Annotated in this window: 53 protein-coding genes and 1 tRNA gene (1 of these 54 only partly in view); 25 read left to right on the forward strand and 29 right to left on the reverse strand. The window is 60.4% G+C overall.

Features of this window, described 5'->3' with window-relative positions; all coding sequences use genetic code 11:
* Window positions 1-260: 260 nt before the first annotated feature.
* Entirely contained in the window at window positions 261-1,283 is a 1,023-nt protein-coding gene (sohB, locus tag AC1DVE_RS12900; RefSeq protein WP_223456921.1) for a protease SohB, read from the reverse strand.
* Between the two features lie 201 nt (window positions 1,284-1,484).
* Between sohB and AC1DVE_RS12905 the strand changes: the two genes are divergently transcribed.
* The 5 genes from AC1DVE_RS12905 (at window position 1,485) to AC1DVE_RS12925 (ending at window position 5,919) form a co-directional block, all read left to right on the forward strand.
* Window positions 1,485-2,195 (forward strand): histidine phosphatase family protein, encoded by a 711-nt coding sequence (locus AC1DVE_RS12905; RefSeq protein WP_223456923.1) that lies wholly within the window; start codon window positions 1,485-1,487, stop codon window positions 2,193-2,195.
* A gap of 64 nt (window positions 2,196-2,259) precedes the next feature.
* A complete protein-coding gene (locus AC1DVE_RS12910) occupies window positions 2,260-2,574 on the forward strand; it encodes an SCP2 sterol-binding domain-containing protein (RefSeq protein ID WP_007976511.1) in 315 nt (104 codons plus the stop codon).
* A gap of 153 nt (window positions 2,575-2,727) precedes the next feature.
* Window positions 2,728-3,591 carry a LysR family transcriptional regulator gene (locus AC1DVE_RS12915; protein ID WP_223456925.1) on the forward strand — a complete coding sequence of 288 codons (864 nt, stop codon included), beginning with the start codon at window positions 2,728-2,730 and terminating at the stop codon, window positions 3,589-3,591.
* 106 nt (window positions 3,592-3,697) lie between these two features.
* Window positions 3,698-4,843 (forward strand): sterol desaturase/SRPBCC family protein, encoded by a 1,146-nt coding sequence (locus AC1DVE_RS12920; RefSeq protein WP_477783962.1) that lies wholly within the window; start codon window positions 3,698-3,700, stop codon window positions 4,841-4,843.
* Window positions 4,840-5,919: an SMP-30/gluconolactonase/LRE family protein gene (locus AC1DVE_RS12925; protein ID WP_477783963.1), complete on the forward strand. Its 1,080-nt coding sequence runs from the start codon at window positions 4,840-4,842 to the stop codon at window positions 5,917-5,919. Before AC1DVE_RS12920 ends, AC1DVE_RS12925 begins: the two co-directional genes overlap by 4 nt.
* Before the next feature lie 273 nt (window positions 5,920-6,192).
* Here AC1DVE_RS12925 and AC1DVE_RS12930 read toward each other — a convergent pair whose 3' ends face one another.
* The 3 genes from AC1DVE_RS12930 to AC1DVE_RS12940 all read right to left on the reverse strand — a co-directional run bounded on the left by AC1DVE_RS12930 (window position 6,193) and on the right by AC1DVE_RS12940 (window position 9,530).
* Window positions 6,193-6,426 (reverse strand): DUF465 domain-containing protein, encoded by a 234-nt coding sequence (locus tag AC1DVE_RS12930; protein WP_046038510.1) that lies wholly within the window; start codon window positions 6,424-6,426, stop codon window positions 6,193-6,195.
* Window positions 6,427-6,598: 172 nt separating this feature from the next.
* Entirely contained in the window at window positions 6,599-8,710 is a 2,112-nt protein-coding gene (locus AC1DVE_RS12935) for a hybrid sensor histidine kinase/response regulator (RefSeq protein WP_223456931.1), read from the reverse strand.
* 130 nt (window positions 8,711-8,840) lie between these two features.
* Entirely contained in the window at window positions 8,841-9,530 is a 690-nt protein-coding gene (locus AC1DVE_RS12940; RefSeq protein WP_150755745.1) for a GntR family transcriptional regulator, read from the reverse strand.
* Between the two features lie 140 nt (window positions 9,531-9,670).
* On the opposite strand from AC1DVE_RS12940, the gene AC1DVE_RS12945 reads away from it, so the two are divergent.
* The 8 genes from AC1DVE_RS12945 (at window position 9,671) to AC1DVE_RS12980 (ending at window position 18,179) form a co-directional block, all read left to right on the forward strand.
* Window positions 9,671-10,756 (forward strand): ABC transporter ATP-binding protein, encoded by a 1,086-nt coding sequence (locus AC1DVE_RS12945; protein ID WP_223456937.1) that lies wholly within the window; start codon window positions 9,671-9,673, stop codon window positions 10,754-10,756.
* A 1-nt stretch (window position 10,757) separates the two neighbouring features.
* Window positions 10,758-11,675: an ABC transporter permease gene (locus AC1DVE_RS12950; protein ID WP_223456939.1), complete on the forward strand. Its 918-nt coding sequence runs from the start codon at window positions 10,758-10,760 to the stop codon at window positions 11,673-11,675.
* A complete protein-coding gene (locus AC1DVE_RS12955; protein WP_007995935.1) occupies window positions 11,672-12,460 on the forward strand; it encodes an ABC transporter permease in 789 nt (262 codons plus the stop codon). Before AC1DVE_RS12950 ends, AC1DVE_RS12955 begins: the two co-directional genes overlap by 4 nt.
* A 17-nt stretch (window positions 12,461-12,477) precedes the next feature.
* Window positions 12,478-13,527, forward strand: a complete 1,050-nt coding sequence (locus AC1DVE_RS12960; RefSeq protein WP_223456941.1) for an extracellular solute-binding protein — start codon at window positions 12,478-12,480, stop codon at window positions 13,525-13,527.
* Between the two features lie 155 nt (window positions 13,528-13,682).
* Window positions 13,683-14,879 carry an amidohydrolase family protein gene (locus AC1DVE_RS12965; RefSeq protein WP_223456943.1) on the forward strand — a complete coding sequence of 399 codons (1,197 nt, stop codon included), beginning with the start codon at window positions 13,683-13,685 and terminating at the stop codon, window positions 14,877-14,879.
* Window positions 14,876-16,363 (forward strand): amidohydrolase family protein, encoded by a 1,488-nt coding sequence (locus tag AC1DVE_RS12970; RefSeq protein ID WP_223456944.1) that lies wholly within the window; start codon window positions 14,876-14,878, stop codon window positions 16,361-16,363. The genes AC1DVE_RS12965 and AC1DVE_RS12970 overlap by 4 nt, the downstream gene beginning before the upstream one ends.
* 12 nt (window positions 16,364-16,375) lie before the next feature.
* Window positions 16,376-17,041, forward strand: coding sequence for a flavin reductase family protein (locus AC1DVE_RS12975; RefSeq protein WP_223456946.1), 666 nt, complete (start codon window positions 16,376-16,378; stop codon window positions 17,039-17,041).
* A 166-nt stretch (window positions 17,042-17,207) separates the two neighbouring features.
* The gene (locus AC1DVE_RS12980; protein ID WP_223456950.1) at window positions 17,208-18,179 is read left to right on the forward strand and encodes an alpha/beta fold hydrolase; all 972 of its coding nucleotides are present in this window, start codon (window positions 17,208-17,210) and stop codon (window positions 18,177-18,179) included.
* Window position 18,180: 1 nt separating this feature from the next.
* Here the strand turns inward: AC1DVE_RS12980 and AC1DVE_RS12985 are convergent, their stop codons facing one another.
* The 5 genes from AC1DVE_RS12985 to AC1DVE_RS13005 form a co-directional block, all read right to left on the reverse strand.
* The gene (locus AC1DVE_RS12985; RefSeq protein WP_223456951.1) at window positions 18,181-21,279 is read right to left on the reverse strand and encodes an error-prone DNA polymerase; all 3,099 of its coding nucleotides are present in this window, start codon (window positions 21,277-21,279) and stop codon (window positions 18,181-18,183) included.
* Window positions 21,255-22,670 (reverse strand): Y-family DNA polymerase, encoded by a 1,416-nt coding sequence (locus AC1DVE_RS12990; RefSeq protein ID WP_223456953.1) that lies wholly within the window; start codon window positions 22,668-22,670, stop codon window positions 21,255-21,257. The genes AC1DVE_RS12985 and AC1DVE_RS12990 overlap by 25 nt, the downstream gene beginning before the upstream one ends.
* Before the next feature lie 7 nt (window positions 22,671-22,677).
* A complete protein-coding gene (gene imuA, locus AC1DVE_RS12995; protein WP_056724376.1) occupies window positions 22,678-23,295 on the reverse strand; it encodes a translesion DNA synthesis-associated protein ImuA in 618 nt (205 codons plus the stop codon).
* Window positions 23,295-23,912 (reverse strand): transcriptional repressor LexA, encoded by a 618-nt coding sequence (gene lexA / locus AC1DVE_RS13000; RefSeq protein WP_046038528.1) that lies wholly within the window; start codon window positions 23,910-23,912, stop codon window positions 23,295-23,297. Before lexA ends, imuA begins: the two co-directional genes overlap by 1 nt.
* 539 nt (window positions 23,913-24,451) lie before the next feature.
* The gene (locus tag AC1DVE_RS13005) at window positions 24,452-24,628 is read right to left on the reverse strand and encodes a hypothetical protein (protein ID WP_223456955.1); all 177 of its coding nucleotides are present in this window, start codon (window positions 24,626-24,628) and stop codon (window positions 24,452-24,454) included.
* A gap of 651 nt (window positions 24,629-25,279) precedes the next feature.
* Between AC1DVE_RS13005 and AC1DVE_RS13010 the strand changes: the two genes are divergently transcribed.
* Window positions 25,280-25,999 carry an AAA family ATPase gene (locus tag AC1DVE_RS13010; RefSeq protein WP_223456957.1) on the forward strand — a complete coding sequence of 240 codons (720 nt, stop codon included), beginning with the start codon at window positions 25,280-25,282 and terminating at the stop codon, window positions 25,997-25,999.
* Window positions 26,000-26,068: 69 nt separating this feature from the next.
* Here the strand turns inward: AC1DVE_RS13010 and AC1DVE_RS13015 are convergent, their stop codons facing one another.
* From AC1DVE_RS13015 to AC1DVE_RS13065, 11 genes are all read right to left on the reverse strand, one after another.
* A complete protein-coding gene (locus tag AC1DVE_RS13015) occupies window positions 26,069-26,347 on the reverse strand; it encodes a DUF971 domain-containing protein (RefSeq protein WP_223456958.1) in 279 nt (92 codons plus the stop codon).
* Window positions 26,344-27,306: a HEAT repeat domain-containing protein gene (locus AC1DVE_RS13020; protein WP_223456960.1), complete on the reverse strand. Its 963-nt coding sequence runs from the start codon at window positions 27,304-27,306 to the stop codon at window positions 26,344-26,346. The genes AC1DVE_RS13015 and AC1DVE_RS13020 overlap by 4 nt, the downstream gene beginning before the upstream one ends.
* Complete coding sequence (locus AC1DVE_RS13025) at window positions 27,303-28,151, reverse strand: ABC transporter ATP-binding protein (protein ID WP_223456962.1); 849 nt, start codon at window positions 28,149-28,151, stop codon at window positions 27,303-27,305. The genes AC1DVE_RS13020 and AC1DVE_RS13025 overlap by 4 nt, the downstream gene beginning before the upstream one ends.
* Window positions 28,151-28,933 (reverse strand): ABC transporter permease, encoded by a 783-nt coding sequence (locus AC1DVE_RS13030; RefSeq protein ID WP_150755759.1) that lies wholly within the window; start codon window positions 28,931-28,933, stop codon window positions 28,151-28,153. The genes AC1DVE_RS13025 and AC1DVE_RS13030 overlap by 1 nt, the downstream gene beginning before the upstream one ends.
* Window positions 28,934-29,071: 138 nt before the next feature.
* Entirely contained in the window at window positions 29,072-30,478 is a 1,407-nt protein-coding gene (locus tag AC1DVE_RS13035; protein ID WP_223456964.1) for an ABC transporter substrate-binding protein, read from the reverse strand.
* Between the two features lie 165 nt (window positions 30,479-30,643).
* Window positions 30,644-30,889, reverse strand: a complete 246-nt coding sequence (locus tag AC1DVE_RS13040; RefSeq protein WP_003180418.1) for a 4Fe-4S dicluster domain-containing protein — start codon at window positions 30,887-30,889, stop codon at window positions 30,644-30,646.
* 26 nt (window positions 30,890-30,915) lie between these two features.
* Window positions 30,916-32,646 carry a fumarate reductase/succinate dehydrogenase flavoprotein subunit gene (locus AC1DVE_RS13045; protein ID WP_223532154.1) on the reverse strand — a complete coding sequence of 577 codons (1,731 nt, stop codon included), beginning with the start codon at window positions 32,644-32,646 and terminating at the stop codon, window positions 30,916-30,918.
* Window positions 32,643-33,395, reverse strand: a complete 753-nt coding sequence (locus AC1DVE_RS13050; RefSeq protein ID WP_223456968.1) for a GntR family transcriptional regulator — start codon at window positions 33,393-33,395, stop codon at window positions 32,643-32,645. The genes AC1DVE_RS13045 and AC1DVE_RS13050 overlap by 4 nt, the downstream gene beginning before the upstream one ends.
* Window positions 33,396-33,630: 235 nt before the next feature.
* On the reverse strand, window positions 33,631-34,599 hold the full coding sequence (locus tag AC1DVE_RS13055) for a Gfo/Idh/MocA family protein (RefSeq protein ID WP_223532152.1): 969 nt from the start codon (window positions 34,597-34,599) through the stop codon (window positions 33,631-33,633).
* Window positions 34,600-34,615: 16 nt separating this feature from the next.
* Window positions 34,616-35,503 (reverse strand): Dyp-type peroxidase, encoded by an 888-nt coding sequence (locus AC1DVE_RS13060; protein WP_223456972.1) that lies wholly within the window; start codon window positions 35,501-35,503, stop codon window positions 34,616-34,618.
* Window positions 35,504-35,612: 109 nt separating this feature from the next.
* Window positions 35,613-36,653, reverse strand: coding sequence for an AraC family transcriptional regulator (locus AC1DVE_RS13065; RefSeq protein WP_223456974.1), 1,041 nt, complete (start codon window positions 36,651-36,653; stop codon window positions 35,613-35,615).
* A gap of 208 nt (window positions 36,654-36,861) precedes the next feature.
* Between AC1DVE_RS13065 and AC1DVE_RS13070 the strand changes: the two genes are divergently transcribed.
* Entirely contained in the window at window positions 36,862-37,806 is a 945-nt protein-coding gene (locus AC1DVE_RS13070; RefSeq protein ID WP_223456982.1) for a SphA family protein, read from the forward strand.
* 101 nt (window positions 37,807-37,907) lie between these two features.
* Here AC1DVE_RS13070 and AC1DVE_RS13075 read toward each other — a convergent pair whose 3' ends face one another.
* The 3 genes from AC1DVE_RS13075 to AC1DVE_RS13085 all read right to left on the reverse strand — a co-directional run bounded on the left by AC1DVE_RS13075 (window position 37,908) and on the right by AC1DVE_RS13085 (window position 40,994).
* Window positions 37,908-39,116 carry a DSD1 family PLP-dependent enzyme gene (locus tag AC1DVE_RS13075; RefSeq protein WP_223457024.1) on the reverse strand — a complete coding sequence of 403 codons (1,209 nt, stop codon included), beginning with the start codon at window positions 39,114-39,116 and terminating at the stop codon, window positions 37,908-37,910.
* A 74-nt stretch (window positions 39,117-39,190) separates the two neighbouring features.
* The gene (locus AC1DVE_RS13080; RefSeq protein ID WP_411741607.1) at window positions 39,191-40,585 is read right to left on the reverse strand and encodes a D-arabinono-1,4-lactone oxidase; all 1,395 of its coding nucleotides are present in this window, start codon (window positions 40,583-40,585) and stop codon (window positions 39,191-39,193) included.
* A gap of 22 nt (window positions 40,586-40,607) precedes the next feature.
* Window positions 40,608-40,994 (reverse strand): c-type cytochrome, encoded by a 387-nt coding sequence (locus tag AC1DVE_RS13085; RefSeq protein ID WP_223456984.1) that lies wholly within the window; start codon window positions 40,992-40,994, stop codon window positions 40,608-40,610.
* A gap of 266 nt (window positions 40,995-41,260) precedes the next feature.
* On the opposite strand from AC1DVE_RS13085, the gene AC1DVE_RS13090 reads away from it, so the two are divergent.
* Window positions 41,261-42,886 (forward strand): NADP-dependent glyceraldehyde-3-phosphate dehydrogenase, encoded by a 1,626-nt coding sequence (locus AC1DVE_RS13090; RefSeq protein ID WP_223456985.1) that lies wholly within the window; start codon window positions 41,261-41,263, stop codon window positions 42,884-42,886.
* A 44-nt stretch (window positions 42,887-42,930) separates the two neighbouring features.
* Window positions 42,931-43,971 (forward strand): FUSC family protein, encoded by a 1,041-nt coding sequence (locus AC1DVE_RS13095; protein WP_223456987.1) that lies wholly within the window; start codon window positions 42,931-42,933, stop codon window positions 43,969-43,971.
* 15 nt (window positions 43,972-43,986) lie between these two features.
* On the opposite strand, the gene AC1DVE_RS13100 is transcribed toward AC1DVE_RS13095, so the two are convergent.
* Window positions 43,987-44,880, reverse strand: a complete 894-nt coding sequence (locus AC1DVE_RS13100) for a DMT family transporter (RefSeq protein ID WP_223456989.1) — start codon at window positions 44,878-44,880, stop codon at window positions 43,987-43,989.
* A gap of 136 nt (window positions 44,881-45,016) precedes the next feature.
* On the opposite strand from AC1DVE_RS13100, the gene AC1DVE_RS13105 reads away from it, so the two are divergent.
* Both AC1DVE_RS13105 and AC1DVE_RS13110 read left to right on the forward strand, forming a co-directional pair.
* Complete coding sequence (locus AC1DVE_RS13105; RefSeq protein ID WP_223456991.1) at window positions 45,017-45,454, forward strand: Lrp/AsnC family transcriptional regulator; 438 nt, start codon at window positions 45,017-45,019, stop codon at window positions 45,452-45,454.
* 56 nt (window positions 45,455-45,510) lie between these two features.
* Entirely contained in the window at window positions 45,511-45,840 is a 330-nt protein-coding gene (locus AC1DVE_RS13110) for a YceK/YidQ family lipoprotein (protein ID WP_223456993.1), read from the forward strand.
* Window positions 45,841-45,899: 59 nt separating this feature from the next.
* Here the strand turns inward: AC1DVE_RS13110 and AC1DVE_RS13115 are convergent, their stop codons facing one another.
* Window positions 45,900-46,571 (reverse strand): Bax inhibitor-1/YccA family protein, encoded by a 672-nt coding sequence (locus tag AC1DVE_RS13115; protein ID WP_223456995.1) that lies wholly within the window; start codon window positions 46,569-46,571, stop codon window positions 45,900-45,902.
* A gap of 123 nt (window positions 46,572-46,694) precedes the next feature.
* Between AC1DVE_RS13115 and AC1DVE_RS13120 the strand changes: the two genes are divergently transcribed.
* The 4 genes from AC1DVE_RS13120 (at window position 46,695) to AC1DVE_RS13135 (ending at window position 50,421) form a co-directional block, all read left to right on the forward strand.
* A tRNA-Ser gene (locus tag AC1DVE_RS13120) sits at window positions 46,695-46,782 on the forward strand.
* 686 nt (window positions 46,783-47,468) lie between these two features.
* A complete protein-coding gene (locus tag AC1DVE_RS13125; protein ID WP_223456997.1) occupies window positions 47,469-48,029 on the forward strand; it encodes a lipid-binding SYLF domain-containing protein in 561 nt (186 codons plus the stop codon).
* A 225-nt stretch (window positions 48,030-48,254) separates the two neighbouring features.
* Entirely contained in the window at window positions 48,255-49,469 is a 1,215-nt protein-coding gene (gene gltS, locus AC1DVE_RS13130) for a sodium/glutamate symporter (protein WP_223456999.1), read from the forward strand.
* A gap of 58 nt (window positions 49,470-49,527) precedes the next feature.
* Window positions 49,528-50,421 carry a LysR family transcriptional regulator gene (locus AC1DVE_RS13135; protein ID WP_223457001.1) on the forward strand — a complete coding sequence of 298 codons (894 nt, stop codon included), beginning with the start codon at window positions 49,528-49,530 and terminating at the stop codon, window positions 50,419-50,421.
* Here the strand turns inward: AC1DVE_RS13135 and AC1DVE_RS13140 are convergent.
* The 3 genes from AC1DVE_RS13140 to AC1DVE_RS13150 form a co-directional block, all read right to left on the reverse strand.
* Window positions 50,409-51,575 (reverse strand): (R)-mandelonitrile lyase, encoded by a 1,167-nt coding sequence (locus tag AC1DVE_RS13140; RefSeq protein WP_223457009.1) that lies wholly within the window; start codon window positions 51,573-51,575, stop codon window positions 50,409-50,411. The two genes, AC1DVE_RS13135 and AC1DVE_RS13140, sit on opposite strands and share 13 nt — an antisense overlap.
* An 18-nt stretch (window positions 51,576-51,593) precedes the next feature.
* Window positions 51,594-52,649 carry an alpha/beta hydrolase gene (locus tag AC1DVE_RS13145; protein WP_223457010.1) on the reverse strand — a complete coding sequence of 352 codons (1,056 nt, stop codon included), beginning with the start codon at window positions 52,647-52,649 and terminating at the stop codon, window positions 51,594-51,596.
* Between the two features lie 61 nt (window positions 52,650-52,710).
* Complete coding sequence (locus AC1DVE_RS13150) at window positions 52,711-53,814, reverse strand: alpha/beta hydrolase (RefSeq protein WP_223457012.1); 1,104 nt, start codon at window positions 53,812-53,814, stop codon at window positions 52,711-52,713.
* Between the two features lie 207 nt (window positions 53,815-54,021).
* Here AC1DVE_RS13150 and AC1DVE_RS13155 point away from each other — a divergent pair, with 207 nt between their 5' ends.
* A complete protein-coding gene (locus AC1DVE_RS13155) occupies window positions 54,022-54,321 on the forward strand; it encodes a hypothetical protein (RefSeq protein WP_223457014.1) in 300 nt (99 codons plus the stop codon).
* Between the two features lie 160 nt (window positions 54,322-54,481).
* The gene (locus tag AC1DVE_RS13160) at window positions 54,482-56,221 is read left to right on the forward strand and encodes a dipeptidase (RefSeq protein ID WP_223457015.1); all 1,740 of its coding nucleotides are present in this window, start codon (window positions 54,482-54,484) and stop codon (window positions 56,219-56,221) included.
* A 98-nt stretch (window positions 56,222-56,319) separates the two neighbouring features.
* Here the strand turns inward: AC1DVE_RS13160 and AC1DVE_RS13165 are convergent, their stop codons facing one another.
* Window positions 56,320-56,826, reverse strand: the 3' portion of a protein-coding gene (locus AC1DVE_RS13165; protein WP_223457018.1) for a GNAT family N-acetyltransferase. Its footprint extends 21 nt past the window's final position; only the last 507 of its 528 coding nucleotides appear in the window; its start codon lies beyond the right edge, outside the window; the stop codon is at window positions 56,320-56,322.

Here is a 56,826-nt window from a genome sequence, read left to right on the forward strand (position 1 = left end):
CTTGACCACAAGAGCTTCGCGATCTTTTGCTCGCTCGCCCTGATCGGCTTCGCCTTATATCCGGTTCTTGTCCATCGGCTCGCGGTTTCGATTCACGCTTCCTCCCCACACTCGGTCGCCCTCATGCAGTTGCGCTTCACTTCGTTCGCTGTGGTCAGCTTACGACGGGACTTTCACCCGCAAGATTGCGCCCATGCTGGGCGCACAAAAAAACCGGGGCAAATGCCCCGGCTGGATGTTTTATTGTATCTCCTGGCCCGTTACCAGAAGCGCTGCTGGGTCAAGCGGCTCCACCAGTTCAGCAGCACGCGATCGACCGAGCCGCTGGCGGCCATGCCGATGCGCTCCGGCAGGCTTTTGCGTTCGGCGTAATGCAAGTGATAGAGCTCGGACTTGTTGGCGCGCTCGGAGAGGTATTCATCACTGGTCTTGAGTTCGTCGACCAGTTGTTTGTCCAGCGCCGCGACACCAAGCCAGATTTCGCCGGTGGCCACTTCATCGATCGCCAGTTGCGGGCGATAGCGCGACACGAAGTTCTTGAACAGTTGATGGGTGATGTCCAGGTCTTGCTGGAACTTCTCCCGGCCCTTCTCGGTGTTTTCGCCAAACACGGTCAGGGTGCGCTTGTATTCACCGGCGGTCAGCACTTCGAAGTCGATGTCGTGCTTTTTCAGCAAGCGGTTGACGTTGGGCAACTGCGCCACCACGCCAATCGAGCCGAGGATCGCGAACGGTGCGCTGATGATCTTCTGTCCGATGCACGCCATCATGTAGCCACCGCTGGCCGCGACCTTGTCGATGCACACGGTCAAGGGCACGCCGGCCTCACGGATACGCGCCAGTTGCGAGGAAGCCAGGCCGTAGCTGTGTACCATGCCACCGCCGCTTTCCAGGCGTAGCACCACTTCGTCCTTCGGTGTGGCCAGGGTCAGCAAGGCGGTGATTTCGTGGCGCAGGCTTTCGGTGGCCGATGCCTTGATATCGCCATTAAAATCCAGCACGAACACCCGGGGCTTGGCCTCGGGTTTTTTCTTCTGTTTCTTGTCGGTTTTAGCCTGGGTCTTGCGCAGCGCCTTGAGCTGGTCCTTGTCGAGCAAGGTCTGCTCCAGGCGCTCGCGTAGCCCTTTGTAGAAATCATTGAGCTTGCTGACCTGCAACTGGCCGGACGACTTGCGCCGCCCCTTGCTGCGCAAGGCCGCAAAACTGGCCAGGACCACCAGAATGGCGATCACCAGGGTCACGGTCTTGGCCAGAAATATGGCGTACTCGGAAAAAAACTCCACAGGGACTCCTCAAACGATGCGCGGCTTGAACGCGCGCGGGATACCTCCAGCATACCCATGCGCCGACCTTGCGACCAGCCGTGAAAGCTCTGGCAACAGGCCTGTAACGGGCATTTCAAACAAGCGTATGTTTTTTCATTGACAGCACACCGCCATCCTCATAACCTCGCCAAACCTTCAACGTACCGGGAAGACGCGGACGTGGGCAGCATCTATTTGATTCGACATGGCCAGGCCTCCTTTGGTGCAGATGACTACGACGTCCTGTCGCCGACCGGCATTCGTCAGGCTGAAATCCTTGGCCGCCACCTGGCCGAACTCGGGATCAGCTTCGACCGCTGCCTGGCGGGAGACCTGCGCCGCCAGCAGCACACGGCCAACAGCGCGCTGGAGCAATTCGCCGCGGTGGGCCTGCCGGTGCCGCTGCTGGAAACCGACTGCGCCTTCAACGAGTTCGACGCCGATGCGGTGATCCGCGCGCTATTGCCGGCCATGCTGCCGGACGAACCCGAAGCCCTGAACATCCTGCGCAACGCCGCGCAAAACCGTGGTGAGTTCCAGCGTATCTTCGCCCTGATCATCGAACGCTGGCTGGCCGGCACCTATGACACACCGGGCCTGGAAAGCTGGCTGGGGTTTGTCGAGCGGGTGCAGGCCGGCTTGCATCGCATCCTCGACCAGGCCGACAACACCCAGAAAATCGCCGTGTTCACTTCCGGCGGTACCATCACCGCTCTGCTCCACCTGATTACGCAAATGCCTGCCCGGCAGGCCTTTGAATTGAACTGGCAAATCGTCAACACCTCGCTCAACCAGCTTAAGTTTCGTGGTCGCGAGGTGTCCCTGGCTTCCTTCAACGGTCATGCGCACCTGCAACTGTTGAAGGCCCCGGAACTCATCACGTTTCGCTGAGTCCGGACTATTGTGACCCTGGCTGTAATCACCCAGCTCTTATTACCCAAGAAAGGATCGAACCATGACCTCCGTAGCAGACGCCGTACAAGCAATGAAAGCCAAGTTCAACCCAGCCGCTGCTGCCGGTCTGGACCTGGTCTTCGGTTTCCGCATCGACGACACCAAGAACTTCTCGCTGATCGTCAAGAACAGCACCTGCGAACTGCAGGAAGGCGAGAACCCGGACGCCCAGGTGACCCTGGTGATGGACGGCGAAACCCTGGAAGGCATCGTCGACGGTTCGACTGACGGCATGCAAGCGTTCATGGGCGGCAAACTGCGCGCTGAAGGCGACATGATGCTGGCGATGAAACTGTCCGAGCTGTTCCCGTCGTAAGCACTTGGCTCCCGGCCTTCGGGAGCGTGCCTGCTGCAAACGAATCCCGCCCTTAGTGGCGGGATTCGTTGTTTTTGAATCCCGACCTGTGGCGAGTGGTACCAATGAGGTATCCGCTCTTACAATGCGAGCACTTACAACACCGGCCACCCCATGGACATCGACCTCGCCCGCACCTTCCTCGAAATCGTCCGCCATGGCAGCCTGGCTGCCGCCGCGGAAAAACTCCATGTCACCCAGACTGCGATCACCGCGCGGGTGCAAAAACTCGAGAGCCAGCTGGGCAGCACCCTGTTCGTGCGCAATCGTGCCGGCGCCCGCCTGACGCCCAACGGCGAAGCGTTTGTGGTGTACGCCAATCAACTGGTGCAAACCTGGGAAGCCGCGCGGCGTGATTTGCCGTTGCCCGAGGGTTTTCACGATGTGCTGCACATCGGTGGCGAGGTGAGCCTGTGCAACCCGCTGATGCTCGGCTGGGCCGGCGAAATCCGCAAAAACATCCCCAGCCACGCCCTGCGCATGGAAATCCGCGACGGCGAAAACCTGCTGCGCCAACTGGAGTTGGGCGTTCTGGATGCCGCGCTGGTGTATCAGCCCGAGTATTGGCCGCGCTTGCAGGTCGAACAGATTCTCGAAGAAAAGCTGATCCTCGTGCGCCTGGCCGGCAAGCCCGATCCTTATGTGTACATCGATTGGGGCGGCGAATTCCGACGCCAGCACGACGCAGCCCTGCCGGAAAAAGCCAAGGCCGCGCTGAGTTTCAATCTCGGCCCGCTGGGCTTGCAGTACCTTCTCGAAAACGGCGGCAGTGGCTACTTCCGCACCCGCGTCGTGCAGAGTTATCTGGAAAACGGCGCCCTGGAACGGGTGCCCAAGGCTCCGGAATTCAGCTATCCGACCTATCTGGTCTACTCGCGCGATCGTGACTCGCCGACACTGCAACGCGCCTTCGACCTGCTGCGCAAGGTCATCGACTCCGACGAAGACTGGTCGCAACGCTGGGATCCGCTGACCTGAGACCGGTTTGCACCGGATCATGGCCGTTGTGTCCTCAAGGTTCGGCCCGTCAAATCACCGGGATCGGCTAATCTGAAAGAGATAACAAAAACGACAGGTGATTGCAGTGAGGCAGACCACCGAAGGATTCCGCAGCCGTTACCGCGCCGACATTCATCCGCTCTACAACCCCTGGCTGCACGGCGCGTTTGTGCTGATGTTCGGGGCACTGGCGATCAGTGTCTTCTGGAGCAACGTACATCAGGTGCGGCCAGCAGAATGGCTGGCGGTGCCCGTCACGCTGCTGTTGTTCAACCTCGGCGTGTACATGGTGCATCGCCACCTGGGGCATCATAAAAAGAGCTTCGCCCGGCTGTTTTATGCCCGTCACGCAGTCGACCACCACAGCTTTTTCACCCCCGGCCACATGACCTACGACAGCGCCCGCGACTGGCGGGTGATCCTGTTTCCGGCGTGGCTGATCGTGCTGCACACCCTCGCCGTCGCCCTGCCCCTCTGGTGGCTGCTCAAGCATATCAATACCAACGTCGCCGGATTGGTCGGCGGCCTTCTTGTCCTCGGTTACCTGGCTTATGAAGTGTTTCATGCCTGCGAGCATCTGCCGTCGCGCAACCCGCTCACACGGCTGCCATGGATCCGCCAGATGCGCCGGCTGCACGAACTGCACCACCGCCGCGAACTGATGCAGGGGCGTAATTTCAACATCGTTTTCCCGCTGATGGACTACCTGTTCGGCACCCTGTATTGGGAACCGGAACCTGCGCCGCTCAACCCGACGAGAACGCCCATGACCCGCATGCAGCATCAGGTTGTCATTGCCGGAAACCCGGTCCAGGTACTTGCCTACGCCAGCACCGTGACTCTTTGGCCGCAATGGCATCCGTCGTCGCTACGCATCGATGGGCCAAAAGGTCCGTTGTATGCCGGCGCACGTTTCGAGGAGGACATCCGCGCCGGCGGGCGCGACGGGCACTTGAGATGGGTGGTGGCGGAGTACCTGCCCGGACGGCGCTGGAGCGCTGAGGCCCGGGGTGATCATGGCCTGTCGCTGGTGGTGACCTATGAATGCGATGCCACAGGCGAGGACACACGCTTCGTCCGCACCCTGGAGTATCAATTCAGCGGCCTGGCGATGCGGATTGCCAACCGGTTGCTGCTCAAGCGGCGCATCGATCGGGAATCCGCGGCGTCGATGCTGACTTTGCGCGACATGGCGCAGAAGTATCTGGCGGCGACGGGGGTCGGCGCGTGAGCAGAACCTCCAAATGTCTGTTGCTGGCCATCGTCGCCGTCGGCGCCTTCCTGCTACTGATGCCGACCAAGGTGCGACCGGTGGCCTGGACACCACAACCTGCGCCGTCCCTCACCAGCGGAATCTACGCCGACAATCAGCGGCTCAAGGAGGTGGAACGCGTCGGTGCCGCCAACATCGACGGACCCGAAGCCTTGTTGCTGGAAAACGACACGCTCATCACCGGCCTGCACGACGGTCGCCTGATCCGCACGAGCCTGGACGGCAAGACCACCAAAGTTCTGGCCGTTACCGGTGGCCGGCCACTGGGCCTGGCCCGGCATCCCAATGGCCTGCTGGTGATCGCCGATGCCGTCAAAGGCTTGTTGTCCCTCGACGCCCAGGGGCGTCTGGTGGCCTTGACCACAGAGGCCGGCGGCGTTCCCTTCGGTTTTATCGACGATGTGGCCATCGACAAACCCGGTCACTACGCTTATTTCAGCGATGCTTCGAGCCGCTTCGGCTATGGCCACGACGGTGAGGCCGTGCTCGAACACGGCGGCGACGGTCGACTGCTGAGCTACGACTTCCAGACCGGCAAAACCTCCGTTGTGCTGGACAAGCTGGAGTTTGCCAACGGCGTGACCCTGGGACCGGACGATGCCTATGTACTGGTCAATGAAACCGGCGCCTACCGCATCAGCCGTTATTGGCTCAGCGGTCCGAAGGCCGGCACCCATGACCTGTTCATCGACAACCTGCCGGGGCTGCCGGACAACCTGTCGTTCAATGGCCGAGACCGCTTCTGGGTGGCACTGTATGCCCCCCGAAACGCCTTGCTCGATGGTACGGCGGCACATCCATTGGTGCGCAAGATGATCGTGCGGGCCATGACTGTCTTGCCCAAACCCGTGGAAAATCGCGGGTTTGCCCTGGGTCTGGACCTTGAGGGCAAAGTGATCGCCAACCTGCAGGACGGCAGCAGCGACAACTACTCACCGATCACCACGGTGCGCGAGTATGGGGACTGGTTGTATTTCGGTTCGCTGAAAGCACAGAACATGGTGCGATTGCCGTTGAGCAAGGCATTGCAATGAGCGGCACCACTATCTGAATACACTGAAGACCCAATGTGGGAGCGAGCCTGCTCGCGATGACTGAGGCACATTCAACAACACTGGTGACTGACCCTCCGCTATCGCGAGCAGGCTCGCTCCCACAGGGACAGCGTTCAGTTCACTGGGATATTCGGGCTGGGTCATGAGGCACCTCGTTGAGAGCCGTAACATCGGTCTCTGAGCATTCGAGGTGCCGGTTCTGGTTGCCGTTCCAACTTTCCGGCCACCGGTCGTCGGTGGCAGCACGCTGGGTCAGGATGTCGAGCCCAGTTGCTTGACGATCTTGTCCTTGACCAGCAGGCGAGCCTCCTTGAGTTTCCTTACGGTGTCATCGTTGGACTTGGCCTCCTCTGCTTTCACCACTTCGGCATCCGCCTGGGAATACTTGTTAAGCAGTGAATCCAGTAACGGATCCTTGGTGCGTTTCTGCTGGACTTCTTCCTTTGAGCGTTTCAGATCCTGATAAAGGTCATGGGGCACCGGCATGGAACACCTCCGTTTGTTGATCGGCAGCGAAACGCGATCAATTGCGTTCACCAACTATCAGAATGGCCTCGGTTAGCCCGTTCTGTCGACCATCTGTCAGACCAGCGGTGTCCGTTCGTCGTCCTATCTCAAATGCGATAAAACCTTGCCTTTACCGGCGCCTCCGCCGGTTTCAGCCGTTAAGCACCGTGCGCACCATTTGCCTGAGTGCTTCGGGATTGTAGGGTTTGCTCAGCAGGTGGGTGTCGGGGCTGAGTTGGTGATTGCGCGAGATGATGTCGCGGGTATGTCCCGAGGTAAACAGTACGGCCACCGGTGGTTCTTGCACTTTCGCCCAGGCCGCCAGGTCCGAACTCTTGATCAGGCCGGGCATGACCACGTCGGTGAATATCAGGTCCACCGCCAGCCCTTCCAGCAACATTTGCATGGCGACGTCACCGTTGGTGGCCGTGAGGATCTGATAACCCTCTTCGCGCAACAACTCCACCGCCGATACCCGCACCGCCTCATTATCTTCCACCACGAGGATGCGCTCGTGGCCACCCCGTTGCGGCACTTCAGGGTTCGGTGTTTCGCTGGGTGCCGAGCGCAAGGTGCGCGGGAAATACAGCTGCACCCGGGTGCCCTGCCCGACGTCGCTGACAATTTCGATATGACCGCCACTCTGTTTGACGAAACCAAACACCATACTCAAGCCCAATCCGGTGCCCTGGCCATCGGCCTTGGTGGTGAAGAATGGCTCGAACGCCTGGGCCAGCACCTGCGGCGGCATGCCGACGCCGGTGTCCGCCACGGACACCCGTACATAGTCCCCGGCGGCAATGCCCTTGCCGGCGCAAAATTGGCGACCCAGGACGATGTTGTCCGCGCAAAGATCAATGGTCCCCTCACCCTGCATGGCGTCCCGGGCATTGATCGCCAGGTTGAGAATGGCGTTTTCCAGTTGATTGCGATCGACAAACACATTCCAGGAATCCTCAGGCGCTGCCATGTGCACTTGAAGGGTTTCCCCCAAGGCACGTTGCAACAGCTCCGCCAGGCCATCGAAAATCTGCCGCAACGTGAAGACCGCGGGCGACAACGGTTGGCGACGGGCGAATGCAAGCAATTGCGAGGACAGCTTGGCACCGCGCTCGACCGCGGCAATCGACGCCGATACCCGGCGCTGCACATTCGGGTTATTCGGCTCATGGCGTGCCAACAGGTGCAGGTTGCCAGCGATCACTTGCAACAGGTTGTTGAAGTCATGGGCCACACCGCCAGTGAGGCCACCGATGGCTTCGAGTTTCTGTGACTGGCGCAGTTGCTCTTCCGCCGCCAGCCGCGCCTCGACCTCATCGGCCACCCGCTGCTCCAGGTTACGGGTGAACTTGAGCAGGGATTCTTCGGCGGTCTTGCGTTCGTGAATATCGATCAGCACGCCGGGGAAACGAAATGCCTCCCCTTGCTCATCGAATTCGCAGCAACCGCTGGCGAGCACCCAGAAGTAACTGCCGTCGGGACGCTGGATCCGGTACTCGACGTTGTAGGGTTCGCCAGTCTCGACCGACAGCGTGACCCGTTCCTGGACCCAGCTACGGTCGTCCGGATGGATCCGCCCTTCGACGATCTCTTGAGACAGGTTGCCCAAGTCTTGCCCGGGTGGATAAGAGAACGTGCGAGCGAATCGCTCATCACCCGACAGCACGTTGGTCTTGATGTCCCAGACAAAGGAGCCGAGCAAGGCACCGGCGTTCAATGCCAGGCGTACCCGTTCGTTATCCGCACGATAAGCGTCTTCAGCCACTTGTCGGCGTTGCTCGGATATCACCCGTTCCGTGGTTTCCACCACCATGGACATGACCCCGGCCGGACGTCCGTCATCGTCAGCCACCGGGCTGTAGTAGAGGTCCATCCAGACATCTTCCGGAACCCCATCACGCAGCAGCACCAGTTCTTTGTTGCGATAGGACAAGGTGCTGCCCGCCAGGCAGGTGTCGACTACGTGGCGATTGAATTCGGCGACTTCTGGCCAACCCAGCTCCACTGTAGAACCCAGCAGGTACGGATGACGCCCACCAGCAAACTTCGAGTAGGCGTCGTTGTAAATCATGTACCCGGACTGCCCCCAGAGCATCACCATCGGCAGCGGGGACGCGAGCATCAACTGCACCGCGCTGCTCAGGCTCTTGGACCATGAATCGAGCGGGCCAAGCTCGGTCAGGCTCCAGTCGAACGCACGAATGCGCCCGGCCATTTCGCCGTTCCACCCGGAGCACCCGTGGCTATCCTCTAGAAACTGCATGGCTTGGCTCTATCCCGGTAAGTTGCACCCGTTTGTTTCGAGCATCCTGCACACTATTCGCTTCATAGAGGTATAGCTGATTCTGAGGCTTCCTTGTCGAGCAGGGAATCAGTGGCCAGGAAACTGCAACCTACACCTCAATCAAGTGCTTGAGCGGGTTGTAACTGCTTTTCAGCGTGGCCGCGACATCCAGAATGGCCTTCTCGATACCATTCAAATGCATGCAGGTCAGCTCTATGGCCGCGCTCTGGTTCCCCGCTTCGATGTACTCGATCAGCCGCAGGTGTTCGTCGTCGCGGCAGACCTCGTGGCTGTCGTCATCCAGCGCGGCGGCATACAGCGATGCCCGGGAAATCAGCTTCTGGAACCAGTCGAGCAGCACCGGGTTGTTCAGGCTGCGGGCCAGTTTGATGTGGAACTCGCCGAGCAGATGGATCAGCCGTTCGTGATCACCGCTCTGATGCGCTTCATCTTCCAGCAGCAAGTGATCGCGCAGATCCTGGGTCACCGCGGTATCACGCCGACGACACAGCTCGCTGACGATACCGATCTCGATCAATCGCCGGGTTTCGAACAGCGAACGGATCTCTTCGTCACTCGGCAACGACACCGACGCACCTTTATTGGGCTCGGTGGTGACCAGTCCGTCGGCCTCCAATTGCTTGAGCGCGGCCCGAACGGACGTGCGGCTGACATTAAACAGCTCGGCCAAAGAGGCTTCGCCAAGCTTCATGCCCGGACGCAACGAGCGTTTGCTGATCGCTTCGTAAACCCCTTGGTAGACGCGGTCGACCGTGGTTTCCAGTTTCTTTTCCGTCATTCATCAACTCCTTGCGCCCTGTGCAACCGACCCTGGCGAATGAACAGCCATTGAAAAAGGGGCTTGCACGGGCAGATTAATCCGGGTATTTCTAAATTGCATCCAGATTTTGCATACAATAATTATAGGAATGCACCATTATGGGTCATCCAGTTGCAATTGAAGTGCGAAACGTCTCAAAACGATATTCAGACGATCCAGGGCTTGCTCCAGCCCTCGACAATGTTTCTGTCGACATTGCCGACAACGAATTCTTCACCCTGCTCGGCCCCTCCGGCTGCGGCAAAACCACCCTGCTGCGCACCATCGCCGGCTTCGAGCATGTCAGCGACGGTGAGATCCGCCTTGCGGGCGAGCCGGTCAACGATTTGCCGCCGTTCAAGCGTCGGGTCAACACGGTGTTCCAGAGTTACGCGCTGTTTCCGCACATGAGTGTTGCGCAGAATATCGCCTTCGGCCTCGAGATGCAGGGCCTTGATCGCAAACTGATCCCCCAGCGCGTCAATGAGATGCTCGCGCTGGTGCAAATGCAGCACCTGGCCAAGCGCAAACCGGCCGAACTGTCCGGCGGCCAACAGCAACGGGTGGCTCTGGCCCGGGCCCTGGCGCCGAAACCCAAAGTGCTGTTGCTGGACGAACCGCTGTCGGCCCTGGACCTCAAACTGCGCAAGGAAATGCAGGTCGAACTCAAGCGCGTGCAGAAAGAAGCCGGGATCACCTTCATTTTTGTCACCCATGATCAGGAAGAAGCCCTGACCCTGTCCGATCGCATTGCCGTGATGTCCGCCGGCAAGATCCTGCAAATCGGCACCCCCAATGAAATCTACGAGCGTCCGCAACACCAGTTCGTTGCGCAGTTCATCGGCGACATCAACTTCCTCCCCGGCCACCTCAAGCGCGGCCAGCAGAACGAAAAGCTCTTCGTGCCCAACGGCATGCCCGTGGAAATCCCCTGCCCGGCCCAGGGCTTTGACGGCAGCAAGGTGCAACTGGCGTTCCGCCCCGAGCGCTCGCAACTGGTCGAACCGACGCAGCCGCATCACCTGCGCGGCGTGATCGAGGCCGTGCTGTATGTCGGCACGGCCACGCTCTATCAATGCCGCCTGAACAACGACATCAAGGTCATGCTGCGCGAGAACAACGAAGGCCTGAACCACGGGCGGGTGGTGGGTGATCGCGTCGCGGTCAACCTGCCGCCCCACGCCTGCCTGTTGATGGAGGCCTGAGATGAGCGTCAGCAGCACGTCCCCAGCCCTCAACCGCGCGCTGTTGCTCAGCCCGGTGGTCCTGACCCTGCTGGCCCTGATCGCCATTCCGCTGGGCATCATGGGCTACATCAGCCTGCTGCCGCGCAACGTCTATGGCGGCGTCGACTGGCAGGCCAACTGGCAATTGCAAAGTTACGTGCAGCTGTTTTTCCAGGAAGGTTTCGACGGTGAACTGGAACTGAACTGGGTCTACGCCCAGGCACTGATCCGCTCGGTGTTCCAGGCCGGTGGCACCACGGTCCTGTGTTTCCTGTTCGGCTTTCCGGTGGCGTTGTGGATGTCGAGCCTGACACCTCGTCGGCGCAACCTGATGGTATTGCTGATCACCATCCCGTTCTGGACCAACTTGCTGATCCGCAACTACGCGTGGCTGATCATCCTGCGTGAACACGGCTGGGTCGCCCAGAGCCTCAACGCGCTGTTCCCGCAAGCCGGTGGCATCACCCTGCTCTATAACGACTTCGCGGTCAGCGTTGGCCTGGTCTACAGCTTCCTGCCGTTCATGATCCTGCCGATCTATTCGACCCTGGAAAAACTCGACTGGCGCCTGGTGGAAGCCGCCTACGACCTGGGCGCCAACCGTTGGCATGCACTACGGCGGATCATCCTGCCGCTGTCGATGCCGGGGGTGATTGCCGGTGCCTTGCTGGTGTTCGTGCCAAGCCTGGGCGCCTTCATTACCCCGGCGATCCTCGGGGGCGGCAAGACGCTGATGATCGGCAACCTGATCCAGCAGCAGTTCGGCACCGCGCGCAACTGGCCGCTGGGCAGTTCGCTGTCGTTCCTGTTGCTGGGGATCATGTTGCTGTCCCTGGTGCTCTACGCCCTCTATAGCCGCAATGCCGCCAAGACCCAACGCCCAGGAGCCCAAGAATGATCGCCCTGCACCTGAAGAAACTGCCCCTGACCCGTGAAGTCAGCCTGTTGATGCTGGCCTATCTGTACCTGCCGATTTTCGTGCTGATCGCCTACAGCTTCAACGCCAACCGCTCGGCGACGGTGTGGACCGAGTTCTCGTTCGCCTGGTACGGACGAATCCTGGCCAACCCGTCGATCCAGACCGCAGCGCTGAACTCGATCATCGTCGCCAGCATCGCCACGGTCTGCGCCACCGCGATTGCCCTGCTCGCGGCGCTGGCGACGTACCGGCCGTTCTACGGGCAGAAAATGGTCGAGGGCGGGATCAACCTGCCGTTGATCCTGCCGGAGATCGTCACCGCCGTGGCCACCCTGCTGTTGTTCATGGCACTGGGGATCAAGCTCGGTCTGCTGACGGTGATCGTTGCCCACATCGGTTTCTGCATTCCCTTCGCTTACCTGCCGATTCGAGCGCGGCTCAATGACCTGGACAAGAGCCTGCTGGAAGCGGCGAACGACCTGTACGCCAACCCGTGGCAGGTGTTTCGCCGGGTGACCTTGCCGCTGCTGTGGCCTGCGGTGCTGTCCGGTTCGGTGCTGGCGTTCGTGGTCAGCCTCGACGACTTCATCATGACCTTCTTCGTCGCCGGTCCCGGCTCGACAACCCTGCCGGTGTACATCTTCTCGGCGATCAAGGCCGGTGTGACGCCGGAGATCAACGCGATTTCAACGCTGATGCTGGTGATTTCCATCGTGCTGGTGGTGCTGGCCTTCTGGCTGGGACAGCGCGGCAAACAACAATGAGCGTGGAGACTTCTTTTATGAAAAAAAGCATGCGTTTCGCCGTTGCCGGCCTGGCCTTGAGTTGCTTCACAGCGTTCGGCTCCCAGGCCGCCGAGCCCAAGGAACTGTTCTTCTACAACTGGACCGACTACTACCCGGTCGAGCTGCTGGCCAAGTTCGAAAAGGAGACCGGCATCAAGGTCACCATGGACGGCTACGACAGCAACGAAACCCTGCTGGCCAAGTTGCAGGCCGGCGGTGCGGCGTATGACGTGATCGTGCCGTCGCAATCGATCATGCGCACCCTGATCAACCAGGACCTGCTGCTGGAAATCGACGCCTCGGCCCTGCCCAACTTCCAGTACGTCAAACCGGCGTTCCGCGACCCGAGCTTCGACCCGGGCCGCAAGTTCTCGGCACCGTACCTGTGGGGCACTACCGGGTTCTCCTATGACAGCGCCCGAGTGCCCGGCGGCAAGCTCGACGACTCGTGGAAAGAGTTCTTCGAACCGCGCAAGGAGCTGCAAGGCCAGCTCGCCGCCCTCGACACCTCCAGCAGCGTGATCAACGCCGCCAGCCACTACCTGAATGTCGACGAGTGCAGCGAAAACCCGCAGGACGCCAAGCGCATCCTCGAACTGCTGCAAAAACAGAAACCCTTCCTGAAGATGTACAGCTCGGACAACACCGTCGACCGCATGGCCTCCGGTGAAGTGATCATGATGCAGAACTGGAACGGTTCTACAGCGCGGGCCACCTTGCAGAAGAGCACCATCAAGTACGTGTATCCGAAGGAAGGCCTGGCGATGTTCCAGGACAACTTCGCCGTACCGAAAAGCGCGCCACACCCCGGCAACGCGAAGATCTTCATCGACTGGATGATGAAACCGGAAAACGCCGCCGCCGTGTCCAACGCCATCGCCTACGACAACGGCATCCAGAGCGACAAGCTGATCGACGCCAAATGGCGGGTGATGGACGCCATCAACATGCCCGACGAATTCGCCTCGCGCCTGCGCCCGGAAAAGGAATGCAGCAACAAGGCGCGGGAGCTGCAGGACCGCATTTGGGCCAAGCTCAAGGGCTGATTGCCTGACTTGAAACCGAGTCGTGGCCTTCGCAGGCAAGCCAGCTCCCACAGTGATTTGTGCTGATCACACATTTTGTGAACACCCCCAAACCCTGTGGGGGCGAGCTTGCTCGCGATGAGGCCCGCCAAGACACCATTGAATTTGAGGTTTGTATGACCCAACCCCGCTGGCTGCGCAACGTGCGCCCCTACGGCACCGCCACCGAAGACCTGCTGATCGAAAACGGCCGCTTCACCCAACGCCGCCCGGCCTCGACCACCGAGCTGCTCGCCACCGACATCGACGGCCAGAACCAGTTGCTCACCCCCACACTGGTGGAAAGCCACGTGCACCTGGACAAAACCCTCTGGGGCCAACCCTGGCGCCCCAACAGCGCCGGCCCGACCCTCAAGGACTACATCGCCAACGAACGGCGCATCCTGCGCGAAGTCACCACCCCCATCGCACAACGGGCCGGTTCCCTGCTGGAAAACTGCATCGCCCGCGGCTCGCTGACCATGCGTTGCCACGTCGACATCGACCCGGAATTCGGCCTGCGGCATGTCGAGGCCATGCAGCAACTGCGTGAAACCTACCGCGACCTGATCGACCTGCAACTGGTGGTGTTCCCGCAGACTGGTTTGATCAGTCGCCCCGGCACCGCCGAACTGATGCGCGAAGCCATGGCCCTCGGTGTGGAGAACGTCGGAGGACTGGACCCATGCGGTATCGACAACGACCCCATCGCACAACTGGATTTCGTCTTCAAACTGGCCAGCGAGTTCGACCGTGGCATCGACATTCACCTGCATGACAAAGGTGAGCTGGGCCTGTGGCAGATCGCGCTGATCGCCGACTACACCGAGCGTTTCAGCCGTCAAGGCCGGGTGATGATCAGCCACGCGTATTGCCTGGGGATGTTGCCGTGGAGCCAGGTCAAACCGGTGGCCGAGCGCCTGGCGACGCTGGGTATTTCGCTGATGAGCTCGGCACCGGCCGATTGCGCGGTGCCGCCGTTCCTGGCCCTGCGCGAAACCGGCGTGAATGTATGCCTGGGCTCGGACGGCATTCGTGATGCCTGGTCGCCCATGGGCAACGGCGACATGCTGGAGCGGGCGATGTTGCTGGCGTTCCGTTTCGATTTGAACAAGGACGAAGAACTGGCGGCGGCGTTCGAGGCGGCGACCGTCAACGGCGCCCAGGCGCTGGGTTGCGAAGCCAATCGCCTGGAAATCGGCCAGCCGGCAGACTTCCTGTTGATGCCGGTGCAAACGGTGGGTGAGGCAGTGGTTTCGCGGCCGCTGCGTCAGGTCTATCGCACGGGCCGGTTGATTGCTGCGGGTGGTCGCTTGCTGGACAGCCGTTTGTGAAGCGCATCGGCTTGCGGGCCAGTTGCGTGGTCGGCTTCGACGGCACGCAGCATGTGCTGTGGCGCGATGGCGAAGTGGTGTTTGCCGGCTCGTGCATTGAGTTTGTCGGACGCGGTTATCCGGGCCCGGTGGATCAATGGATTGATTACGGCAACGCGCTGATCGGCCCCGGCTTCATCGATCTGGACGCCCTCGGCGATCTCGATTCCACGGTGCTGACCCTGGACAACGGCGACGAGCGCGCCATGGGCCGGATGTGGTCGGCGGAGTATCTGGCGCGTGGATCGCGGGAAAGCTACAGCCCCGAAGAAGAAGTCTTCAAATACCGCTACGCCTTCACCCAACTGATCCGCAACGGCATCACCACGGCCATGCCGATCACCTCGATGTATTACCGCGAGTGGGCCGAGACTTACGACGAATTTGCGGCGGTGGCAGATGTGGCTGCCGAACTGGGGCTGCGCACTTACCTCGGCCCTTGCTACATGAGCGGCATGAGCTACTGGCACGCAGATGGAACCCTGGCGCACCACTGGGACGAAAACCGGGGCATGGCTGGCCTCGATGCCGCCGAACGGTTTTTCCGGGATTTCGATGGCGCGCATAACGGTCTGATTCGCGGTGCGCTGCTGCCCGATCGCATCCAGACCTGTACCCCGGCGCTGCTGCAACGCACCGCCGCGCTGAGCCGGGAACTGAACGCACCGATGCGTTTGCATTGCTGTCAGGGCCTCGGTGAAGTGGCGATGGTCGAGCAACTGCGCGGCACCTCGCCACTGGGCTGGTTACAGCAGCTTGGGCTTTTGAACCCGCGCAGCCTGCTGCCCCATGGCATCTACACCCGAGGCGATGACGACCTGCAACGCGTGGTGGATGGCGGCGCCAGCCTGGTGCATTGCCCGGTGGTGTTTGCCCGGGACGGTGAGGCACTGAATTCGTTTGGGCGCTATCGGGCCAAAGGCATCAACTTCGCCCTGGGCACCGACACCTGGCCGGCGGACTTGCTGGACAACATGCGCCAGGGCTTGAACATCGCTCGCCTTATGGAAGGCGGTAACGACCTGACCAGCACTCTGGACCTGTACAACGCCGCGACCCTCGGCGGCGCCAAGGCATTGGGTCGCGATGATCTGGGCCGGCTGGCGCCGGGCTGCAAGGCCGATATCACCGTGTTCAACCTGCGCGGGATACACCTGGGGCCGCTATTCGATCCGCTGAAGAATCTTGTTCTGGCCGGCCGTGGCGATGACTGCATCGCCAGCTATATCGATGGTCGCTGCGTGATGCAGGACGGTCAAGTCCAGGGCATCGACTACCCCGCCCTGCAGCGCCAGGCCCAACGCCAATTCGAAAAACTGATGCGCAGCCACAGCGACCGGGCCATAGGCCAACCGGACTGGAAAAGCCTGTTCCAGCCGGCCATCCCGTTCGCCGACGACTACAGCGCACATGCGCCACTGAGCGCGATTGATCCACTTCTCTAGAGATTTCTGCCCATGCAAAGCTTCGACTTCAGCACATTGAGCCCACGGGACAAATACAAGATTCTGATCGGCAGCGTAGTGCCTCGGCCAATTGCCCTGGTCACCACCGTCGATGGTGAAGGCCGGATCAACGCGGCGCCGTTCAGCTTCTTCAATGCGCTGTCGGCCGATCCGCCCATCCTCGCCCTGGGCGTGGAAAACTACGGCGACCAAAGCCCCAAGGACACCACCCGCAACATTCAGCTCAACCAGGAATGCACCGTGAACATCGTCAGCGATGCCCTGGTGGAAGCCATGAACGTCTGCGCCGTGCCCTTCGCTCCCGGCTTCGATGAACTGACCGCCGCCGGCCTCACCGCCATTCCCGGCACCACGGTCAAATGTCCGCGCATCGGCGAAGCCCCGGTGGCGCTGGAGTGCCGTCGGATGATGGCGCTGTCCATCGGCCAATCCCGGGAGATCATCTTCGGCGAAGTGCTGATGGCCCATGTGCGGGACGAACTGATCGATCCGAAAACCCTGTACATCGACCAGTTGGGGCTGGATGCGATCGGACGCATGGGCGGGCATGGCTATGCACGCACGCGGGATTACTTCGACTTGCCGACGCGTTCGTTGCAGGCCTGGACGGATGCACCGGGGGGTGGGGAGCGGTTTTGGCCGCTGGCCAAGAACTAGCCTGATTGCCTGCGTTGGTATCTGAAATCTGAGGTCGCACATTTTTCAGGTGCCAGCATTGCCGTCGTAGCCTCTCCCCCTTCAAATCCCCCTCTTGCTTCTCAGTACACCAGCCAAATCATTGGCACGACTAAAAACCGACAACCGTCATCAGGATCTCAATGACATGGATGCCCTTGAAAGATTGACGCCTCGCCATCAGACCCGAAGCAGTCGACTCACCCGCTTGCTCACCGCAACAGTTGCCACCGCCACGTTCGCCTTCCTGGGCACCGCCCAGGCGGCCAACCCAACCGATACCCCCTTGATGACCCGATCGATCCAGGCAGGCGACACGACCTGGTCGTATTACGAGGGCGCAAAAAACGGTCCGGTCCTGTTGCTGGTACATGGCTTTTCTTCAAGCAAGGATGCCTGGCGCACGCTGGGCGAGGATCTCGGCGCACGCTTTCACGTGATCATTCCCGACCTTCCCGGCTGGGGTGATTCGACGCGCCTTGCCGGCGAAAGTTATGACATTGATGCACAAGCCGCACGGTTCAATGATTTTCTGCTCGCGCTCGACCTGCGTGAAATCAATCTGGTCGGCCATTCCATGGGGGGCGCCATTGCCGGCGTGTTTGCCGCCCAAAAGCCGGAGCGTATTGCACGCCTGGTGCTGGTCAACCCGTTGGGATTGAGCTTTGTCGAAAACGATTTCGTCCGGTCATTGAATGGTGGTGACAACCCGTTTATCTACGATGACCGTGCCGGCGTAGAACGCACTGCCCGACTTGTCTATCTCAATCCTCCCCTGATGTCCGACCAGGAAGTGGAAAATGCGATTGCGAGCAATCAGCGCCAACGCAGCTTTATCGAGTCCACCCTGGCGCAGATCCGTCCACCGTCCCAATGGCTCGCGCTGGATCATCGGCTGGCGCAGCTCAGCATGCCGGTACTTGGCATCGGCTGCCGCGAGGATAAGGTGATCGATATCTCCGCCCTGGAGACACTGCAAATCGGTCTGCCCGATGATCGGGTCGGGCAGGTTGTCACCCTGGAAGGTTGCAACCACTTGCCCATGATCGAACGCCCTGTGGCAACGGGACAGTTACTCACCGACTTTGCTGCCGGGGCCCAGCTGCCTGAAGCCCTGTGACTCAATGAAAGTCCCGGCTCCGTACACTGATGCCATCGAGCAACGAACTCAGGTCACTCAAGCGTCCGGCAATCAGATGCCGGACCTCGCCCTCCTTCTCCCAGCGCCCATCGACCTTGAGCAACTGCGAGCCGACCAACACCTGGCGCTGCCGCTCGGCCAGGTCGCGCCACACCACCACGTTGACGTTGCCGAACTCGTCCTCAAGGGTGACGAACGTCACGCCGCTGGCGGTGGCCGGGCGTTGTCGGCCGGTGACCAGCCCGGCGATGCTGACCGGCCGACCGTGCTCGACGTCCAGCAACTCCTTCGAACTGCGGCAGCGCCGCGCCTTCAACTCACCACGCAACAGGGCCAACGGATGTGGCCCGAGGGTGGTGCCGACACTGGCGTAATCGGCTTGCAGGTCCTCGCCCACGGTGGGCTTTGGCAACGACACCACGTCCTCCTCCTGGCTCGGCAGGCCGGCAAACAGGCCCAGCTGCTTTTGTACCCCGGCCACTTCCCAGCGTGCCCGATGCCGGTCGCCGGCCAGGCCACGCAACGCGCCGGCATCGGCCAACTGCTCCTGGGCGCGGGCATCGAGTCGCGCCCGCTCGCCTAGGTCGGTGATGTCGGCAAACGCGCCTTTGGAGCGTGCCGCCTCGATGCGTCGGGCATCGTCCTCGCGAAAACCCTTGATCATGCGTAGCCCCAAGCGAATCGCCGGTTGCGCACCGGCGATCGGCTCCAGGCTGCAATCCCAGTCACTGGCACGCACGTCCACTGGACGAACCTGCAAATGATGACGCCGAACGTCCTGCAGAATCTGGTCCGGGCTGTAGAACCCCATCGGCCAACTGTTGATCAGCGCACAGGCGAAGGCCGCCGGCTCGTGGCATTTCAACCAGCAGCTGGCGTAGGTCAGCAAGGCAAAACTGGCCGCGTGGGACTCGGGAAAGCCGTAGCTGCCAAAGCCCTTGATCTGCTCGAAAATCTGCGCGGCGAACTCGGCGGTGTAGCCGTTTTTCTTCATCCCGGCGGCCAGCCGTTCCTTGTGCGGTTCTAGCCCGCCGTGGCGTTTCCACGCGGCCATGGAGCGACGTAGCTGGTCGGCCTCGCCGGGGCTGTAGTCGGCGGCGACGATGGCGATCTGCATCACCTGTTCCTGAAACAGCGGCACGCCGAGGGTGCGCTTGAGCACCACTTCCAGTTCCGGCGACGGATAGGCCTCCGGTTCTTCCTTGTTCCGTCGCCGCAGGTACGGGTGCACCATGCCGCCCTGGATCGGCCCCGGCCGAACGATGGCGACCTCGATCACCAGATCGTAAAACGTCTTCGGCCTGAGCCTCGGCAGCATCGACATTTGCGCCCGGGACTCGATCTGGAACACGCCAATGGTGTCGGCCCGACCGATCATTTCGTAGGTGGCCGCGTCTTCGGACGGGATGGTCGCCAGACTCAGGTCCAGGCCCCGATGCCTGCGCAGAAGATCGAAACATCGGCGAATCGCACTGAGCATGCCCAGCGCCAGGATATCGACCTTGAGCAGACCCACTGCATCGAGGTCATCCTTGTCCCACTGGATGATGGTGCGCTCGGCCATGGCGGCATTTTCCACCGGCACCAGACTGTCCAGCGGCTGCTCGGAAATCACGAAACCGCCGGGGTGCTGGGACAAATGCCGGGGGAAGCCGATCAGTTGTCCTGTCAGGCTCAGCACCCGGTGCAGCAACGGGCTCTCGGGGTCGAACCCGCCCTCGCGCAGACGCTCCACGGGCGGTGTTTCATCGCTCCAGTGACCGCAGCAATCGGCCAGGGCGTTGATCTGGTCCGGCGGCAAGCCCAAGGCCTTGGCCACATCGCGCACCGCACCGGCGGCGTGGTAAGTGCTGACCACCGCCGTCAATGCGGCCCGGGCCCGGCCATAACGCTGGAACACGTACTGCAAGACTTCTTCGCGGCGTTCATGTTCAAAATCGACGTCGATGTCCGGCGGCTCATTGCGCTCTTTGGAGAGAAAACGCTCGAACAACAGTGTGGTGCGATCCGGGTCGATTTCGGTGATGCCCAAGGCAAAGCACACCGCCGAGTTGGCGGCCGAGCCGCGCCCCTGACACAGAATGTGCTGGGTGCGCGCAAAGCGGACGATGTCGTGGACCGTCAGGAAATAGCTTTCATAGCCCAACTCCGCGATCAGTTGCAGCTCCTTGTCGATCTGCACCAGCACTTCGCTTTTCGGCCCTTTTGGCCAGCGCCACTCGATGCCTTCCTCGGTCAAATGACGCAGCCACGAGGTGGCCGAGTACCCTTGCGGCACCAGTTCGCGGGGGTACTGGTAACGCAACTGACCAAGATCAAAGGTGCAGCGCCGGGCGATGTTCAGCGTTTCTGCCAGCAAGTCTGGCGGATAAAGTGCCTGCATCACGTCGAGGCTGCGCAGATGGCGTTCGCCGTTGGGGTGCAGGCGCAACCCGGCATCGGCCACCGGCAGGTGATGACGGATCGCGGTCATGGTGTCCTGCAAGGCGCGCCGGCCGCGCGCGTGCATGTGCACATCGCCACTGGCCACAGGCGCAATGCGCAACTCCCTGGCCAGGCTCAGCAGATCGTTCAGGCGCCGGGCATCGTCCTGGCCGCGATGCAACTGCACCGCCAGCCACAGGCGCTCGGCGAAGACCTGTTTGAGCCAGCGGCCCTGTTCAAAGGCATCGACAGCGTCCGGCACCCACAACGCCAGCAATCCCGGCAACGGTTCGCTGAAGTCTTCGCGTAACACCTGATACTGGCCTTTCTGCGTGCGGCGCCGGGCGCGGGTGATCAATCGGCACAGCGCCTGATAGCCCTCGAGGCTCTCTACCAGCAGCACCAGTTTCGGACCGTTCTCGATGCGTATTTCACTGCCGATGATCAGCGGCAACTCCACGGACTTCGCCGCTTGCCAGGCGCGAACGATGCCCGCCAGGGTGCATTCGTCGGTGATCGCCAGGGCTTGATAACCCTGCTTTTTCGCGCGCTGGAACAGCTCGAGGGCACTGGAGGCACCGCGCTGGAAGCTGAAGTTCGACAGGCAGTGCAATTCGGCATATTCGCTGCTCATGCGAACCAGCCCTGCAACCACAGCGGGCCGTCCTCACCGACCGCCCGGTAGGCCCAGCCCTGTTGGCCGGCACGGGTTTCGATCAGGTAATAGTCACGGCGTACGTCGTCGCCGTCCCACCAGCCGGACTCGATACGCTCCGGCCCCATGAGGATGCGCGCCGAGCCCTGATGCACCGCCAGCGGTTCAGTCAGCAGCCAGCCCGGCCGTTTCACCGCGGCCGGCACCGCGCAAGGCTGGCTGTCGGCACTGGCCTGCCACGCACACTCGGGGCGGTGATCGGCCTGGAAGCGCAAGCCATGCACCGCGTCATCCCCCAGCCGTGCACGCAGGCGTTCGCGCAGTTGCTCCCAGGGCAAGGACTGCTGCGGGCGATCGTCGAACAGTTCCTGATGCTGGGGCACGAAGGTCGGCAAATCCTCGGCGCGCAGGCGAAAGCCGCGCACCGGCGCCTCGACCTGGACTTGCTCCAGCCGTCCCCGGGCCAGTTCGAAGAGCATCGCCGGATCGCGCTCGGCGCTGAGCAAGCCGACCTTGATGAGCGTATCCGGCAACCCGGCGTGTTCCAGATGCAGGTCGAAACGCTGTACGCCGCTGTCGCGACCGCTGAGGAATGCCGACAGGTCGCCGGTCAACCGGCGCAACGGAAACAGCAAGGCTTGATGGGACTGCACATCGAAATTGAGCTCGATGCGCACATCGAAGCGGTCCGGCGGCAGGTAGAACGCCAGCGCCAGCCGCCGCAACCCCGACAGGGCATCCAGATGCTTGAGCACCTGGGCCTCGAAACGCCGGGCCAGGCTATGCCGGGGCAGCGCCTGCACTTGGCTCAAGGTGCGCAAGCCCATGCGCGACAAGGCCGTGGCGACCGGTGCTTCCAAGCCGATCCGGTCAACGGGCATTTGCCCCAGGTGATGCTGCAAGGCTTGATCGTCCGGGACCACCAGACCGTCATAGGCGTTGGCCAGCACCCGCGCCGCCACCGGGTTGGGCGCGGCCACGATGCGGTGCCGAAACCCCAGTTCGCCGAGCTCACGGCGCAAAAGCGCTTCGAATTGCGGCCAGGCGCCGAACAAGCCGAGGCTGGATTCGATCTCGAACACCACGGCCCGGGGGTAATGCACGCTGACCTGGGAACTGAAGCGATAGGCCCAGGCGGCGAGAAACTGCTGCCAGTGTTCGATCTCAGCGGCGTCGTATTCGGCCGTGACAAAGCCTTTGCTCAAGGCCTGTGCCGCGCTCATGGACTGGCCGGGACGCAAACCCAGCGCCCGCGCCGCACCGTTGACGGCCTGCAGCACCCGGCGCTGGGCCGGGCCGGTCAGCAACGCCAGGGGTTCTTCGGGATCGGCGCGCTGACGCAGTACCGCGTCCAGCGCCAATTGCGGGAAAACAATGCAGACCCAGCGCATGGCAACCTCAATGCCCCACGGCGAAGGCAATCGGCGCCGAACGGGCCAGGCCGCCGCGGCACTTGAGCACGCGCAGTTGCGCCGGTCGGGCATCGATGGCAATGCGCAGGGCCGCCGGCGAAGGGTTGATCGCTTCACCGAGGGGACGATAGGCGAAGGCCAGGGTCTGGCCGGTTTCCGCCGCCACCTGCAAGCGACGCAAGGCGCGGTCATCGGCCTTGTGCGGCCAGCACAGCACCGCGCCGCAACTGCCCGAACGCAGGCATTGTTCCGCAGCCCACAGCGCATCGCGCTCGCTGGCCTGGATGATCGACAACTGACGCAGATCCACTCCGGCGCCCTGCCACGCCTGGGGATACGGCACATAAGGCGGCGCCACCAGCACGATGCGTTCGCCCGCCGCCGACAGCCGTGCCAGCGTCGGCCACACCAGTTGCAACTCGCCCACGCCCTGCCCGGCCAACAGGATTTCCGTCAACGCCGCCTCCGGCCAGCCACCGCTGGGCAATGCGGCGTCCAGCGCGGCATGCCCGGTGGGTTGCGGGCTGGCAGCCGGTGGCGCAGGCCGGCCCTTCCAGACCTGGCCGCCATTGAACAGCGTATCCAGCGCAACGACGGCGCCCATCAGCCTTGCCTCACCAGGCCACAGAACACGCCTTCGATGGCCAGGTCCCGGTCGGCCTCGACAATGATCGGCTGGTAGGCCGGGTTGCGTGGCAGCAGGCGAACCACATCGCCGACACGCTCGAAGCGCTTGATGGTGACTTCGCCATCGAGTCGCGCCACGACGATCTGGCCATTAACGGCCTCGGGGCTGCGGTGCACGCCCACCAGGTCGCCGTCGAGGATCCCGTCCTCGATCATCGAATCACCCCGGACCCGCAACATGTAGTCCGGCACCCGCGAGAAGATCGAAGGATCGAGCAGCAAGCGGCTGTGCACCTCGGCATCGGCACCGATGGGCGCACCAGCCGCCACCCGGCCGAGTACCGGGATGTCCAGCAACTCGGGACGCGGCGGCTGCCCGAGCAGGCGAATGCCCCGGGCCTGATTCGGGTTGACCTCGATAAACCCGGCTTCGGTCAGCGCCAGCACATGCTTGCGCGCCACACTGCGGGAGGCGAAACCGAACGCCTCACTGATTTCAGCGAGGCTCGGAGGCTGACCGTGCTCGGCGATGCGATCGCGGATAAAGGTCAGGATGGCGGTACGGCGGGGAGTCAGAGTCGTCATGGAGTACATTTGTACTCTTTTGGCTTTTTCCTGGCAAGGACCGTGTAGGAGCGAGCCTGCTCGCGATAAGGCCAGCACAGTCAACATCGATATTGAATGTCAGTCTGCTATCGCGAGCAGGCTCGCTCCTACAGGGGTGAGTTGTGCCAGAGCAGGCCATCCTCCTGGTGTGCAACTCGATAGCCCGCAGACGTAAAACCAAGCACTCCTTACTCGAACAAAACGGACGATCAAAAAATAAGGCCTACCGTTCGTCGCCTTTCTAAAAAATTAGCATCTCTAGAAAATAAAAATCCATAAAAAAAGTACAAAACGCACATTTACTCCTACAGAAATATTCTACTCAACACAGCAAGATCATTTCTACTTGCCGAAAACTAAAACACAGTTTCAAAAAGGAATTCCACAGTTCCACGCTAGAAACTATCCACACCAAAGCAAAACCAAGCCACTAAGGTTCCTAACATCATGCAGGACGCATCTTAAAAACATGCAGGAATCCCCCTACGACACAAAATCCTCTCGCTTGCATCCAACAGTAAAATCAACTAATCCTTGCAGCACCACTTAATGCCAAGCGCCCCACAAATAAAAGCAAAATAAAAAACAACAAGCCTGAAAAAGTGACACTCAATGACTAAAAATATTTTACCCAGAGTTTTCTCCCTAACGTCAATATTCATAAAAGAACAATTAAAAGAACCCATCGCTTTTTTCTGGATCATGATATCACCTTGTGCGATGTTCTATTTTTTTGCAATAACCAGACAAGACCCCAACTATTTTTCGAGTAACTACATTACGATTTCGGCATGGTTTTATGCCTACATCTCTTCAAGTGTCGCATTATTCGGATTCGCCTTTTACATAATCGGAAGAAGGGAAAGCGGATTCACCCGTTCCTTTATTTACTCCAAGGAATCGAAACTGATTTTTCTTTTGTCGCACTTCATTGCCTACTCGTTAATATCGATATCTTATTGCGCAACCTTTTACTTAACGACCAAACTCCCATTTGGAAACTATGCCTTCAATGAATTACTGAATATCGCACTACGCTTTTACATCTGTTTTATCATGTTTTGCACTTTTGGGGCTGCATTTTCATTGTTGCCGATCAACTTTCAGAACTCGAACACTTTGCTTTCCATTTTCTCGTTCTGCATGTTGATCCTCGGAGTAATGAGTGCCAGCAGATCAAACCCCATCACCGACACTTTGAACCTCGCAAACCCACTGACACTTGCAAGCCAGATAATGGAACAAGATCTTGAATCCAACAAACTCATCACGACAGCAATAATTCTTTTATTTATTTCAGTACTGCACAGAACGTTCAAGCACCTGAGAATCAATCCCGTATGGAGCCGATACTGATGAAAAAATTCACGGCGCAGAGCATCGATTTCTCCTATACAGACAACCCCCTCTTGACCCAAGCATCTCTTGAGGTTGCTCAAGGCGACATTGTCGGCATTCTGGGACCAAATGGATCTGGAAAAACAACTTTTTTCGATATCGTCTGTGACCTTAAAAAAGCAAAGTCCGGTTTCATAAAAAACGACTTCAGTCACTTTTTATACCTTTCTCAAATCATCTCCACTCCCCCACCGTTGCGCATGCGTGACATCTTTAAAATGGTGACTGCGCTGTCATCAAGCGAGCCTATGACACAAGATAAAACCCTGAAAAAACTAAGTGCGTGGAGCCCTGCGATAGTCGATCGATACCAAGACATATGGAACAAAAAATCATCGCTATGCAGCTACGGAGAGACACGCTGGTTCTTTACTCTATCTCTTCTTTCAATTTCTGCAGACTTCGTGATTCTCGACGAACCTACTGCCGGTGTAGATCCAGAATTTCGTCGCTATATTTGGCAATGCCTTCGCGGCGCCGCCAGGGAGGGCACAGCTATTCTGGTTTCCTCGCACAATGTTGATGAGGTAATTAACCATTGTGATTATTTTTATATGATTAGCCAGCAACGCTTCAATCGCTTTGCCAATGGTAGTGAGTTCATGCATCGGTATGGCGTAAAGACTGTGGACGATGCGTTTATCCGAGCCGTTACTGAACCTGTATTCGCAACATAAGCAACTGGAAGCGCACACGGGGGAGCTGCCGCAGACTGCGACAACTCCCGATGAGGAAAAGGATTCGATTCAGTCGGTAAGCCCAGCAAGATAAGCCCACGGATAAATCCCCCGCTCATGCCCATCGCTGAACACCAGTTGCAGTCCATACCCCTGCGAGTGCAACTCGATCACCTGAACCCGCTCATCCACCATCGGCGCCATCCCTCGCAGCCGAAACGCCCGGCACTGCGAGCACGGGCACTGGCGACGCAATTCGGCGTGTTCGAACACCTGTTTGCGACCATCCGGCCAATTCAGGCGCAACTGCTGTTTGCTGCGGGAATTGCCAATCGCCAGCGGGTTCATTGCAGTTGGCTCAAGGCAATGCGCACGGCCTTGCGCACTTCAGGGTCGCCGTCGTCTTGTGCGTCCTGCAATGCCGCAATGGCCCGTGGGTCGTTCAATTCGCCGAGGGCCAAGGCGGCTTCCTTGCGCAGGTTGCTGATGCGGTGGCCGAGGGTGTCGATCAGTGCGTCCAGGGCAGGTACAAAACGCAAGCGACCGAGGCTGCGGGTGGCGCGCAGGCGCACTTGCCAGTAATCGTCGCCCAAGGCGTCGATCAGGGCCGGGCCGGCGTCGAGGTGGCCGACCTTGCCCAGGGTGGTGGCGGCTTCTTCGCGGACTTGCCAGGCATCGTCGCGCAAGGCCTGGCGCAGGGCCGGCAGCACTTGTGCGTCAGACGCCAGGCCCAGCGCCCCGGTGGCGGCGCGTCGCACGTCGGTGTCCGGGTCAGCGCTGGCCAGCCGCGCCAGTGCCGGCAAGGCATCGAGTTGCTTGAGCCAGCCGAGCACGCCCACTGCCTCGCGGCGCACGCTGGCGCTTTCATCGTCCAGTGCCCGGGCCGCCGCATCGGCGGCATCGGGGCAACGCAACTCGCGCAACGCCCTGAACGCGGCAATGCGTACGCCGCTGTCGGCGTGCCCGGTCCACGGCAGAATGACCCGGCCCGCCGCTTCACTCTTGAGCAGGCTGAGGCTTTGCGCAGCGGCCACCTGCACCGCCGGGGATGGATCCGTCAGGGCCTGGCACAGTGCCTCAACCACCGGCTCGTCCTCCCAGGCTTCCAGCAACCGCGCGGCTTCGGCGCGAACGTCTGCAATCGGGTCTTCGGCCAGTCGATCGATCAACCACAGCAGGCCGTCCGGCTCCTCAAGATCGGCCAACTCGATCAGTGCGATCCGGCGCACACCGGGATCGTCATCGGTCAAGCGCGGTTGCAGGGCAAGAATGTCGTCGTTATCGGTTACTTCGAATAGTGAGGTCATAGGGCAAATCGCGGCAGTTTGTTTTCAGGGGGAAGTCCGAGCGGGTTCAGGCGTGGCAGTTGCCGACCGTCTTCGTGCCGCAGGAGTTCGAGGCAATGGCGCTTGAGGTGCGAGAATTCAGGGCGGGTCACCAGTTCCGTGCTGCGCGGCCTGGGGAAATCCAGGCGCAGGTCTTCGATGATTCGCCCGGGGCGCGAGCTCATGACCAGCAGGCGATCGGCGAGGAACAGCGCTTCGTCGATGTCATGGGTGACAAACACCACGGTGGTGCGGATGCGCGTCCAGATGTCCAGCAGCAGTTCCTGCATGTTCAACCGGGTCAGGGCGTCGAGGGCACCGAAGGGTTCGTCCATCAGCAACAGGCGCGGTCGATTGACCAGCACCCTGGCGATTTCCACTCGCTGCTGCATGCCGCCGGAGAGCTGATCGGGCCAGCGCCCGGCAAAACCTTCGAGGCCTACCAGCGCAAGGATTTCATCCGCCGCCTTGTGCCGTTCGAGCTTGCCGACACCGCGCATTTTCAAGCCGAACGCCACGTTGTCACGCACCGTGCGCCACGGAAACAGGGTGTGCTGCTGGAACACCATGCCGCGTTGCGGCGATGGCCCCGAAACCGGCGCGCCATCCACATTCAAGGTGCCGGTACGCGGTTGCAGGTGGCCGGCCAGGGCGCCGAGCAAGGTGGACTTGCCGCAACCGGACGGCCCGAGAATGCACACGAACTGTCCCGGTTCGATCTGGCAATCAAGGCCCTGTACCGCTTCGAAAGCCGCGGCCCCCTCACCCAGGCTGATCGACAGCCCGCGAACATCGATACGCCCTTCCATGTGTTGAAAAACGCTCATCAGGCTTTTCCTCGTGGTCGATGCCAGGGCGTGAACAGCCCGCCCAGACGCTTGATCAACAGGCTGCTGCCCATCCCGAGCACGCCGATCAGCAACATGCCGACCACGATGTCGGCGTAGTTCTGGATGGTGTAGGACTCCCAGGTGTAATAGCCGATGCCGAATTGACCGGAGATCATTTCCGCCGTCACCAGGCAGAACCACGAAGTGCCCATGCCGATGGCCAGGCCGGTGATGATGCTGGGCGCGGCACCCGGCAGAACGACCTCCAGCAGGATTGCCCGGCGCCCTGCCCCGAGGCTTTTCGCCGAGGCGATCAGCCGTGGGTCGACGCCTTCGACGCCATGCACGGTGTTGAGCAGGATCGGGAACAGTGCACCAGTGAAGGTGATGAACACCATCGACAGTTCCGACGAGGGAAACATCAGGATCGCCAGGGGAATCCACGCCACCGCCGGGATCGGGCGCAGCACTTCCAAGGGCGGCAGCAACAGATCTTCGGCCCATTTCGAGCGGCCGATGGCCAGGCCCAGGGCCACGCCGATGATCAGCGCCGCGAGGTAACCGGCGAATACCCGGCCGAGGCTGCTGCCCAGGTGCTGCGCGAGCTTGCCCGAGTCGCCGAGGCCGAGGGCGGCTTCAATGACCGCCACGGGTGTCGGGACATTGGCGAAGGTCACCAGGCCGAGGTTCCAGTGGTGGCTGGCGGCGAGTTGCCAGAATACGAGGCAGAGCAGCAAGGATGCGGCTCTTGGGATCCAGCGTGAATATGATCGGTACACAATTATTCCTCTCAACCCTGGATCTAGACACAAGCGGGCTTGCTCGCGAAAGCGGTGTTTCAGTCAACTCAGATGTTGAATGTTGAACCGCATTCGCGAGCAAGCCCGCTCCCACAGGGGATTGCGGTGTTACGACTGTTAGCGAACCGCCACGGCCTGCGCAGTGGCATCAGTGAAGTCGAGGACCTTGCCGCCCTGGGCCGTGGCGAACTGTTGGGCCTGACCTTTGAGCAGGAACGCACTCAGTTGCCCTTTGCCATCGGTGGCAAACCACGCCTGATCCGCCAGCAGCTTGATCCCGCTGTCGCTGGCCTGGGCGTACACCGCGCGGATGCTCTTGCCTTCCTGCTTGAGGCTGGCCAGCGCGGCAAACGCCGCTTGCGCCGAGGCGTACTGACGGACTTTCGGCTCGCCGCGCACCCAGATTTCCGCCACATGGCTGAAGTCGGTGATGGCTTTGCCGCTGGTGGCATCGACGGCCTTGAGCGGCGTCTGCCCGTAACTGGCCAGTTGCGCGCTGTAGTCCAGGTTCGAGGCCTTGAAGGCGGCGCGGATGTATTGGTCGTCGATGAAGGTGTTGAGATCCAGACCGCGATCGGCCTTCTTCAACAACTTGAGGGTATCGATGGCTGTGCCCACGGCCTGACGGTATTCCGGCTTCCAGCTCAGGTCGCGGGTCTGCACACCGAGGGGGCCATGGAACAGGTAATTGACCTCGGCATCGACCCCGGTGACCTTGGCGATCAATTCGCTGTACTTCTCCGGCTCAGCCGCCAGCAGCTGGTTGGCTTCGATACTCGCCCGCAGGTAAGCGACGACGATTTCCGGGTACTTCTTCGCATAGGCCTGATCGACCAGCGCACCGTGGAAGGTCGGCGCGTTGGCCTGGGAACCGTCATAAATCTTGCGGGCGAAACCACGGCTGGGGAACAGTTCGGCGAATGGCACGAAGTCAGCGTGAGCATCGATCTTGCCGGCCTGCAACGCGGAGCCGGCGACTTCCGGCGGCTGGGCAATGATGTTCACGTCCTTGAGCGGGTCCCAGCCCTGGGCCGCGACGGCGCGCAGCAGCATGCCGTGGGCGGTGGAAGCGAACGGCACGGAAATGGTCTTGCCCTTGAGCTCTGCCAGCGACTGCACGCCCGATGCGCTTGGCACCACGATGCCGTTGCCGCTGCCCTTGATACTGCCCGACAGCACGCTGATGAACAGGCTGTGCTTGCCCGCCGTTTCGAACGCCACGCCGTTGAACGCGCCGGGGAAATCGGCCATGGCGCCGAAGTCGAGTTTGCCGGCCACCATTTCGTTGGTCAGGGGGGCGCCGCTGGTGAAGTTTTTCCACTGCACCTCGTATTGGGCGTCTTTGTAGGGGCCATCGTGGGGCAGGTATTTTTCCAGCAGCCCGAGTTCGCGAATCAACAATCCGCCGGCGGCGCAGTTGATGGTGGTGTCCTGGGTGCCGATGGCAATGCGGATGGTTTCGGCCGAGGCCGACAGGGTGAATGAAGCCAGTACCAGACCGGCCAAAGCTGCACGCAACATCATGAGTGTTTCCCCTCGAATCATTTATTGGATGTTCGTCTCCGCCACGATCAGGGCGCGGTGGGAAACGAGGGGTGTCTTGAATCAGGCGTCCGGTGGTGCCGGATGGCGTTTTGTTGTCTGGGCTGGCCTCTTCGCGAGCAAGCCCGCTCCCACATGGACAGTATTTCAGCGCAGCAGGTACGGGATCTCGACTTTCACAGCGCCCGTCGGGCAGTCCTTTTCACAGGGCATGCAGTACCAGCATTCATCGAACGCCATGTAGGCCTTTTGCGTGGCCGGGTTGATCGCCAGCAGGTCCATCGGGCAGACGTCGACGCACACGGTGCAGCCTTTGTGGGCGATGCATTTGTCCTCATCGACCGTGACGGGTGCGTTGGAGCGGAAGAAGATTTCCTGGGGTTGGTAAGCCATGTTCGGTCTCTCTTTTGTTGTCGGTATCAAGCCGCATCGGCACCGACCCGCAACCGGTCGTAAGCCTGCATCTCGTCGGCATCCAGCGGGATGATGTAAGGCTCGACGGCTTTCTTGAAACTGCTCATCAAACCGTTTTCGTCTTTCTTCAGGTGGCAATGGCAGAACCAGTCGCGGTCGTTGCGTTGCGGGTGATCGACGCGATGGTGGTAAAGCCCCCAGCGGCTTTCGGCGCGAAACAATGAAGCGCGGGCGGCCATTTCGGCGCAGTCGCGGATCATGCTGACTTCCATGGCGCGCATCAGCTCGTGGGCGTTGTGGGCCTTGATCTGGTCGAGATCGCGCTGGATGTCGCTGAAGCGTTGCAGGCCGATCTGCATCTTCTTGGTCACTTTCGGCGGTTGCAGGTAGTCGTTGACGAAGCGTCGCAGCTTGTATTCGACCTGGGCCGGTGGCAGGCCGTGTTCACGGTCCAGCGGTGCGTAAACCCGCTGTTTTTCGGTTTCGATCTGCCGGGCATCCAGCGCTGAAAACTCGCGCCCGGCGACAAAATCCGCTGCGTTGTGGCCAGCGAACCAGCCATAGGTGAACGCGCCGAGCATGTAGTTGTGCGGCACGGCAGCCATGTCCCCCGCCGAGTACAAGCCCTTGACCGAGGTCTCGGCCTTCTCGTTGACCCACACCCCCGAGGCCGAATGCCCGCTGCAAAAGCCGATTTCCGAGATGTGCATCTCGACCATCTGCGTGCGGTAGTCGGTGCCGCGATTGGCGTGGAACTGGCCGCGACTCGGACGCTCGTTGCTGTGCAGGATCTCTTCGATGTTCTGGATGGTTTCCTCGGCCAGGTGATCGAGTTTGAGGAACACCGGGCCATTGCCGCTTTCCAGCTCCTGGTGGAATTCCCACATCATCTGCCCGCTCCAGTAGTCGCACTCGATGAAGCGTTCGCCCTTGTTGTTGGCGGTGTAGCCACCCAAGGGGCCGGTGACGTAGGCGCAGGCCGGGCCGTTGTAATCCTTGATCAACGGGTTGATCTGGAAGCATTCCAGGTTCGCCAGCTCGGCCCCGGCGTGGTAGGCCATCGAGTAGCCGTCGCCGGCATTGGTCGGGTTTTCGTAGGTGCCCATCAGGTAGCCCGAAGACGGCAACCCCAGGCGTCCGGCGGCACCGCAGGCGAGGATCACCGCCTTGGCCTTGATCACATGGAAGTCAGCGGTTCGGCAATCAAAGCCCATCACGCCGTTGACCGCGCCCTCTTCATCCGTCAGCAATCGGGTGCAGACCAGGCGATTGGTGATGCTCACCCGTGCGCGCTTGAGCTGGCGGTACAGAACCTTTTTGATGTCGTGCCCTTCCGGCATCGGCAACACATAAGCGCCCATGTGGTGGACCTTTTTCACCGCGTAGTCGCCGGTTTCGTCCTTCTCGAATTTCACTCCCCAGCGGTCCAGTTGCTCGATGGTCTCGAAGCTGTGGGTGGCATAGGCGTACACCGCGGCCTGATTGACGATGCCGTCGTTGGCGATGGTGATTTCCTTGGTGTACTGCTCCGGCGTCGAGTGGCCGGGAATGATCGCGTTATTCAGGCCGTCCATGCCCATGCTGATCGCACCGCTGCGCTTTACGTTGGCCTTGTCGATCAACAACACCCGCAGGTCGCGGTTGCGTTCCTTGGCCTTGATCGCGGCCATGGGGCCGGCGGTGCCGCCACCAATGACAACGATGTCGTATTCCTGCTCCAACGTGCTGCGCGTCATGCCTGCTCCCCTTTTTGCCGGTCGATCCGCAGGCGGTACTGGAAGGCATCGCCACGGTAGTAAAGGTGTTCGAAGTCCAGCGGACGACCCTCGACATCGTGGGTCAAGCGTTCGATGCGCATGATCGGCGAGCCGGGTTCGACGTTCAGCGCCCGAGTCAGGTCGCTGTCGGCCAGTACCGCATCGATGGCCAGGTCGGCGTGCCCCAGGGCCAGGCCGCAGTCGTTTTCCAGGATCTGGAAAATGTCGCGGGTGACCAGGTCGGCTTTTTCCAGGCGCTCACCAACGGCCTTGGGCAGGTAAGTGATTTCCAGGGAAATCGGCTCGCGATTGATCAGGCGCACCCGTTTGATCTGCGCCACGACCTCGCCTTCGGCCACCTGCAAACGCTCGGCGACGAGCTTTTCGGCGGCAATGAACTTGAAGCTGCGCAGGCGGTTGATCACCTCATAGCCGCGACCAGTCATGGACTCGGCCAGGCCTTGCAGGGTGCTGACGTTCTGGAAGGTTTTCGGCTTGGCGACGAAGGTGCCCTTGCCGTGGATCTTGAAGATCAGCCCTTCCTTTTGCAGGTCACCCAAGGCCTGGCGCACCGTGATGCGGCTGACCTTGAACAACGCGCCAAGTTCGCTTTCGGAAGGCATCTGGCTGTCTTGGGGGTATTCGCCGTCGAGGATGCGGGTGCGCAGCACGTCTCGCAGCTGGGTGTGCAACGGGACGCTGCTGATGGATAGAACGTTATCGGTCATGGCAGATCACTTGTTATAACGAGTTATGACGTGATCTTAGTGAGGTTATGACACGCTTGAGAAATACCGAATGCGCATAAGGTTAGAAGTGCGAAGCAAGAACAATTGTGGGAGCGGCGGTGCGGCGATCCGACTTGCTCGCGAAGGCGGTGTGTCAAACAACATTGGCGTCGACTGACACTCCCTCTTCGCGAGCAAGCCCGCTCCCACAAGGGATTATGTGTGGTCTGAAGAATCAGTGCCGCTTGAGGATCTGGTCCATCACCCAATCGGTCTTCAGCGCCTGCTCGGCCACCGCCGGGTGCTGCGCCTCGCCACGAATATGCGCATTCATGCCCAGGACGTGGTGCCACTGAATGTGTGCGTGATGCTCGATGTTCAGGCTGAGGCGTTCATCGGCGTGCAGCTCGATCGGGTGCTCATCGAACACTGAAAAAGTGATCCGGCCTGTACTGCCAATCACTTCGACCCGGTCTTCGCGACGGTCTGCAACGAAGTTCCAGCAGCCCATGCCCAGTGCCCCGCTGGAAAACCGCCAAGTGGCGCTGACGGCATCTTCGGCCGCGTACAAACCGGCCTGACGTGCGGTGAACCCGGCGACTTCGACGATATCGCCGAACAGGTACTGAAACAGGTCCAGGCCATGGCTGGCCAGATCCGCAAAGTAGCCACCACCGGCAATCGCCGGATCGGTGCGCCAATTTTCACTGCCGTTCCGGTCCGCTGCCGACGGGGCTTTGGTGAGGGTCCAGCTCAAGTGCCGGACCTCGCCGATCCGCCCCTCTTCCAGCCATTGCCGCACTTGCCGGAAGCGTGGCAACGAACGTCGGTAATAGGACACGAACAGGTGCAGCCCGGCATCGGCAAACACCTGCTGCATTTCACGACTTTGCCCGGCATTCAACGCCATCGGTTTTTCGACGCAGCAATGCTTGCCGGCGGCGGCCACCTGCAAGGCATAGGCGTGATGGCTGTCGGGTGGCGTGGCGATGTACACCGCGTCGACTTCGGGATCGTTGATCAGCGCCTGCGCATCAGTGTAGACCCGCACGATGCCGTGGCGCGCGGCGTAGTCGGTGACGGCTTCAAGGCGCCGGCCCATCACCGCCACCAACGCCGATCCGGGCGCTTTGTAGAAGGCCGGCGCGCTTTTGCGTTCAGCGACGCTGCCACAACCGATCATGCCCCAACGCACCAGGTTCATAGGCTCTCCTTGCTACTCAGACGATGCGCAATGCGCGCAGGTCCAGTCGACCGTCCTTGAGCGGCGGGCACCAGTAGTAGCCACCGGTGATCGGACGGCTGATGCGGTACAGACCGTCGGTGATGCCGTCTTCCAGGCCACTCATACGGCGCAGTTGGGCTTCGAAGGCATCGAGGGAAAAACCGAAGGCCAGGAACATCAGGCCAGCGCGGTCACCTTCGATCCACGGCATCGAACGGCGCACCACGAAGGCTTCAGGCGCAAAGCTTTCCTGGGCGGTGCGTTTGACGTGGGCGGAAACCGGCGCGTCGTCGATCTCTTCGTTATCGCTCAAGCGCCGGCCCATGATGTTGTCTTTTTCATCCGCCGACAGCCCATGGAAACCTTTCAAGTCATGCTGCCACTGCTGGATCGCGGCAAAGCTGCCACCCACCGTGCCGTCCGCGCCCTCACCCACCAGGGCGGCGGCCACGGCGGCTGCGTCGTGGGGGTTCTCGGTGCCGTCTTCGAAGCCGGTCAGGTCATGGCCGTTCATATGGCGGAAGGTTTCGTTCATCTGCACCAGGCGCAACGCCGGGGCCAGTGCCGCTTCGATGGCGTTGCTGCGGTTGAGCAACTCACCACGGTCTTCACCGTGCAGCCAGCACCAGAGCGCGTGTTGGGTCGACGGATTGTCGACACCGACCCCAGCCAGTGCCGGGAAAGTACGCAGGCCTTCGATCTGCCCATCCAGCGCCTTGACCAGGGATTCGCCGAAGCCGACGACAGCCGATTTCCCGTCCACCAGTTGCATCAAGTTGTCGAGTGCAGCCGGCAGTGCCGCGGCGGATTCGAGGGCGAAGAACATATGGCGGGCTTGAGGCGGAACGGGGGTGGCGAGAATGCCCGGCTGGTAATGGCTCATATGAACTCCTTGAAAAAGAGCATGGAGTTTAACCGGAGTACGAGGGTTTGTGTGCCGTCAGAGGCCAGGAACCTGTGGTGAGGGGGCAAGCCCCCTCTCCACAAAAAGATCAGACCACGCTGGGGCTTTCGTTACGGAACGCACTCGGGCTCATGCCGGTCCAGCGCTTGAACGCCCGGCGAAAGCTGCGCACGTCGCTATAGCCGACTTCCTCGGTGATGCGTTCGATGGACATGTCCGGGTTGGCCAGCAGGCTCATGGTGCGGGCCTGGCGCACTTGTTCCAGCAGCGTTTCAAACGTCAGCGCGTGTTCGGTAAGGCGGCGGCGCAAGGTGCGGCTACTCATGTTCAGGTCGCCGGCGATTTTCTCGATGTGGCTGCCCTCGGTCAGGTCCCGGGCAATCGCCCGTTCCACCGCCTGGATCAGATCCATTTTCTGGTGCACCTGCGCGGCTTCCAGTTCGAGCAATTTCACGGCCTGACGCAGGGCCAGGGAATGGTGATTGGGCAAGTGAACGTCCAGCCAATACGCATCGATCACCATGCGGTTTTGCAGGCAACCGAAACGCACGTCCGGCCCGAGCAGGCGCGAATATTCGCCGAGATAGTCCGGCGCGGCATGCATGAACTCCACGGCCATCGGCTTGAAATCCGCCCCGACCAGCGCCCGGCCGTACACCAGCAAGCTGGCGAAAAACTCCTCGACCGCGAACAACTGCACGTCGGCGAACGGCAAGCGGCATTCAGCGTCGACAAACACCCGATCCCCCGCCTCCTCCACACTCGACACGACAATGCCGCCAGAGGTGTGTTGATGGCGAATGCCCAACTCGAAGGCATCGCGCAGGGTCTTGCACAGCGACAACACATGCCCCAACAACCCCAACGTACCGAGCACATTCTGCGCGCCGACCCACAAGCCCAATCCCTGATTGGGCAAGGCCTTGAGCGCGCGCTGAATCATGGCCACGGCCTGGCGATAGGAAATACGCTGCGCCGGGTCCTGCAGGTCTTCAAAGGTAAAACCCAACCCTCGGCACAGGCTCTCGGGGTGGATGCCTTTTTGTTCGGCGACTTCGGCCAGGGTCTGCAGGAGAAACGGCGACACCAGCGCCAGTTCAAAGGTGGGATCGGTCACTTTCATTTGCATGGGGCCATACATTCCGGGTCGAGCTGCATTCTTATTTTTGTAACCGGTTATGTCGAAGGAAGTTAGCACAGGGTGCAAAGGCTGTCCGCAGAAGTCCCCCTAAATGGCCGCCAATACCCTGCCTTGYAGGGCGCAGACAGCTTATTTCTATGTTGCGGCCCTCGTATGGATGCCGGACAGCCCGCTAACAATAATAATGAGTACACCCATGATCCCGACCCGCACGACACTTCCCCTACTGGTCATTGGCCTGGCCGGCGTCTGCGCCCTGCAACCGGCACTGGCCACCGAGGCTGGCGTGGACAACATCGGCCCCGGCACCGACGGTTTTTTCATGTTGCCGCTTTCGCCCGACAGCCTTCCGGACAACATGGTTGCGTTCAACCTCTACTACAACCACTACAAAGCCACGAAACTGAACATCAGTTCGCTCGGCGGCAAGGTGCCGAACGTCGAGATCGAGTCCACGGCGGTCGTTCCGCGCCTGGATTACCTCAGCCCGGTGCGAGTGTTTGGCGGCCGGCTGGCCGGCTACATCGCGCAGCCCTGGCTCAAGCAGGAGGTCGCAGTGTTCGGCTTGCAGGACACCCGCGAAGGCATGGGCGACACCACGGTCGCGCCGATCATTCTCTGGGACATGGGCAAGAACCTGACCCTCGGCGCCGCCATTGAAATCACCGTGCCGACCGGCGAGTACAGCGTTGACCGCCTGGCCAACACCAGCAACAACTTCTACACCTACAAACCACTGTTTTCCTTCACCTGGCTGCCGACGGACAGCACCGAGGTGTCGATGAAGACCACCTACAGTTTCAACGAGAAAAACAAGGACACCGATTACAAGTCGGGGCAGATTTTCCACTTCGACTATTCGGCCAGTTTCAAGATCACCGACGACCTGATGCTCGGGTTGAACGGCTACTACCTCAAGCAAACCACCGACGACAAACAGTTCGGCCACACCGTGCAGTTCAATGGCCAGGACGTAAATGACGGGGTTCGCGGACAGGTGTTTGCGATTGGTCCGGCGCTACACTGGACCTTTCTCAAATACGCCAGCGCGGAGATTCGCTGGGCCAAGGAATTCGACGTGGAAAACCGGCCTGAAGGGGAAATGCTTTGGGCGAAGGTCAGTATTCCCTATGCGTTTTGACTGACCCCTTCGCGAGCAGGCTCGCTCCCACACTCTGGAATGCATTTCCCTGTGGGAGCGAGCCTGCTCGCGATAGCGGTTTAACAGACTCAGAATCTTCCTCAGGAATACACCGACCAGCTATCCACAATCTTCCCACCCCGAACCGCCAGCAAATCCCCGAACTGCAACAACACCGACTCCGTCTGGGTCGGGCGCAAGAACACCTGATCCTCAATTGTCAGCCCCACCGCCGCCGAACCATTGACCATTTCCTGGTTCGAGCTGCGGCCATACACGCCATTGTTCTGCAACCCCGCTGGCGATTCGAACTCCGCCATCCAGTTCCCGCCATAGATAAAAAACGTCTCGCGCTGATTGGTGTCCCACCAGGAAAACAGCCTGGACTTGTCATCCAGCGCCGGAATATTCACCGCCCCGGTGTTTTTCAACACCGGCGTGGCGATATAAGCGGCCGGCACATGCTCCACCAGTGACGGCAAATCATAATGAGTGGGCTTGAGCAGCCCCGTCCCTACCGACACTTCGCTGCTGAGCTGTTCGTGTTCATGCATGCGATAGCTCGGGCTGCCGGCCGTGTTGAGGGTCAGCCCTTCGCGCCACAAACCAGGGTATTGCTGGCGAGTGAAGTCGACGCAGCGGTGGTAAATCACCATCACCTTGGCAAACAGCTCCTCGGGCGAGCCCAGAATCCCCGGCACGCCCATGCCCACGAACGGGTCGTAGCCCATGAACCCGGCAAATTCCAGGTGCTGCGGGTGCTGGCTGATCAGCGCCAGCATCTGCCCGAGTATGCCAAGGTCGCTGACGCCACCGCGATGCAGCCCGACATCCAGTTCGATGTTCACCCGCATTCGCGTGCCCAGCCCTTGAGCCAGGGCAAGGTATTGCTGCAGGCGCTCCGGTGTATCGAGCAACCATTGCAATTGCTTCGAAGGGTCGAAAGGCCCCTTGTGCGACTGATAGAACAGCTCGGCCGAACGCACCGGCAGCGGCTTGCCCAACAGAATATCGGCCCCGGGAAACTGCACCGCATCATGGTTGAGAAAGGGTTGGTGAAACGACATCAGCCGTTGGCTGCCGGCGCGCTGGGCGATGTAGGCCAGGAGCCCCGGTGCCGGCAGTGACTTTTCCACCAGGCGCAGGTGTTTGCCGGCGCGCTTGACCGATTGCATCACCACATCGATGTTGTGATCCAGCCGATCAAGGTCGATCAACATCACCGGTCGCATCGGGCCGTGGTCCTTGAGTTCGCGGTTCAGCATACGGAAGTAATCGCTGTACGGTGCGCCTCGGTCACCCGGCCGCAGCCACGCCCCGACCCCCACCAACAAGGCGCCGACACCCGCGGTGCCAAGCAAGAAATTGCGGCGATTGACGGCCATCAGTTCACCCCCAGAATCGATGACAAATGCGCATTGAGAAATTTGCCGCTGGGGTCGAGCGCCTGCCGCACCTGGATGAATTCCTGCCAGCGCGGGTACAGCGGCTGCAGGTTTTTCGCGTTCAGGGTATGCAACTTGCCCCAGTGTGGCCGGCCGTTGTACTTCCAGAAAATCGGCTCGATGGCGGCGAAGAAGTTGTGATGATCCATCTGGTAATGCTGGTGGACCGAGATCGAACAGCTGTCGCGGCCTTCGAACATGCTCAGGGGAATGTCGTCGGCCTTGACGTACCGGTATTCAATCGGAAACCAGGTGCGCAGGTCCTTGTCCTGGATCAGCTTGAGGATTTCGCGTAAACAGGCCGGGCCGTATTCGGCCGGCACGGAATATTCCATTTCGTTGAAACGTACCGTGCGCACGTTGGCGTAGATGTCGAACGAGTCACCCACCCGGTCATCGAAACTGGCCAGGTGGCGCAGGTTATTGAGCATGGTGCGGCGCAGGTCCGGGAAGTCGCTGGCGTATTTGTCGATCTTCTCGATCAGCGTGACAAACTCGTTGCCGCCCTCCTCATCCGCCGGCACCGGCGGTGTGGCCGGGTCGGTGGTTTCGTTCAGGGCGATCGACAAGGCGTAGTCGGAATGGGTCACCACAAGCATTTCCCAGTGCTGGTTTTCCCGGGTGTTCTTGTCCAGGTCTTCCAGTAACTCTTCGGTCTTGGCGATCCACTGTCGCTCCCGCAAGCGATACGCCGAGCGGTTTTGTAGACGAATTTTCGTGGCCACCCCGAGTGCGCCTAGCGACACCCGCGCCGCGTTGAACACCTGCGGATGACGCGTACTGTCGCAGTCCAATACCTCGCCGCTGGCGATCACCAACTGCAAGCCACAGACATGCGCCGAATACGATTGAAAGTTCTTGCCGGTACCGTGGGTCGAGGTCGAGATCGCGCCCGCCAGGGTCTGATAATCGATGTCAGCCATGTTTTGCAGGGCCTGGCCGATGTCCTTGAGCGGCGTGCCCATGCGTGACATCGGCGTACCGGCGGCGAACTCGGCCTGCAGCGTTTTCGCATCGTGATCGAGCAAACCGGTGAAATAGCTCAGCGACAGCAAGGTGCCGTCGGTGGGCACCAGCGCGCTGAAGGAGTGCGCTGAGCCTACCGGACGAATCTTGCCGGGGGCCTGGCGCACCACTTGCGTCAACTCATCCAGGTTCTTGGGCGCCAGCCGCGCCGCCGGCAGGCAACTCTGGCCGCCCGACCAGTTGCGCCAGGGAATCAGGCGTGGCGCGCGCAGCAGTTCGGCCAGTGCCGGTGTTGAGCCGAGCACGGTAAAGGCGCCAATGACGCTCACCCGCTGCAACAACTGACGCCGAGTCAGGTCCATCGTCATGAATCGCACCCTGCCGTTCTTGTTATTGGATTTGCTGGCCGGACATAAAGGCAATCAGCGCCAGGAACTGTTCTTGCGAACACTGCATGCACATGCCCATCGGCGGCATGCCGTTGTAACCGTTGATCGCGTGGTCGAGCAGCGTGTCGGCGCCCTGCAATACCCGTGGTTGCCAGGCCTTGATGTCGCCGGTCAGCGGCGCCCCGGCCGCCGGGTTGGCGTGGCAAAGCTTGCAGCTGTTGTCGTAGACCTGCGCCAGCTCTGCGTCGGCGGGCCGCGCGGCACCTGCTTCGCTGCGGGTCGGCGGTTTGTTCGGCTCTTCGCCGCACGCTGCCAGCAACGCCGCAAAGACACACCCCGCCAAGGCCAAACAAAGGCTAGGCTTTTCAGTTAATCGGCTTGCCTGCATGGCTGTCCTCTCATTGGCTGCCCGGCCAGCCGGGTGCAGCTTTTTTTTGTTGTGATCAAGGAGAGTCAACATTAAGGCACCCCGCGTGGGCGGGTTGAGGGCATTGGGGGCCAACAAGGGGAGCTTCTGAGGCCATGACGGCAGGCATCGAAAAGTCCTCGGACATCACACTGTGCGGAAAAACGCTGAGATGAGTCATGACAAGCGTTGCTGAGGTCTGCTAAAACGATTCATCAGTGCATCAGCCAATCCAGAGGGGTAGCGACATGACCACAGCCAATATTCTCCAGAACCTGTTCCCAAGCCCCGCCGACATCCCGGAAAAGTACCGACTTGATGGCCCGACCGAGCAACGTGAGTACCTGGTCGATGGCCAACTCAGAACCTGGAATGGGCCGCTGGCCCAGGTCCGCAGCCCGGTGTACCTGGCAGGCCCGAATGGCGACGAGCAAGTGATCCTCGGCAGCACGCCGCTGCTGGATGCCGACACCGCGTTGACCGCCCTCGACGCGGCCGTCCGCGCCTACGACCGCGGCCAGGGATTGTGGCCGACCATGCGCGTGGCCGAGCGCATCCAGCACGTCGAAACCTTCCTCAGGCGCATGCGCGAGCAGCGCGATGCCGTGGTCAAGTTGCTGATGTGGGAAATCGGCAAGAACCTCAAGGACTCGGAAAAAGAGTTCGACCGCACCTGCGACTACATCGTCGACACCATCAACGCGCTGAAAGAACTCGACCGCCGCTCCAGCCGTTTCGAACTGGAACAGGACACCCTCGGCCAGATCCGTCGTGTGCCGATGGGCGTCGCCCTGTGCATGGGGCCTTACAACTATCCGTTGAACGAAACCTTCACCACGCTGATCCCGGCGCTGATCATGGGCAACACCGTGGTGTTCAAACCGGCCAAACTCGGCGTGCTGCTGATTCGCCCGCTGCTGGAAGCCTTCCGCGACAGCTTCCCGATCGGGGTGATCAACGTCATCTACGGCAGCGGCCGCGAGACGGTCAGTGCGCTGATGGCCAGCGGCAAGATCGATATCTTTGCCTTCATTGGCACCAACAAGGCCGCCAGTGACCTGAAAAAACTCCATCCCAAACCCCACCGCTTGCGCGCAGCGCTGGGCCTGGATGCAAAAAACCCGGGCATCGTCCTGCCGGAAGTGGATCTGGACAATGCAGTCAGTGAAGCGGTGACCGGCTCGCTGTCGTTCAATGGCCAGCGCTGCACCGCGCTGAAGATCCTGTTTGTCCACGAAGACGTGGTCGAGTCCTTCATCGACAAATTCAATGCCAGGCTCGCCAACCTCAAACCCGGCATGCCCTGGGAAACTGGCGTAACCCTGACGCCACTGCCGGAATCGGGCAAGGTCGACTATCTGCATGCACTGGTGGCGGACGCTGAGAGCAAGGGCGCCAAGGTGGTCAACCCCAACGGTGGCGAGGCTCGTGCGTCGTTTTTCTACCCGGCGGTGCTGTACCCGGTCACGCCGCAGATGCGGGTTTATCAGGAAGAACAGTTCGGCCCGGTCATCCCCATCGTGTCGTACCGTCATCTGGATACCGTGATCGACTACGTGCTGGAGTCGGACTTCGGCCAGCAATTGAGCATCTTCGGCACCAACCCGGTGGCGGTCGGCCGGCTGGTGGACACCTTCGCCAATCAGGTCGGGCGCATCAACCTCAATGCCCAGTGCCAGCGCGGCCCGGACACCTATCCCTTCAATGGCCGCAAGAACTCGGCCGAAGGCACCTTGTCGGTACATGACGCACTGCGGGTGTTTTCGATCCGCACATTGGTAGCCACCAAGTTCCAGGAGACCAACAAGGACCTGATCAGCGAGATCATCAGCGGCCGCAGTTCGAGCTTCCTGACCACCGACTACATCTTCTGAGGAGAGCCAGCCTGAGTACATCCAGAGCCCATCGGCTGCCACCCTTGCTGCGCCGACTGCTGCGTCCGTTGCTGGACCCGTACCGGCGCTACCGCCATGCCCGGGTGATCCACGCGGTGCGGGTGTCGCTCGGGTTGCTGGCGACGATCCTGCTGACCACCGGGATCAATCTGCCCCACGGTGAGTGGGCGTCGGTGACGATGCTGGTGGTGATCGGCGGCTTGCAGCACCACGGCAACATCGGCAAGAAAGCCGCCGAGCGCGCCATCGGCACCCTGATCGGTGCCGGTGTCGGCTTGGTGCTGGTGGCACAACAGGCCTGGCTCGGGATGCCCTGGCTGACCTATTTCGCGATGTCGGTGGTCTGCGGGTTTTTCTCGTATCACGCCATCGGCAAGGGTGGTTACACCGCGCTGCTATCGGCGATTACCGTGTTCATCGTTGCCGGGCACGGCGACAACCCGGTCACCGATGGCTTGTGGCGCGGGGTGGATATCCTGATCGGCATTGCCCTGGCCCTGGCGTTTTCCTTCGCCCTGCCGCTGTACGCGGTTTATTCCTGGCGCTACAACCTGGCCGATGCGCTGCGTGATTGCGCGAAAATCTACGGGCGCATCATTGACGGCCAGGCCATCACCGCCGACGAACACCTCAAGCTCATGACCCGCCTGAACGCGGCGATGGTGCAACTTCGCTCACTGATGCCATCGGTGTCCAAGGAAGTGAAGATTTCCATGACCGAACTCGATGCCCTCCAGCGCAACCTGCGCATGTGCGTCAGCACCCTGGAAATCCTCGGCAATACCCGACCGGATGCCAATGACCCCGAGGCGATGTCGCTGATGCAAACGGCATTGAAAGCCGAGCATCGGCAGATTCGCGTGCATTTGATCGGCATGGCCCGGGCGTTGAAATCAGGCGCCGCCCAGCGGCTCAATCGGCCCGTGGATGTGCCGCTTGTCAGCCTCGATGCGCCGGTCTACAACACGCTGGACGGCTATCGTTTATTGACTCAACAACTAGCCGCCAACGTCGGCGAGATGCGCCAGCGACTGGCCAGTAACGCGTCGCGCTGGAACATCTGACGCCTGGGTCGCGGATTACGGCGTCACCGTGCGCCGAAACTTCAGTGACCAGCCTTGTTGCATGCCGGCAGCGGCCAGCAGAATCGCCGCAACGCCGATCCATTGCAGTGGCTCCAGGCGATGGCCGAAGGCAAACCAGTCGACGAAAATCGCCGCGATCGGATAGATGAAGGACAGCGCGCCCGTCAGCGCAGTCGGCAGTTTTTGAATCGCGCCGTACAACAACACGTACATCACGCCGGTGTGCACCATACCCAGCGTCACCAGGCTGGCCCACGCGCTCGGCGCCTGCGGCAATACCGAAAGATTCGCGAATGGCGCGAGCAACAACACGCCAGTGCTGACCTGAATCAGCGCGATCAAATGCGGCGGGGTGCCCGTCAAACGCTTGATGATCAACGCGGCAATCGCGTAGAGAAACGCCGCGCCCAAGGCCAAGGCAATGCCCATCAGGTAATCGCCGCCGCTTTCGCCCTGGCTGCCATGGGCGCTGACAATCGCCAGCATCCCGAGAAACGAAACGCCCAGCCAGGTCAGTTTCTGCGCGGTGATCTTTTCGTTGAGGAACAACGCCGCCAGCCCGACCAGCATGAACGGCTGGACGTTATAGACGGCGGTGCCGATGGCAATTGACGCCCGGGAATAGGACGCGAACAACAGCACCCAGTTGCCGACAATCGCCACACCGCTGAGCACAGCCAGCAGGAACGTGGTGCGGGTCAGAATGCCGGGGCGCAGAAAGCCGAAAGCCGCGCAAATCAGCAGCAAGGTAACGGCACCGAACAGGCAGCGCCAGAACACCACATCCAGCACCGGTTGCCCGGACACCAGCACGAACCAGCCGATGGTGCCGGAGATCAGCATGGCGGCCGTCATTTCGAACGAACCGCGGCGTAGGGATTTGTCCATCATCAGACTCCTGTGTTTGTGGCCAAAGTATGCCAATGCACCCAGGCGCTACTCCAGAGCAAAAAGCAGGCTAAACTCTGGATCTGCCTTTTTTATCAAGGCTGTTTCGAAAAACTGCCTAACAGAGGATTTCGCCATGACCGATGACATCGACCAGCTGCTGATCACGGCGCTGATGGAAGACTCGCGACGCTCGCTCAAGGCCCTGGCGCAAATCAGCGGCCTGTCCTCCCCCAGTGTTGCCGAGCGTTTGCGCCGCCTGGAAGAACGCGGCGTGCTCAAGAGCTACACCGTAGAAATCGACCCGAAATGCTTTGGCTATCAACTCCAGGCCATCGTGCGCATTCGCCCATTGCCGGGGCAGTTGCAGGAAGTGGAACGGCAAATCATGGCCATTCCCGAATTCACCGAATGCGACAAGGTCACCGGCGACGACTGTTTCATTGCGCGCCTGCATGTGCGTTCGATGGAACAACTGGACACCCTGCTCGACCGCCTCAACACACACGCTGAAACCAATACGGCGATCGTCAAGAAAACCCCGGTCAAGCGCCGGTTGCCGCCCATGGCGTGAGTGATATTTGTTTCAGCCTGAAGTAAATTGACGGTTTCCGGCGAAGGATTGACGGCATGAAAACTCTGGCAATGCTGCTCGTGGCAATGATGCTTGCGGGTTGCGGCACGATTCAGACGGTTGTACGCAGTGACGAAGTGGCCGCAAAAAGCCTCAAGGACCACAAGAGTTATTGCGGCGCGGTACCACGAATCTACAGCGGCGTGACCTACGACTTTTGCACGCTGAATGCGCCCCTGGAAAAAGGCCGCGATGAGCAGGTACATGATAGTGCCCCTGCCATTGTGCTGATCGACGTGGTCATCTCCGGCGCACTCGATACCTTGTTACTGCCCTACACCATCTACCGCCAGCAAGCCGATGGCAGCATTGTCATTGCAGAGTAATCCTGAATTTCTGGTAATAAAAAACCCGCCTAGGCGGGTTTTTTACTCAGTGCCGACGATCAGTCATCACGGCCCATGATGCCGAACAGCTGCAACAGGCTGATGAACAGGTTGTAGATCGATACATACAGGCTGATGGTAGCCATGATGTAGTTACGCTCGCCGCCATGAATGATGGCGCTGGTCTGGAACAGAATGCAGACCGAGGAGAACAGCACGAAACCTGCACTGATCGCCAGTTGCAGGCCGCTGATCTGGAAGAACATGCCCGCCAGCGTCGCACCCAGCAGCACGAAGAAGCCCGCCGTGATGAAACCGCCGAGGAAGCTCATGTCCTTGCGGGTAATCAGCACATACGCCGACAGACCGCCGAACACCAGCGCCGTCATCGCGAAAGCCGAGCTGACCACTTCAGCGCCGCCTTGCATACCCAGGTAACGGTTAAGAATCGGGCCAAGCAGGAAACCCATGAAACCGGTCAGGGCAAATGCCGACACCAGGCCCCAGGCCGAATCACGGAGTTTGTTGGTGAGGAAGAAAAGACCGTAGAAGCCGATCAGCACCACGAACACGTTCGGGTAGCCAACACGCATCTGCTGGGCAACGAAAGCCATTACACCGCTGAATGCGAGGGTCAGGGCGAGCAAGCCGTATGTGTTGCGCAGGACGCGGCTAACCTCTAGCTGCTCAGCCTGCACGCTGTTATTAACTGCGTAATCCTGTTCGCGCATGGCGACACTCCTGTTGGTTTGAAACGTTCAGTCGCAAAGATCATAACAGACGCCCTGTAACAAGCTATGCAGAGAGTTTGACAGTGTGTTTCATTCAGGTATTATGGCGCCCGCAACGCAAACGGAGGTGTGGCCGAGTGGTTTAAGGCAACGGTCTTGAAAACCGTCGACTGTAACAGGTCCATGAGTTCGAATCCCATCGCCTCCGCCATCTTTATACGACAAAGCCCTGATTATTCAGGGCTTTGTCGTTTCTGGGGTTTGGCGAAAATCTCGCCGCTCGACAAGCGTTCCATAATTTTCTCAAGAAAATTGTAGCTTCCGCTAAATTGACCAGCCCGACAGCGATCAGCTCTTCGTGTCAGCCCTGTCATATCGTCGTCACATCCACCCATCACAATGGGATCAGCCAAATGGATTTGGCCCATCTACAGAAAGCCCGGCCGACGCCGGGCTTTTTCATTACTACGATATGCTTTTCACGAAACGCTCACAAGATGGAGCGCAGATTGGATGCACAAAAGGATTTGACCCCAAACAGAAGGCCCGCCATTGCGCGGGCCTTTTGCTGCCTGCATTGAGCGCGTGACGAACCGATTTCAACTGTGATTCAACCGGGCGATTTCAATCCTTCACAAAGTGAAACTGGCGGCCAGAAGCAGAACCGACAGCGAACCCGGCCGATACGCAGTGGTCATATCAGCTGATGGCAGCGCAAATGATCAGTGGCCCCGGGCCAAGGTCGCGGACCAAGGTCGCAAACCAACTACAATCACGAGCGATGCTTGCGATTCACACACTTCAGGGTGCGCCGGATAACCTCAGTGGGTTCGGTTCCTGCGTGATGCAGGCGCTTTCCGCTGCTCTGATCCAATGCTCCCTCAGCGGAGTACGCAAATGACTCAATCAATGCGGTTCTTCCTCTCGTTCTTCCTCGCGACGGCAACATTGGCATCGGCAGGTTTCCTGAACAATGCCGGAGCGGCCACCGCCGAGGATCTGAATACCGACGCTCGACAAGCGTTGCAAACGCTCTACAAGACCCATCCATTTTCCGAAACCATCTCGCACCAAGCCAAGGCGGTGCTGGTTTTCCCGAACATCATCAAGGCGGGACTTGTGTTCGGCGGCAGCTATGGTGAAGGCGTTTTAATGAAGGGCACGAAAGTCGAGAACTACTACAACTCCGTCAGCGGTTCATGGGGGCTGCAGGCCGGCGCCCAGTCGTACGGCTATGCGGTTTTCCTGATGACCGATAAAGCCGTGAAATATGTAGCCGAAACCAAGGGCTGGGAAATCGGTGTGGGGCCAACGGTTGTCGTGGTTGATGAAGGGGCTGCGAAGAACCTGTCCAGCTCGACGCTGAAAGACGACGCCTACGCGTTCATCTTCGACCAGCAAGGATTAATGGCGGGGGTCAGTATCGAGGGAACGAAGATTTCTCTGATCAAACGCTGAAGTCAGCCGCTTGATTGGCCATCGGGAGCGTGATGACAGCCTATGCCAACCCGGATGGGTTTTCCCGTTTAGGCTAGGCTGTCCTCACTCCTGGCGCACAGACGCACCTGATGATTGGGAAGCTATCTGGACGAGCAAGGCTGTTTCGACCGTTCATTGATACAGGTCTAAACATTGAACGAGCGAATCCTGATAATGATTTTTCAGTTTTTAGGTAGGCCTTAAATGACTTCACAGCTCTTCCAGGTTCACGGCCTCGTGAGTTTTACCCTCGCCATTCTCCTGCTTTTTCTCGGCAAGACCCTCGTCCAGCACAACGCCTTTCTGCGTCAATACTGTATCCCCGAATCGGTGGTTGGCGGTTTCGTCTGTGCAGCGGTTACGTCCTTGCTTTACTTCGGTCTGAAGATCCAGATCGAGTTCGATCTGCAAGTTCGCGACACCCTGCTGCTCTATTTCTTTGCCGGCATTGGCTTGAAATCGGACATGCGCCAACTGCTCAAGGGTGGGCGCCCGCTGCTGATCCTGCTGTTACTCGCCGCTGTGTTCATTCTGCTGCAGAACTCGCTGGGCATGGGTGTGGCCGAGGTTTTTGGACTTGATCCCAAGGCGGGCTTGATGGTGGGCTCCATTTCCCTCACGGGTGGGGTAGGCACCACCCTGGCCTGGGCACCGCTTTTCGTCGAAAAACTGGGCATCAGTAACGCGCACGAACTGGGCATCGCCAGCAACACCGTCGGCCTGATTGCCGCCTGCGTCATCGGCGGCCCAATCGCCAACCAGCTGATACGCCGTTATCAACTGACGCCGTCCAGGGATGCGGAGCTGGAAGTCGGCATTCTCGAGCAACAACCGAGCAAGGCGCTGGACTACTACGACGTGCTCTGGGCCTGGATGTGGCTCAACCTGACCCTGATGGCCGGTTACGGGCTCAACCTGGTGCTGGTCGATGCCGGCGTCACCCTGCCAAAATTTGTAAGTTGCCTGTTCGCGGGCATCGTCATTCACCACCTCGTTCTCGCCTTTGTGGGTTATCAACGACTGAAAACCTGGAGCGGTGCCAGCCTGGGTCTGTCGCTGATCTCCGATATCTGCCTGGGCATGTTTTTGACCATGGCCCTGATGGGGCTTCAGCTATGGCAGCTCAACGGTGCGCTGATGTTCATTCTGTGCGCATTGACCCTGCAAATTCTGCTGACGGTCACCTATACGTATTTCGTGGTCTTCCGCTTTATGGGGCGCAATTACGAAGCCAGCGTGATTGCTTCCGGATTCGGCGGGATTGCCCTCGGTTCCACGGCGACGGCCATCGTCAACATGTCGACCGTGACGCAAAAGTACGGCGCGGCGCACCAGGCCTTCCTGATCGTGCCGCTGGTGTGTGGCTTTTTCATTGACCTGGTCAATGCCGTGATCATCAGCATGTTCAGTGGTCTGTAGCGCTACGATTGGTCCTAAAATGGCATAATCGCAACTGGTTCATAACAGGTGCGCATAAATGACCGTCGAAAGCTACGACCAACTGGCGATCTTCTCGGCCGTGGCACAAGAGCGCAGTTTCACCCGTGCCGCCGCCAAGCTGGGCATGTCGCAACCGGCCTTGAGCCGGGCCATGCGCCAGCTGGAGGATCGACTGGGCGTCAGGCTGCTGTCGCGCACCACGCGCAGCGTTTCACCGACTGAAGCCGGTGAGCATCTGCTGCGAGTGATCGCCCCCAGGTTCGAAGAAATCGACACCGAGCTGGCCTTGCTCAGCGAATTTCGAGACAAGCCGGCGGGCAAATTGCGGATCACGGCCGGCGAGCATTCAGCGATCACGATTCTGCACCCTGTGCTCGCAAAATTGCTGCCGGACAATCCCGACCTCAGCATCGAAATCATCGTCGACTACGGTTTGACTGACATCGTGGCGGAAGGCTTCGACGCCGGCGTCCGCTTGGGTGAACAGGTCGCCAAGGACATGATCGCGACACGCATCGGTCCCGACATGCGCATGGCGGTTGTCGGTTCTCCGGCGTATTTCGCCCGATACTCAAAGCCAGTCGTCCCGATCGATCTGATGCAGCACAACTGCATCACCCTGCGCATGCCGACTTACGGTGGGCTGTATCTGTGGGAGTTCGAGAAAAATGGCCAGGAATTGAAAGTCCGTGTCGAAGGCCAATTGGTGTTCAACAACATTGCCATGCGCCTGGAGGCCGCCCTTCAGGGCTTGGGCCTGGCCTATATGCCGGAGGACCTGGTGCGCGAGCATATCGCGCTGGGCCGGTTGATCCACGTGCTCGCGGACTGGTGCGAGCCGTTCTCTGGCTACCACCTCTATTACCCGAGCCGGCGCCAGAGCTCGCCGGCCTTTACCTTGCTACGCGAAACCCTGCGCTATCCGGGCTGATTGGCCTGGGTGGCGTCCAGCGCCTCGGTTGCCCGTTTGGCTGCATCGGTATCACCCTGATCGGCCAGTAGCCGGGCCAGCTGACGCAATTGCGCAACGGTCAGACCGACCCGCAGGCTGGCGGCCATGTGCGAGCGCAGTTGCGACTCTACCCCGGGCGTGGCGGCCAGCGCGGCGACGGTAGCCAGCTCCCGGCTTTGCCAGTCAAGGTTGTCGCGCTCGAAAATGTCGCCGAACAAATGCGCTTGCAGGTACCGGTTGATGACAGGGACGAAGTCGAACAGCGGACCCTGGACAGGCGCCCCGGCAATGCGCGTCTGGTTGGCCTTGCCGACCGCCAGTAACTCATCGCCGACGGGAATGACGCGACCGGGCTCGCGCCCCGGCTCGTCCTGAACGCCGCGATGTTCACGCGCTTCAACCACTTTCATCAACTCGCCCAGTGCATTGAGGCTGCGCGGAAAGCCGCTGTAGGCGTAGAGCTGCACCAGTATTTCCTTGGCCTCGTTGACCGTCAGCCCGGCATCCAGCCCCTGGTTCAAGGCTGTATTGAGTCGAGGAATATTGCTCGTGGCCATGGCGGCGGCAATCAAAGGGATGGCCTGTTGTCTGGCGGACAGTGTCTCTGAGGCCGGTTGAGCCACTGTTTGCGGCGCAATGGCCCCGCGGGGGCCGTACTGGGCATCGGTCACTTTCTCCAGCCACTGCACGTTTTTGCCATCCACCGCCCCGGTCACGGCCAGATGCGTCATGGCGCTGGCAGGCGCCGCCCCATGCCAGTGCTTGACACCCGGCGGGCAGACAATCACATCGCCGGGATGGATTTCCTGCACGGGCTTGCCCCACTCCTGCGTCAGGCCCACACCAGACACCACCACCAATCGCTGGCCGGCAGGATGGGTGTGCCAGGCCGAACGTGCGCCCGGCTCGAAGGTGACGTAAGCGCCGGACGCATTGATCTCGCCCGTGGCGGAAAACAACGGATCGACGCGCACCTGCCCGGTGAAATATTCAGCAGGTCCGGTGGCCGAAGCCTGGCTGCCTGCCCGGCTGATCTGCTGGGCGGCGCGGGGCTCACTGATATTGTCTGCCCCGGCGGCACCGGCGAAAGGAGCCGCGGCGCACACCGCGATGCCCAAAAGAGTGTTCTTCATACTGGCGGATCCTTCAGATCAGAGGGTTCGAGCGTAGAACGCATTCAACTGGTCAATGGCGACGTCCACATACTCAGGCACCCAATAGGTTTCGATATGGGTCGCACCATCGATCGTGAACAGTTTCTTGTCCCGGGTTCCGGTGGCCTTGGCGAACGCCTGCTCTGACATGTACAGGCTGTCGGCCTTACTGCCGGCGATCATCAGCAACGGCTTGTCGATCAATTCGATCTGATCCGTGGCATCGAAACTCATCAGGTCCAGCAGACTGCTCTGGGTGTACCTGAAGGTCGAATTCGGGTGGGCGTGGGTCTTGCCGTAATACTCGAAGCCCTGCCGGTACAGATCAAACGGCAACTTGGCGATCTGCTCATCGGTCAGTTTGGCATCGCCGACATAGAGCACCTCCCCGCCCGCCGCTTCCTGTGCGCGGGCAGCCGAAGCCTGTTGCAAGCGCTCCTGAATCGTCGACAGTTGCGAGTCCCGGTAACCATTGCGGCGTACCAGCCCGGAGTTGAACATGCTCACGGTCGCGATCGACTGGAAGCGCTTGTCGGTTTGCGCCGCCTTCAACGAATAGCCCCCGCCGCCGCAGATACCGAGCAAGCCCAGTCGCGTGCTATCGACGCCGGGATAGCTGGCGATGAAGTCCGCCATGCCATGGATGTCCTCGATGCGCAACGCCGGCTTGTCGATGTTGCGCGGCTGGCCACCGCTGGCGCCCTGATACGCCGCGTCCGCCGTGATCGTGATGTAGCCCTGATCAGCCAGGCGCTGGGCGTACAGACCGGCGACCTGCTCCTTCACCCCGCCATTGGGATGCGCCACGACGACGGCCGGATATTTCTTCCCCGCGTCATAATTGGCCGGGGTGTAGACGTTGGCGGCAATGTCCAGGCCATTGAGTTTGTAGGTGACCGGGTGGATGTTGACCTTGCCCGGCTCGTTCTTCACCAGCGCGCCAGCGTAGGCCAAGGTGTACGGATTCTGTTTGTAGTCTGCCGCCTCGGCTTCAACGCCGGACATACCGATCATGGCGGCCATGAGAGTGGCCTTTATCGTGGTTCGCATCATGTGAATACTCCTGACATTTCCAGTTTCCAAGGGGGCGCGGCAGCGATTGCCATGCTCGTTATCAATCCAGGTTTTTCTCGGCGAGAAACTGCGAAACCAGATCCGCGATCTCGACGTTGTTCAGGTCCGAAAACGGGAAGTGGCTGTTGCCCCTGATACCGATCTCGGGCAAGTGAATGAGCCGAACGTCACCGCCATGGCGGTTCACCGTGTCTCGCCACAGGCGAGCCATTTCAAGCCGGGCACGCCAGCTGTCCTGTGCAGGCAAACGAACCGGTTTGTCCGGGATGTTGTCGCCGTAGAACATCAGAATGGGGATGTGGGTCAGCGCGTCGAACTGCGCCTTCGATACGACCTGTGCCGAGAGCGTGTCGAACGCACTGGGAATCGGCGCCGGAACCTCGCCTTCCGGGAACACGAAGCTGCTTCCCGGCTCGAACGCCACGATGGCCCGCACATTGCGGCTCTTGATCGCCGTCAACCAACCGGGGCCACCGCCCTGTGAATGAGTGAACAGGATGGTCGGCCCGGTCTTTTCCAGCAGCGCGGATACGCCATCGGAGGCGACTTCAATGTCGTAAGGACCGGTGTTGGGCGTCATCGAACGGAAGAATTGCTCCAGCGCCTGCGGCCCACGGGGAAACTGACTGCCCTCGAAGATCTCTGGCCACAGGCCGATGCGGAACTGGTTGAACCACAGTTGCTCGTCCGGCACAGGCTTGATCGTCGCTTCCACCAGGCCGCGCCCCGCGTCGCCACGGCGCGGTTGGTCGATCAGGTAAGTGGAGAAACCGCGCCGCAGGAAGATGTTCTGAAACCCTTCCCGGCCATCGGCCGTGGTTTCCCAGGACTTTGCCGATTGCCCTGCGCCATGCCACATGACGATGGGCAACGGGTGAGTGTCGACCGGCACCTGATAGAAGGCATACACATGGTCCCCATGGTAGGTCTGGCCATCAGGCAGCATCGGCTTGTAGGGATCAAAACGCCCCGGCTGGGTGATCAGCCCTCCGCCGGCCATCAGGCTTCCCTGCTCCTTGATGACTAGCGGGCCAAGCTCGCTACGCTCGTCAGCCTCTACGAACGCACCGGCGGTCAGGGTGAAACAGAGCGTACCCGCCTTGATTGCTGCGTGCGCGCACTTGCGGATGGAGTCCTGGGTCATGAGTTGCTCTCGACTGGTCATCGAAGAGATGCAACTTACCTTTCAGGTATTAATTTATGAATAGATGCAATCGGATAGCACTGATACCAAAAACACATAACTCAGTTGATTGAGGCAAAACCCGGCCAAAGGTGGATGATGTCCTGACAGGGGCCTAATCTTAATAGGCACGACCTTGAATACGCCTCTTGCTACAGGGGAACCGAGATGACGGGAAAAACTGCGCGCCAATACTCGCCATGGATCCTGCTTTCCCTGCTCGCCATCGACCTGGCACTGACAGCGGGATGTTCAGGCAAAGCCACCACGGCTCGCTATTCAGCCCCAAACACTGGTTCAACCTGCTACGCAAAAGCCCTCCCCACTGTCGGCGAAGGTGGCCTCGCCTGGGCGGACACCTTGGACATGGCTCGCCAGAAATCCCTGGATAATTGCGCCCGTTATGCAGGCCGATCCGGCGGCACGCCGAATACCTGCCACGTGGTGATGGCGGAATGTAAGCATTGATAGAGCGGTCTTTCATTTCTGCGCCGCTTTTGCATTACTGTGCGACAGATCCCACTTCAGGGGCTCCCGTTTCACACGCTCGCGGTGTTAGTTTTGAAATGTTTCTGATCAACCGATCAGATATTTCTTACAAACCGCCTGCAAAGGAATGCCCCCTGCAATGGATTTTTCACTCAAGCACCTGGCTGCGACCACCCTCATGCTCGCCAGCCTTTCGTCGTTCACCACCGCTGCCCACGCCAACATCACCCCGCAACAAAGCGCGATCATCCTCAAGACCTTCAGCGATGCATCGGTCAAGGATTTCAGGCAGTTCCTGGGAAGTCTGGCCAAGAGCGATATCGCCAAAACCGACGACCTCGGCCCGGCCATCCGTGCGTTCCAGGGCAACAAGACGCTTACCGCCGGGCAGCAAAATGAAATCCATCGCCTGCTTGGCCTCTATGCCCGGGTGAAATACGGCAGCGCGGCCACCGAAACCTTGAAGGAGCTGGTGGCCATTCCGACCGTACGCGTGGACGGTGTTGACCAGCACGACAATCCTGAATTCCTCAAGATTGCCGAGAAGATCAAGGGCCTGGCCCAGGCGTTCAACCTGAACTTTCGCAACATCGACAACCGCGTCTACGAGATCTCCCTGGAAGGCAGCGGCGATGAAGTCGTGGGCATTCACGCCCATGCCGATGTGGTGCCGGTGACGCCGGAGAACTGGGTGCTGCAGGACGGCACCCGCCTCGACCCGTTCAAGGTCACCCTGATCGGCGATCGCATGTATGGCCGTGGCACCGAGGATGACAAGAACGGCATCGTGGTGGCGCTCTACGCCATGAAGATCATCAAGGAAGAGCAGCTGCCGCTGGCCCGCAACTTCAAGCTGCTGGTGGACACCACCGAAGAGACCAGCGGCGATGCCATCCCCTACTACTTCGAACGCAACCCCACCCCCAACTACAACCTGGCGCTGGATGGCGGCTACCCGGTGGTGATCGCCGAAAAAGGCTACGGCACGGTCATGGCCAGCTTCGCCAAGCGCACTGCGCAAGGCAAAGGTGCGGAAATCACCTCGATGACTGGCGGCCTGGCCACTAACCAGATTCCGTCGACATCGGTCGCGACCCTGGTGACCGACAAGCCCGCGGAACTGGCCGCCAGCCTGCAAAAGGCCGGCACCGAATATGCCAAGCGCAACGGCGGCAACTTCGAGGTCGCCGCCAAGGTCGACGGCAAGGACGTCAAACTGACGGTCACCGGTGTGTCCGCCCACTCCTCCGAGCCCGAGTCCGGCGTCAACCCGGTGGCCAGGATGCTCGACTTCATCAATAGCCTCAACGGCAAGGTCGCGCTCAAGCACAACCAGATCACGGACGCCGCCCGCTACGCCGCCGACAACTGGGGGCTGGACTACCTGGGTGGCAAGTTGGGGGTCGGTTTTTCCGATGCGTTCATGGGCCCGCTGACCACCTCCCTGACCTATGTCGGGATAGATGACAAAGCCTTCAAACTCGCGGTCAACCTGCGCGTGCCGAAGGGCAAGACGCCGGAGGTGCTCAAGTCCGAAATCGCCGCAAAGCTGGACGCCTGGAGCAAGAAGACCAGCATCGCACCGGCCTTCGACCTGTCGATTGCCGAACCGATGTACCGCAACCCCGAGGGTGAATGGGTCAAGGCCTTGCTCGCCGTGGCCAGCGAAAACCTCGGCATGGAACACAAATTCGACACCTCCGCCGGTGCCACGTCCGTGCATGAACTGCCCAACGGCGTGCAATTTGGCCTGGCCATGCCGAACGTCAAATACACCGGCCACAACGACAACGAGTTCAAGACCACCGAGCAGTTCCTGCTGGACTTGCAGATCGTGACCGAGATGATGGGCCGCATCGGGCAATTGCCGAAACTTTGATGCCCTATCGGACCCGCCCTTCTGGCGGGTCCAACTCCAAACCTGTGGCGAGGGAGCTTGCGCCCTTCGGGTAAAACCGGGGAGGCACCTGAAGTTGGCTATGGGACTTGGGGCACCCGCCACGACATTGCACAGCGGCTACCGGGTTCAAAGCCGCAGCCATACTCTTGTACCAGAATCTCCGCCAAGCGCTTTTCCAGGGTTGCCCCGGCGTTATGCTCAAACCCTAACCGCCGGTAAAAGGGCGCGTTCCACGGCACCTCTGTGAACGTCGTCAGCGTCACAGAAGCCAGCTGATTAACCCGCGCATATTCCATCGCCGTTTCAACCAGTTTTCGCCCCCAGCCCTGCCCCTGCACAGACTGTTTGACCGACAGCTCATAGAGATGAAGGTCGCTGCCGTGGCGTTCTGCGCTCAGGAAACCTTGGGGCCGACCCTCGGCATCGACAGCCACCCAGCACGTCGATAGAACGATCAACTGCCTGTGACGATCGACTGTCATGGTGGCAGCGTCCGCCAGCCAGCTCAGTTCATCGATTGAGCGGAATGCTTGAGCGGCGCTACGTTCAATACGGGGCAACAACTGGGCATCTTCGGGTAAAGC

Source organism: Pseudomonas sp. P4_B4 (assembly GCF_056402255.1).

Coding starts and splice junctions, on each gene's coding strand:
- AC1DVE_RS12965 (WP_223456943.1), top strand. CDS start 13,683: ATGACCCAACCCCGCTGGCTGCGCAACGTGCGCCCCTACGGCACCGCC.
- lexA (WP_046038528.1), bottom strand. CDS start 23,912: ATGTACTCCATGACGACTCTGACTCCCCGCCGTACCGCCATCCTGACC.
- AC1DVE_RS13155 (WP_223457014.1), top strand. CDS start 54,022: ATGACGGGAAAAACTGCGCGCCAATACTCGCCATGGATCCTGCTTTCC.
- AC1DVE_RS13145 (WP_223457010.1), bottom strand. CDS start 52,649: ATGATGCGAACCACGATAAAGGCCACTCTCATGGCCGCCATGATCGGT.
- AC1DVE_RS12935 (WP_223456931.1), bottom strand. CDS start 8,710: ATGCAGTTTCTAGAGGATAGCCACGGGTGCTCCGGGTGGAACGGCGAA.
- AC1DVE_RS13100 (WP_223456989.1), bottom strand. CDS start 44,880: ATGGACAAATCCCTACGCCGCGGTTCGTTCGAAATGACGGCCGCCATG.
- imuA (WP_056724376.1), bottom strand. CDS start 23,295: ATGGGCGCCGTCGTTGCGCTGGATACGCTGTTCAATGGCGGCCAGGTC.
- AC1DVE_RS13015 (WP_223456958.1), bottom strand. CDS start 26,347: ATGAACCCGCTGGCGATTGGCAATTCCCGCAGCAAACAGCAGTTGCGC.
- AC1DVE_RS12915 (WP_223456925.1), top strand. CDS start 2,728: ATGGACATCGACCTCGCCCGCACCTTCCTCGAAATCGTCCGCCATGGC.
- AC1DVE_RS13070 (WP_223456982.1), top strand. CDS start 36,862: ATGATCCCGACCCGCACGACACTTCCCCTACTGGTCATTGGCCTGGCC.
- AC1DVE_RS13115 (WP_223456995.1), bottom strand. CDS start 46,571: ATGCGCGAACAGGATTACGCAGTTAATAACAGCGTGCAGGCTGAGCAG.
- AC1DVE_RS13125 (WP_223456997.1), top strand. CDS start 47,469: ATGACTCAATCAATGCGGTTCTTCCTCTCGTTCTTCCTCGCGACGGCA.
- AC1DVE_RS13150 (WP_223457012.1), bottom strand. CDS start 53,814: ATGACCCAGGACTCCATCCGCAAGTGCGCGCACGCAGCAATCAAGGCG.
- AC1DVE_RS13080 (WP_411741607.1), bottom strand. CDS start 40,585: ATGACGATGGACCTGACTCGGCGTCAGTTGTTGCAGCGGGTGAGCGTC.
- AC1DVE_RS13085 (WP_223456984.1), bottom strand. CDS start 40,994: ATGCAGGCAAGCCGATTAACTGAAAAGCCTAGCCTTTGTTTGGCCTTG.
- AC1DVE_RS13005 (WP_223456955.1), bottom strand. CDS start 24,628: ATGATCCAGAAAAAAGCGATGGGTTCTTTTAATTGTTCTTTTATGAAT.
- AC1DVE_RS12930 (WP_046038510.1), bottom strand. CDS start 6,426: ATGCCGGTGCCCCATGACCTTTATCAGGATCTGAAACGCTCAAAGGAA.
- AC1DVE_RS12960 (WP_223456941.1), top strand. CDS start 12,478: ATGAAAAAAAGCATGCGTTTCGCCGTTGCCGGCCTGGCCTTGAGTTGC.
- AC1DVE_RS12945 (WP_223456937.1), top strand. CDS start 9,671: ATGGGTCATCCAGTTGCAATTGAAGTGCGAAACGTCTCAAAACGATAT.
- AC1DVE_RS13025 (WP_223456962.1), bottom strand. CDS start 28,151: ATGAGCGTTTTTCAACACATGGAAGGGCGTATCGATGTTCGCGGGCTG.
- AC1DVE_RS12955 (WP_007995935.1), top strand. CDS start 11,672: ATGATCGCCCTGCACCTGAAGAAACTGCCCCTGACCCGTGAAGTCAGC.
- AC1DVE_RS13035 (WP_223456964.1), bottom strand. CDS start 30,478: ATGATGTTGCGTGCAGCTTTGGCCGGTCTGGTACTGGCTTCATTCACC.
- AC1DVE_RS13135 (WP_223457001.1), top strand. CDS start 49,528: ATGACCGTCGAAAGCTACGACCAACTGGCGATCTTCTCGGCCGTGGCA.
- AC1DVE_RS13040 (WP_003180418.1), bottom strand. CDS start 30,889: ATGGCTTACCAACCCCAGGAAATCTTCTTCCGCTCCAACGCACCCGTC.
- AC1DVE_RS13090 (WP_223456985.1), top strand. CDS start 41,261: ATGACCACAGCCAATATTCTCCAGAACCTGTTCCCAAGCCCCGCCGAC.
- AC1DVE_RS13160 (WP_223457015.1), top strand. CDS start 54,482: ATGGATTTTTCACTCAAGCACCTGGCTGCGACCACCCTCATGCTCGCC.
- AC1DVE_RS13050 (WP_223456968.1), bottom strand. CDS start 33,395: ATGACCGATAACGTTCTATCCATCAGCAGCGTCCCGTTGCACACCCAG.
- AC1DVE_RS12910 (WP_007976511.1), top strand. CDS start 2,260: ATGACCTCCGTAGCAGACGCCGTACAAGCAATGAAAGCCAAGTTCAAC.
- AC1DVE_RS13045 (WP_223532154.1), bottom strand. CDS start 32,646: ATGACGCGCAGCACGTTGGAGCAGGAATACGACATCGTTGTCATTGGT.
- AC1DVE_RS13105 (WP_223456991.1), top strand. CDS start 45,017: ATGACCGATGACATCGACCAGCTGCTGATCACGGCGCTGATGGAAGAC.
- AC1DVE_RS13010 (WP_223456957.1), top strand. CDS start 25,280: ATGAAAAAATTCACGGCGCAGAGCATCGATTTCTCCTATACAGACAAC.
- AC1DVE_RS13020 (WP_223456960.1), bottom strand. CDS start 27,306: ATGACCTCACTATTCGAAGTAACCGATAACGACGACATTCTTGCCCTG.
- AC1DVE_RS13140 (WP_223457009.1), bottom strand. CDS start 51,575: ATGAAGAACACTCTTTTGGGCATCGCGGTGTGCGCCGCGGCTCCTTTC.
- AC1DVE_RS13065 (WP_223456974.1), bottom strand. CDS start 36,653: ATGCAAATGAAAGTGACCGATCCCACCTTTGAACTGGCGCTGGTGTCG.
- AC1DVE_RS12990 (WP_223456953.1), bottom strand. CDS start 22,670: ATGCGCTGGGTCTGCATTGTTTTCCCGCAATTGGCGCTGGACGCGGTA.
- AC1DVE_RS12980 (WP_223456950.1), top strand. CDS start 17,208: ATGGATGCCCTTGAAAGATTGACGCCTCGCCATCAGACCCGAAGCAGT.
- AC1DVE_RS13110 (WP_223456993.1), top strand. CDS start 45,511: ATGAAAACTCTGGCAATGCTGCTCGTGGCAATGATGCTTGCGGGTTGC.
- AC1DVE_RS12950 (WP_223456939.1), top strand. CDS start 10,758: ATGAGCGTCAGCAGCACGTCCCCAGCCCTCAACCGCGCGCTGTTGCTC.
- AC1DVE_RS12940 (WP_150755745.1), bottom strand. CDS start 9,530: ATGACGGAAAAGAAACTGGAAACCACGGTCGACCGCGTCTACCAAGGG.
- AC1DVE_RS12975 (WP_223456946.1), top strand. CDS start 16,376: ATGCAAAGCTTCGACTTCAGCACATTGAGCCCACGGGACAAATACAAG.
- AC1DVE_RS13060 (WP_223456972.1), bottom strand. CDS start 35,503: ATGAGCCATTACCAGCCGGGCATTCTCGCCACCCCCGTTCCGCCTCAA.
- AC1DVE_RS13055 (WP_223532152.1), bottom strand. CDS start 34,599: ATGAACCTGGTGCGTTGGGGCATGATCGGTTGTGGCAGCGTCGCTGAA.
- gltS (WP_223456999.1), top strand. CDS start 48,255: ATGACTTCACAGCTCTTCCAGGTTCACGGCCTCGTGAGTTTTACCCTC.